The sequence below is a fragment of the Lactobacillus hominis DSM 23910 = CRBIP 24.179 genome (genome assembly GCF_000296835.1).
In the GTDB taxonomy this organism is placed as follows: Bacteria; Bacillota; Bacilli; order Lactobacillales; family Lactobacillaceae; genus Lactobacillus; species Lactobacillus hominis.
This window is the reverse complement of the sequence record NZ_CAKE01000002.1, coordinates 57,672-114,003: the sequence shown is the minus strand read 5'-3', so window position 1 is coordinate 114,003 and position 56,332 is coordinate 57,672. Positions and strand designations below refer to the sequence as shown.

General features: G+C 34.0%; 67 protein-coding genes, 1 other RNA gene and 1 other annotated feature (2 of these 69 only partly in view). Of the genes, 51 read left to right on the top strand and 17 right to left on the bottom strand.

The window, feature by feature from the left end; translation table 11 throughout:
* Both rplM and rpsI read left to right on the top strand, forming a co-directional pair.
* On the top strand, positions 1-205 hold the 3' end of the coding sequence (rplM, locus tag BN55_RS01690) for a 50S ribosomal protein L13 (RefSeq protein WP_008469882.1). Its footprint begins 239 nt before the window's first position; only the last 205 of its 444 coding nucleotides appear in the window; the start codon falls outside the window, past its left edge; it ends in the stop codon at positions 203-205.
* A gap of 13 nt (positions 206-218) precedes the next feature.
* On the top strand, positions 219-614 hold the full coding sequence (gene rpsI, locus BN55_RS01685; protein ID WP_008469881.1) for a 30S ribosomal protein S9: 396 nt from the start codon (positions 219-221) through the stop codon (positions 612-614).
* 69 nt (positions 615-683) lie between these two features.
* Here the strand turns inward: rpsI and BN55_RS01680 are convergent, their stop codons facing one another.
* The 6 genes from BN55_RS01680 to BN55_RS01655 all read right to left on the bottom strand — a co-directional run bounded on the left by BN55_RS01680 (position 684) and on the right by BN55_RS01655 (position 5,014).
* Positions 684-1,736, bottom strand: coding sequence for a tyrosine-type recombinase/integrase (locus tag BN55_RS01680; RefSeq protein ID WP_008469880.1), 1,053 nt, complete (start codon positions 1,734-1,736; stop codon positions 684-686).
* Between the two features lie 73 nt (positions 1,737-1,809).
* On the bottom strand, positions 1,810-1,998 hold the full coding sequence (locus BN55_RS01675; protein ID WP_040469115.1) for a hypothetical protein: 189 nt from the start codon (positions 1,996-1,998) through the stop codon (positions 1,810-1,812).
* Positions 1,979-2,986, bottom strand: a complete 1,008-nt coding sequence (locus BN55_RS01670; RefSeq protein ID WP_008469878.1) for a Rep family protein — start codon at positions 2,984-2,986, stop codon at positions 1,979-1,981. The genes BN55_RS01675 and BN55_RS01670 overlap by 20 nt, the downstream gene beginning before the upstream one ends.
* 115 nt (positions 2,987-3,101) lie before the next feature.
* The gene (locus tag BN55_RS01665) at positions 3,102-3,629 is read right to left on the bottom strand and encodes a hypothetical protein (protein ID WP_008469877.1); all 528 of its coding nucleotides are present in this window, start codon (positions 3,627-3,629) and stop codon (positions 3,102-3,104) included.
* The gene (locus tag BN55_RS01660) at positions 3,626-4,702 is read right to left on the bottom strand and encodes a cell division protein FtsK (RefSeq protein ID WP_008469876.1); all 1,077 of its coding nucleotides are present in this window, start codon (positions 4,700-4,702) and stop codon (positions 3,626-3,628) included. The genes BN55_RS01665 and BN55_RS01660 overlap by 4 nt, the downstream gene beginning before the upstream one ends.
* A 3-nt stretch (positions 4,703-4,705) precedes the next feature.
* On the bottom strand, positions 4,706-5,014 hold the full coding sequence (locus BN55_RS01655) for a hypothetical protein (RefSeq protein WP_008469874.1): 309 nt from the start codon (positions 5,012-5,014) through the stop codon (positions 4,706-4,708).
* A gap of 536 nt (positions 5,015-5,550) precedes the next feature.
* Here BN55_RS01655 and BN55_RS01650 point away from each other — a divergent pair.
* From BN55_RS01650 to BN55_RS01640, 3 genes are all read left to right on the top strand, one after another.
* A complete protein-coding gene (locus tag BN55_RS01650; RefSeq protein WP_008469872.1) occupies positions 5,551-6,177 on the top strand; it encodes a hypothetical protein in 627 nt (208 codons plus the stop codon).
* A gap of 49 nt (positions 6,178-6,226) precedes the next feature.
* Entirely contained in the window at positions 6,227-10,933 is a 4,707-nt protein-coding gene (locus BN55_RS01645; RefSeq protein ID WP_008469870.1) for a type ISP restriction/modification enzyme, read from the top strand.
* Between the two features lie 372 nt (positions 10,934-11,305).
* Positions 11,306-12,175, top strand: coding sequence for a Rossmann-fold NAD(P)-binding domain-containing protein (locus tag BN55_RS01640; RefSeq protein WP_008469869.1), 870 nt, complete (start codon positions 11,306-11,308; stop codon positions 12,173-12,175).
* A gap of 54 nt (positions 12,176-12,229) precedes the next feature.
* On the opposite strand, the gene BN55_RS01635 is transcribed toward BN55_RS01640, so the two are convergent.
* Both BN55_RS01635 and BN55_RS01630 read right to left on the bottom strand, forming a co-directional pair.
* The gene (locus BN55_RS01635; protein WP_008469868.1) at positions 12,230-12,814 is read right to left on the bottom strand and encodes a DJ-1 family glyoxalase III; all 585 of its coding nucleotides are present in this window, start codon (positions 12,812-12,814) and stop codon (positions 12,230-12,232) included.
* Between the two features lie 53 nt (positions 12,815-12,867).
* The gene (locus BN55_RS01630) at positions 12,868-13,497 is read right to left on the bottom strand and encodes an HAD hydrolase-like protein (RefSeq protein ID WP_008469867.1); all 630 of its coding nucleotides are present in this window, start codon (positions 13,495-13,497) and stop codon (positions 12,868-12,870) included.
* Between the two features lie 175 nt (positions 13,498-13,672).
* On the opposite strand from BN55_RS01630, the gene BN55_RS01625 reads away from it, so the two are divergent.
* The 9 genes from BN55_RS01625 to BN55_RS01585 all read left to right on the top strand — a co-directional run bounded on the left by BN55_RS01625 (position 13,673) and on the right by BN55_RS01585 (position 20,043).
* Positions 13,673-14,362, top strand: a complete 690-nt coding sequence (locus BN55_RS01625) for a histidine phosphatase family protein (protein ID WP_008469865.1) — start codon at positions 13,673-13,675, stop codon at positions 14,360-14,362.
* Positions 14,363-14,440: 78 nt separating this feature from the next.
* On the top strand, positions 14,441-15,325 hold the full coding sequence (locus BN55_RS01620) for a cation diffusion facilitator family transporter (RefSeq protein WP_008469863.1): 885 nt from the start codon (positions 14,441-14,443) through the stop codon (positions 15,323-15,325).
* An 8-nt stretch (positions 15,326-15,333) separates the two neighbouring features.
* Positions 15,334-15,543, top strand: a complete 210-nt coding sequence (locus BN55_RS10075) for a hypothetical protein (protein WP_008469861.1) — start codon at positions 15,334-15,336, stop codon at positions 15,541-15,543.
* A 16-nt stretch (positions 15,544-15,559) separates the two neighbouring features.
* Positions 15,560-15,766, top strand: coding sequence for a hypothetical protein (locus tag BN55_RS01610; RefSeq protein ID WP_008469860.1), 207 nt, complete (start codon positions 15,560-15,562; stop codon positions 15,764-15,766).
* Positions 15,767-15,778: 12 nt separating this feature from the next.
* On the top strand, positions 15,779-16,462 hold the full coding sequence (locus BN55_RS01605; RefSeq protein WP_040469111.1) for a 2,3-bisphosphoglycerate-dependent phosphoglycerate mutase: 684 nt from the start codon (positions 15,779-15,781) through the stop codon (positions 16,460-16,462).
* A gap of 96 nt (positions 16,463-16,558) precedes the next feature.
* Positions 16,559-17,494 carry an AAA family ATPase gene (locus tag BN55_RS01600; RefSeq protein ID WP_008469858.1) on the top strand — a complete coding sequence of 312 codons (936 nt, stop codon included), beginning with the start codon at positions 16,559-16,561 and terminating at the stop codon, positions 17,492-17,494.
* 97 nt (positions 17,495-17,591) lie between these two features.
* A complete protein-coding gene (locus BN55_RS01595; protein WP_008469856.1) occupies positions 17,592-18,560 on the top strand; it encodes an ABC transporter substrate-binding protein in 969 nt (322 codons plus the stop codon).
* The gene (locus BN55_RS01590; RefSeq protein ID WP_008469855.1) at positions 18,560-19,303 is read left to right on the top strand and encodes an ABC transporter ATP-binding protein; all 744 of its coding nucleotides are present in this window, start codon (positions 18,560-18,562) and stop codon (positions 19,301-19,303) included. The genes BN55_RS01595 and BN55_RS01590 overlap by 1 nt, the downstream gene beginning before the upstream one ends.
* On the top strand, positions 19,288-20,043 hold the full coding sequence (locus BN55_RS01585; RefSeq protein ID WP_008469854.1) for an ABC transporter permease: 756 nt from the start codon (positions 19,288-19,290) through the stop codon (positions 20,041-20,043). The genes BN55_RS01590 and BN55_RS01585 overlap by 16 nt, the downstream gene beginning before the upstream one ends.
* A 48-nt stretch (positions 20,044-20,091) precedes the next feature.
* On the opposite strand, the gene BN55_RS01580 is transcribed toward BN55_RS01585, so the two are convergent.
* Positions 20,092-21,048, bottom strand: coding sequence for a UbiA family prenyltransferase (locus BN55_RS01580; protein ID WP_008469853.1), 957 nt, complete (start codon positions 21,046-21,048; stop codon positions 20,092-20,094).
* A gap of 97 nt (positions 21,049-21,145) precedes the next feature.
* Positions 21,146-22,495: an aminopeptidase C gene (gene pepC, locus BN55_RS01575; protein WP_008469852.1), complete on the bottom strand. Its 1,350-nt coding sequence runs from the start codon at positions 22,493-22,495 to the stop codon at positions 21,146-21,148.
* A 176-nt stretch (positions 22,496-22,671) separates the two neighbouring features.
* Here pepC and BN55_RS01570 point away from each other — a divergent pair, with 176 nt between their 5' ends.
* The 10 genes from BN55_RS01570 to BN55_RS01525 all read left to right on the top strand — a co-directional run bounded on the left by BN55_RS01570 (position 22,672) and on the right by BN55_RS01525 (position 32,178).
* The gene (locus tag BN55_RS01570) at positions 22,672-23,223 is read left to right on the top strand and encodes a dCTP deaminase/dUTPase family protein (protein ID WP_008469851.1); all 552 of its coding nucleotides are present in this window, start codon (positions 22,672-22,674) and stop codon (positions 23,221-23,223) included.
* Positions 23,223-24,602 carry a DNA repair protein RadA gene (radA, locus tag BN55_RS01565; RefSeq protein ID WP_008469849.1) on the top strand — a complete coding sequence of 460 codons (1,380 nt, stop codon included), beginning with the start codon at positions 23,223-23,225 and terminating at the stop codon, positions 24,600-24,602. Before BN55_RS01570 ends, radA begins: the two co-directional genes overlap by 1 nt.
* 73 nt (positions 24,603-24,675) lie before the next feature.
* On the top strand, positions 24,676-26,175 hold the full coding sequence (gltX, locus tag BN55_RS01560; protein WP_008469847.1) for a glutamate--tRNA ligase: 1,500 nt from the start codon (positions 24,676-24,678) through the stop codon (positions 26,173-26,175).
* A 91-nt stretch (positions 26,176-26,266) separates the two neighbouring features.
* Positions 26,267-27,679 (top strand): cysteine--tRNA ligase, encoded by a 1,413-nt coding sequence (gene cysS, locus BN55_RS01555; protein WP_008469846.1) that lies wholly within the window; start codon positions 26,267-26,269, stop codon positions 27,677-27,679.
* A complete protein-coding gene (locus tag BN55_RS01550; RefSeq protein WP_008469845.1) occupies positions 27,672-28,115 on the top strand; it encodes a Mini-ribonuclease 3 in 444 nt (147 codons plus the stop codon). Before cysS ends, BN55_RS01550 begins: the two co-directional genes overlap by 8 nt.
* A complete protein-coding gene (gene rlmB, locus BN55_RS01545; protein ID WP_008469844.1) occupies positions 28,102-28,857 on the top strand; it encodes a 23S rRNA (guanosine(2251)-2'-O)-methyltransferase RlmB in 756 nt (251 codons plus the stop codon). The genes BN55_RS01550 and rlmB overlap by 14 nt, the downstream gene beginning before the upstream one ends.
* 14 nt (positions 28,858-28,871) lie before the next feature.
* Complete coding sequence (locus BN55_RS01540; protein ID WP_008469843.1) at positions 28,872-29,534, top strand: DUF4097 family beta strand repeat-containing protein; 663 nt, start codon at positions 28,872-28,874, stop codon at positions 29,532-29,534.
* Positions 29,535-29,697: 163 nt separating this feature from the next.
* Positions 29,698-30,261 (top strand): sigma-70 RNA polymerase sigma factor region 4 domain-containing protein, encoded by a 564-nt coding sequence (locus BN55_RS01535; RefSeq protein ID WP_008469841.1) that lies wholly within the window; start codon positions 29,698-29,700, stop codon positions 30,259-30,261.
* A 74-nt stretch (positions 30,262-30,335) separates the two neighbouring features.
* Positions 30,336-30,551, top strand: coding sequence for a P8 family protein (locus BN55_RS01530; RefSeq protein ID WP_008469840.1), 216 nt, complete (start codon positions 30,336-30,338; stop codon positions 30,549-30,551).
* Positions 30,552-30,669: 118 nt separating this feature from the next.
* On the top strand, positions 30,670-32,178 hold the full coding sequence (locus tag BN55_RS01525; RefSeq protein WP_008469839.1) for a gluconokinase: 1,509 nt from the start codon (positions 30,670-30,672) through the stop codon (positions 32,176-32,178).
* A 25-nt stretch (positions 32,179-32,203) separates the two neighbouring features.
* On the opposite strand, the gene BN55_RS01520 is transcribed toward BN55_RS01525, so the two are convergent.
* The 6 genes from BN55_RS01520 to BN55_RS01495 all read right to left on the bottom strand — a co-directional run bounded on the left by BN55_RS01520 (position 32,204) and on the right by BN55_RS01495 (position 38,774).
* Entirely contained in the window at positions 32,204-33,346 is a 1,143-nt protein-coding gene (locus BN55_RS01520) for a glycerate kinase (RefSeq protein ID WP_008469838.1), read from the bottom strand.
* A 79-nt stretch (positions 33,347-33,425) separates the two neighbouring features.
* Positions 33,426-34,646: an MFS transporter gene (locus BN55_RS01515; protein ID WP_008469837.1), complete on the bottom strand. Its 1,221-nt coding sequence runs from the start codon at positions 34,644-34,646 to the stop codon at positions 33,426-33,428.
* Positions 34,647-34,795: 149 nt separating this feature from the next.
* A complete protein-coding gene (locus tag BN55_RS01510; protein WP_008469836.1) occupies positions 34,796-35,791 on the bottom strand; it encodes a polyprenyl synthetase family protein in 996 nt (331 codons plus the stop codon).
* Between the two features lie 16 nt (positions 35,792-35,807).
* Positions 35,808-36,344 (bottom strand): Gx transporter family protein, encoded by a 537-nt coding sequence (locus tag BN55_RS01505; RefSeq protein WP_008469834.1) that lies wholly within the window; start codon positions 36,342-36,344, stop codon positions 35,808-35,810.
* Entirely contained in the window at positions 36,341-36,793 is a 453-nt protein-coding gene (locus tag BN55_RS01500; protein ID WP_008469832.1) for a NusG domain II-containing protein, read from the bottom strand. The genes BN55_RS01505 and BN55_RS01500 overlap by 4 nt, the downstream gene beginning before the upstream one ends.
* A gap of 88 nt (positions 36,794-36,881) precedes the next feature.
* Positions 36,882-38,774, bottom strand: a complete 1,893-nt coding sequence (locus BN55_RS01495; RefSeq protein WP_008469830.1) for an NAD(P)/FAD-dependent oxidoreductase — start codon at positions 38,772-38,774, stop codon at positions 36,882-36,884.
* Between the two features lie 279 nt (positions 38,775-39,053).
* On the opposite strand from BN55_RS01495, the gene pplA reads away from it, so the two are divergent.
* The 13 genes from pplA (at position 39,054) to BN55_RS01435 (ending at position 47,728) form a co-directional block, all read left to right on the top strand.
* The gene (gene pplA / locus BN55_RS01490; RefSeq protein WP_008469828.1) at positions 39,054-39,980 is read left to right on the top strand and encodes an extracellular electron transfer flavoprotein PplA; all 927 of its coding nucleotides are present in this window, start codon (positions 39,054-39,056) and stop codon (positions 39,978-39,980) included.
* Between the two features lie 60 nt (positions 39,981-40,040).
* Positions 40,041-41,114 carry an FAD:protein FMN transferase gene (locus BN55_RS01485; protein WP_008469827.1) on the top strand — a complete coding sequence of 358 codons (1,074 nt, stop codon included), beginning with the start codon at positions 40,041-40,043 and terminating at the stop codon, positions 41,112-41,114.
* Between the two features lie 62 nt (positions 41,115-41,176).
* Positions 41,177-41,326 (top strand): 50S ribosomal protein L33, encoded by a 150-nt coding sequence (rpmG, locus tag BN55_RS09685; RefSeq protein ID WP_081497828.1) that lies wholly within the window; start codon positions 41,177-41,179, stop codon positions 41,324-41,326.
* Positions 41,327-41,330: 4 nt separating this feature from the next.
* Positions 41,331-41,501: a preprotein translocase subunit SecE gene (gene secE, locus BN55_RS01480; RefSeq protein WP_008469826.1), complete on the top strand. Its 171-nt coding sequence runs from the start codon at positions 41,331-41,333 to the stop codon at positions 41,499-41,501.
* Positions 41,502-41,585: 84 nt separating this feature from the next.
* Positions 41,586-42,137, top strand: a complete 552-nt coding sequence (gene nusG, locus BN55_RS01475) for a transcription termination/antitermination protein NusG (RefSeq protein ID WP_008469825.1) — start codon at positions 41,586-41,588, stop codon at positions 42,135-42,137.
* Between the two features lie 121 nt (positions 42,138-42,258).
* Positions 42,259-42,684 (top strand): 50S ribosomal protein L11, encoded by a 426-nt coding sequence (gene rplK, locus BN55_RS01470; RefSeq protein WP_008469823.1) that lies wholly within the window; start codon positions 42,259-42,261, stop codon positions 42,682-42,684.
* 95 nt (positions 42,685-42,779) lie between these two features.
* Positions 42,780-43,472: a 50S ribosomal protein L1 gene (gene rplA / locus BN55_RS01465; RefSeq protein ID WP_008469820.1), complete on the top strand. Its 693-nt coding sequence runs from the start codon at positions 42,780-42,782 to the stop codon at positions 43,470-43,472.
* 132 nt (positions 43,473-43,604) lie between these two features.
* Entirely contained in the window at positions 43,605-44,249 is a 645-nt protein-coding gene (locus BN55_RS01460; protein WP_008469818.1) for an amino acid ABC transporter permease, read from the top strand.
* The gene (locus tag BN55_RS01455) at positions 44,236-44,889 is read left to right on the top strand and encodes an amino acid ABC transporter ATP-binding protein (protein WP_008469817.1); all 654 of its coding nucleotides are present in this window, start codon (positions 44,236-44,238) and stop codon (positions 44,887-44,889) included. Before BN55_RS01460 ends, BN55_RS01455 begins: the two co-directional genes overlap by 14 nt.
* Entirely contained in the window at positions 44,889-45,677 is a 789-nt protein-coding gene (locus BN55_RS01450) for an amino acid ABC transporter substrate-binding protein (RefSeq protein WP_008469816.1), read from the top strand. Before BN55_RS01455 ends, BN55_RS01450 begins: the two co-directional genes overlap by 1 nt.
* A 34-nt stretch (positions 45,678-45,711) precedes the next feature.
* Positions 45,712-45,834, top strand: a sequence feature (ribosomal protein L10 leader region).
* Between the two features lie 40 nt (positions 45,835-45,874).
* The gene (rplJ, locus tag BN55_RS01445; RefSeq protein WP_008469815.1) at positions 45,875-46,375 is read left to right on the top strand and encodes a 50S ribosomal protein L10; all 501 of its coding nucleotides are present in this window, start codon (positions 45,875-45,877) and stop codon (positions 46,373-46,375) included.
* A 48-nt stretch (positions 46,376-46,423) separates the two neighbouring features.
* Positions 46,424-46,786, top strand: a complete 363-nt coding sequence (gene rplL / locus BN55_RS01440; protein ID WP_008469814.1) for a 50S ribosomal protein L7/L12 — start codon at positions 46,424-46,426, stop codon at positions 46,784-46,786.
* 114 nt (positions 46,787-46,900) lie between these two features.
* The gene (locus tag BN55_RS01435) at positions 46,901-47,728 is read left to right on the top strand and encodes an ion transporter (protein ID WP_008469813.1); all 828 of its coding nucleotides are present in this window, start codon (positions 46,901-46,903) and stop codon (positions 47,726-47,728) included.
* A gap of 26 nt (positions 47,729-47,754) precedes the next feature.
* Here the strand turns inward: BN55_RS01435 and BN55_RS01430 are convergent, their stop codons facing one another.
* The gene (locus BN55_RS01430; RefSeq protein ID WP_008469812.1) at positions 47,755-47,982 is read right to left on the bottom strand and encodes a hypothetical protein; all 228 of its coding nucleotides are present in this window, start codon (positions 47,980-47,982) and stop codon (positions 47,755-47,757) included.
* Positions 47,983-48,080: 98 nt separating this feature from the next.
* Between BN55_RS01430 and BN55_RS01425 the strand changes: the two genes are divergently transcribed.
* From BN55_RS01425 to BN55_RS01370, 14 genes are all read left to right on the top strand, one after another.
* Positions 48,081-48,692 (top strand): class I SAM-dependent methyltransferase, encoded by a 612-nt coding sequence (locus BN55_RS01425; protein WP_008469810.1) that lies wholly within the window; start codon positions 48,081-48,083, stop codon positions 48,690-48,692.
* A gap of 124 nt (positions 48,693-48,816) precedes the next feature.
* A complete protein-coding gene (locus BN55_RS09905; protein WP_008469808.1) occupies positions 48,817-48,990 on the top strand; it encodes a hypothetical protein in 174 nt (57 codons plus the stop codon).
* 94 nt (positions 48,991-49,084) lie between these two features.
* Positions 49,085-49,594, top strand: coding sequence for a tRNA adenosine(34) deaminase TadA (gene tadA, locus BN55_RS01420; protein ID WP_008469807.1), 510 nt, complete (start codon positions 49,085-49,087; stop codon positions 49,592-49,594).
* A gap of 52 nt (positions 49,595-49,646) precedes the next feature.
* Positions 49,647-49,745: signal recognition particle sRNA small type (gene ffs, locus BN55_RS09680), an RNA gene on the top strand.
* Between the two features lie 56 nt (positions 49,746-49,801).
* Complete coding sequence (gene dnaX / locus BN55_RS01415) at positions 49,802-51,634, top strand: DNA polymerase III subunit gamma/tau (RefSeq protein ID WP_008469806.1); 1,833 nt, start codon at positions 49,802-49,804, stop codon at positions 51,632-51,634.
* 13 nt (positions 51,635-51,647) lie between these two features.
* Complete coding sequence (locus BN55_RS01410; protein WP_008469805.1) at positions 51,648-51,977, top strand: YbaB/EbfC family nucleoid-associated protein; 330 nt, start codon at positions 51,648-51,650, stop codon at positions 51,975-51,977.
* Position 51,978: 1 nt separating this feature from the next.
* Entirely contained in the window at positions 51,979-52,578 is a 600-nt protein-coding gene (gene recR / locus BN55_RS01405; protein WP_008469804.1) for a recombination mediator RecR, read from the top strand.
* Positions 52,575-52,811 carry a YaaL family protein gene (locus BN55_RS01400; RefSeq protein ID WP_008469803.1) on the top strand — a complete coding sequence of 79 codons (237 nt, stop codon included), beginning with the start codon at positions 52,575-52,577 and terminating at the stop codon, positions 52,809-52,811. Before recR ends, BN55_RS01400 begins: the two co-directional genes overlap by 4 nt.
* Positions 52,812-52,919: 108 nt before the next feature.
* Positions 52,920-53,561, top strand: a complete 642-nt coding sequence (gene tmk, locus BN55_RS01395; protein ID WP_008469802.1) for a dTMP kinase — start codon at positions 52,920-52,922, stop codon at positions 53,559-53,561.
* Positions 53,562-53,573: 12 nt separating this feature from the next.
* Complete coding sequence (locus BN55_RS01390; protein ID WP_008469800.1) at positions 53,574-53,903, top strand: cyclic-di-AMP receptor; 330 nt, start codon at positions 53,574-53,576, stop codon at positions 53,901-53,903.
* Positions 53,903-54,751, top strand: coding sequence for a DNA polymerase III subunit delta (locus tag BN55_RS01385; protein ID WP_008469798.1), 849 nt, complete (start codon positions 53,903-53,905; stop codon positions 54,749-54,751). The genes BN55_RS01390 and BN55_RS01385 overlap by 1 nt, the downstream gene beginning before the upstream one ends.
* A gap of 19 nt (positions 54,752-54,770) precedes the next feature.
* The gene (yabA, locus tag BN55_RS01380; RefSeq protein WP_008469797.1) at positions 54,771-55,118 is read left to right on the top strand and encodes a DNA replication initiation control protein YabA; all 348 of its coding nucleotides are present in this window, start codon (positions 54,771-54,773) and stop codon (positions 55,116-55,118) included.
* A 2-nt stretch (positions 55,119-55,120) separates the two neighbouring features.
* Positions 55,121-55,978: a 16S rRNA (cytidine(1402)-2'-O)-methyltransferase gene (gene rsmI / locus BN55_RS01375; protein WP_008469796.1), complete on the top strand. Its 858-nt coding sequence runs from the start codon at positions 55,121-55,123 to the stop codon at positions 55,976-55,978.
* Between the two features lie 8 nt (positions 55,979-55,986).
* A protein-coding gene (locus BN55_RS01370) for an acyl-[acyl-carrier-protein] thioesterase (RefSeq protein WP_008469795.1) crosses the window boundary here: on the top strand, positions 55,987-56,332 show its 5' portion. Its footprint extends 386 nt past the window's final position; only the first 346 of its 732 coding nucleotides appear in the window; the start codon lies at positions 55,987-55,989; its stop codon lies off the right edge, out of view.

Here is a 56,332-nt window from a genome sequence, read left to right as displayed (position 1 = left end):
TTACCGTGGTGGTTTAAGAGCTACTCCAGCAGGTGAATTATTAGCTGAGAACCCAGTAAGATTGGTTGAATTGTCTGTTAAGGGCATGTTACCAAAGAATACTCTTGGTCACCAAGAATTCATGAAGTTACATGTTTATGCTGGTGAAGATCACGAACATGCAGCACAAAAGCCTGAAAAGTTAGACATTAACGAATTAATCTAGGAGGTTTTAATCAATGGCACAACAAGCAGCTTACGCTGGAACTGGTCGCCGCAAGGATTCTGTTGCGCGCGTACGTTTAGTACCAGGTAACGGTAAAATTACTGTTAATAAAGAAGATGTTACTAAGTACATTCCTTATCCAAACTTAGTACAAGACTTAAAGCAACCATTAGCATTAACTGAAACTGAAGGTCAATACGACATCTTAGTTAACGTTAACGGTGGTGGTTTCTCAGGTCAAGCTGGTGCAATTCGTTTAGGTATTGCACGTGCTTTACTTGAAGTAGATCCTGATTTCCGTAGCCCATTAAAGAAGGCTGGCATGTTAACTCGTGACCCAAGAATGAAGGAAAGAAAGAAGCCAGGTTTGAAGAAAGCCCGCAAAGCTTCACAATTCTCAAAGCGTTAATATTTCAATTTCGAAATATTGTTATATCAACGTTTGTATTATATTGGATGGTCATAGTTGGGTTAAATCCTATAGATCATCTAATAGATTTAAAGCATTCGCATCTTGCGAGTGCTTTTTTTCTGGCATTAATTCCAAATAATATTTTTCAGTTGTAATAATGGAATCATGTCCTAATCTTCGACTAACGTAGGATAATGGAAGATTATTACTAAATAAAAAAGAAGCGTGAGTATCACGTAATCCATGAAATGTGGTTGGAGGAATACCAATATTTTTAAGTAGTTTTTTTAGCATTTCTGAATGGTGATAATTAAAGTTATCAAAAAGATAGCCATTTTCCTTAGGAGATAATTGCTTTAAAAGATCGTAAATATTTTTCGGAATAGTAATACTTCGTCTAGAATGTTTTGTCTTTAAAGCAGTATCAGAATTAGTGGGGCTAATTGATCGTTTAATTTCAACACAGTAATATTCACCATCGAAATGAACATCTTCTGGTTTAATTCCCAACATTTCTCCTCTTCGTATTCCAGTACTAATTTCTAAAAGTAACATTACATTAAATTCCTTATCGGTATGATTTAATAAGTAATGCTTTAATTTTGTTAAATTTGAAATACTTAATGCCCTGTTTCTTTTAGGAAGTTCTTTACCATGAGCTTTAAGTAAACTAGCAAAATCATGATAAATATAACCTTTGGTATATGCATAACGCAAGGCAGTTCGAATTTTCTTTAATAATTCTGTGACTGTTTTTTTAGAATGAGTTTCTCCGTATTTATCTAAAACTGCTTGCATTTGAGTATCATCTAATTGACCAAGTTTGGATTTTGGAAACAATTTTTCAATAACTTTTCCTGCTTTAACATAGTTATCAAAAGTAGCAACTCTCACATCTTTTACTTTAATTGTGTAAACGTAAAGATAATAAAAGTCTTTGAATAAAGTATTTTGAGTAGCAATATTTTTACCTTGTGCTTTTTGTAGTTCAAGGGTAGTAGCCCAAATCTTTGCTTCTCTTTTGGTCTTAAATGTTTTGGAAATGTAACCTGCCTTTCCATGTGAATAAATAGAAATACGTGCTCTATACGAAGAACCACGTTTTTCAATACTTGCCATATTAAAATCGTCCTTTCTCAAAAAAGGTCGATTACCTTACTAATAATTAAAGTAGCAGATAATCAACCGGGACTCAAATTTGCTTGAGATTTTTTTCTTTAAGATTAATAAATTCATTGATAGAATTTTTAGTAAAACGCTCGCTATGATCTCCGATTTTTATTCGTTTAAAATCTTGATCACTTCTAAAAACTTTATCGAATGTTTTAACATCTATTCCAATATATTTAGCTGCTGCTTCTCTAGTTAGCAAAATACCCATAGCTTTTTTCCTTCCTAATGAATTCAGGAGTAATGTGAATTGGAAATATTCTACGTTTAAGTTGTTCAAAAGAATCTATTTTTGGATTAAAAATTCGAGAATTGTGGTAGAAAGATTGGGGAGAATAGGGAGTTGTGATAATAATCATTTCCAAATTCAATTCCTTATCATGATATCGGCTGGGTGCCATTTTATTATGTTCATATGGATCAAGCAGTCTTAATAAGTCAGCATATTTCCAATCTTCAGGACGCAAATCATTAATTATCGCAAAAGACTCATCAGTGTAGTTTTGAAAGTAATCATTGCTACTACCTAGAACTATATAATTTTCTTGACTTAACAATTTTTTAGCATAAGTTGTTTTTCCAACACCAGCGTCACCCCATAACCATAGACATATCATTTTTTTACCTTCAAAATTATGGAGCCATTCTTGATGATGTTTTGAAATTAATAGATTTTGAATTGTATCTATTAAACGTTTATTTTTTGCGATATTGATAAGACCAATTTGATCTATTAGTTGCTTGTAAGATATCTCTTCTTCGGCATATCGTTGAATATAAGTTTGAACTTTATTGTTAGAGTTTGAGATACTATCTTTAATTTTGGAAATTCTTTTTTCAAAATTAAAAGAGGCGGTTACTTCTGAAGGAGAATATTGGTATTTTTCTCTAGCTTCATTGGTTGCATGGATAAGGTAACTGTAGGCATTATTAATGCGGCCATTCCAAATCTCAAAGTATTGATCCTTATCAGTTAGTAAATTACTTATATGATGTAAAGTTTGAGGATTTTTGTATTTAAGAACTAAATGTAGATGTTTTCGAATTGGTGTATTATCCTCATTTTTATCTTTGTCATGAATGATATAGGCCCATTCTTCTAGTGGTTCTGTCTTAATGAGAGATTGAAGACTCTTTATATTGAACGGTAGATGATCCAAATCTTGAGTGTACATAAATTGACGAAATCTTTTTTTCATAATTTAAACCTTTCTGCACACTTGCACAGTTGTGCATTTGAGAATAACAAGCCCATCAAATGCTTATTAATAAAGGCGTTGCTTCTTTGCTTAATGCAAAAGCACGCCTTTATTTTTATATTTTTGATCCTTTAAGTATGTAATAGCCTTTTTCTCTAGCAAAACCGGAGTATGTGTATTCAGGATGACTGGTAGTTATTTCTTCAAAAAGCAAAGGAATCGTATTTTTAAGGCTTTGAAGCTCATTTTGATCAAATGGTGTTTTGATAAATGCTTGAATTTTAGAGTCTGTAATTTTTACGTATGATTTGCACAACCACCGGCGATATATAAAGTGACCGTATTTAATAAAGTGTCTCATCTTGAAAGTAAGTTTAAAATCTTCAAATGTGAAAAAATGTTGAGCTGTAGATTCTAGATATATTACAATAACAGTTCCAATTAAAAGGATAAAAATTACAGTTGTTAAGCAATTTAAACTAAGGCTCTCTAAAGCCAATATAATTCCACTAAATAAAATATTTAGAATGGGTGTATTTAAAAGTGAAGCTATTATTAAACTTAAAATAGCTATGCCAATAATGCTTATACCAGAAGATAAAGTGAGAAAAATTGTGTTATAGATTTTAGAGTAATTATTCATATAGTTACTCCTTCTAAATTGTACGTTGGGGCAAGAAATGGCTGAACTTGATAAGGATGGATGTCATCAATAATTTGAATTAATCCTGTACCTTTGCCAGGGGGAATTACAATTCCACTAGGTTCAAAATCTGGAAACAGAAATTGAGTCGTTTTTGCATTTATATTGCCTAACTGTATTAATACGTTTAATTGTTCTCTAACAGAGACTGGAATAGTATTATGATCAAACCTTTGACTTACTAAAATCAAATGAACATTGGTTGCACGTCCCATTAATGCGATTTGAGTTAGGAGGGCATAAAATGCTCCCTTTATTGATTTATTAACTCCTTCTGTCAATGCTAGAACCTCATCAATAACAATCGTGTAATTTTTAAAAGTAAGATGGGGGTTAGCATAAAGTTGACGTTGACGCTGATAGATAATGTTTAAAGCTAGGGATAGCTCATCGTTTATTTGCGAGATAAAATCTGATTTAGACCTATTACTGAGAGGAAAGAGTGCCTTTACTTCAAATTCTCTTGCCCAACGAGCAGGACTGTCCATCTTAGGATCAACGATGATTAAATCGGAAAAAGAGTTAAGCAAAGTTAATAGATAAGTCAGAAAATAACTTTTTCCACTGCCACTATTACCAGCTATAGCCATACTAGTAACCTTGTTGTAGTCAAGAATTAAATTTTTCATCAAAGGAATTATGTCTTGATTATTCGTATTAGAAATATTTTCTAATAGATTTTTAAATTTGATTCTCTGAGGAATACCTTTTTTCCATGGAAAAAATAAAGCTCGTTCAATATGAATATCCTCTAAATTTTCGGGAACAACATATGCACTATTTTCTTTTAAAAGTGTGTATTCAGGATAAAGGGCAATATTAGCAATCTCATAGATTTTCTGATATAAATCAGCGTTAATCAATAAAGTGGTTGGCATTCTTGGTATCCACTTGAACCCTTTTTCTTCAATTTTAACCGTAAAACTATTAGTATAACTTGTCTCAGAACTATCTGCATCAAGAGACATATTTAAACATTGAAGTAGATATTTTTCTAAACTTGAAAAATCCATAGTCTATCCTTTCAATTTTGAAGCTCTAAAATAAACATTATTTCGCACTTCGCATGCCTCTAATTTTTCAAACTTCACTGTGCTTAAATAAGCTGGAAGGATTGGTTTGTTTACAAACTTAACTTTAAATGGACCTGCCCCTTCCTGAGCGAACCATGCCTGATAACCACTGATTTCATCCGTTCTATGACCGTCAGACCACACATGTTGAACCTCGACTGATGTACTTAAAAGTACGATAGGTGCTTCGAGATTTAAATATGCTTCTGCTGTCTCCTTGGTATAACCAGCTTTTAAATTTCGTCTTTTCATAATATTTTGAAAAGCTCCTTTCTTTTTTATTATGACGAGCTAAGCTAATAACTTAACTCTGGAATTTATTCTAGAGTTTTATTACTTAAAAAAGTCGGTAAAAAGATGAAAATAATTTACAAGAATTTACCAACAAAATGAGCAGAATTTATGGTATTTTAGCAAATAATATTTTTGAAATGATATATGTTAAGATAAAAGATTTACAAGTTACTCCCCTTTGCTTTAAGTAACAATATTGAAGTAAATATCTATCTTATTTGGTGAGGGTATTTTGTAAAATTTAATCAAAATAAATTAATGGCACAATATTAGATATTTTTAGACTATTTTGAAAAAGTACTCAAAGGCTTTAATTCATAGGCTTTTTTGAGTACTTTTTTAATTATGCGAATCAAAAAAATTGCCTAAATTTTCTCAAGTTTGAGCTATCGCCTGCTTAAGTTTTATTTCTTTTATCATTGAAAATATGAATTCATAGATAAAAAGAAAGAGAGGCAAGAGCATGCTCATAGTTATAATTGCGGTCAAAATTAGTGAAAAAAATAGCTACAGAGGAGGGCTCTGTAACTAGATTAGAAAAAAAGTTATGGTCGTTGATTCAACAATTTAACATTGATGAAGTTCATTTGAGTGAAGATATGCTTAACGGTTGTATAAGATACAGTCGATTGACTAAGGACCCAACAGTAAATAAGTTATTATTGTTCCTTTGGTTGAAAAGAGATGGTAGTAAACGAAAAAAAGAAGTTGAAGAAATCAATGGTTATGATCTATTTAAAATAGTCTTTAAGTCGAATAACCAATTTTATTCATATTTTGAAAAATTTGTTTCTGAGACTTTGAAAAACTTAAAAAAGCCAAATGAGGAACAAGGTATCCATTTGGCAGATCTGTTAATTAATAGTTTCAATTCTCGCAATAAGAATTTAGAGAATTATGTAGCTACGATTTCTTATTTTATTTTGTTGAAGCATAATAATAGGAAAAAAAGTGATTGGAAAAATGAAGTCGAAAATTATTTAATTGGTTGTCTTAAAAAAGTTGATTTTGAAAATGAATTAAAACAATTACCTTTGAATACCTCTGTGACTAAAATTGAAGAAAAAGTAACGTTAATACTGCTTGATAATATTTTGAGAAATATTACTTCAATTAATTAGGGTTCGGTATAATGGGATTATTAAGAATCAATTTAACGAGGAGAAAATCATGGCCACATTTGAAGAGTTAATTGAACAGGTTAATGATAATTTAGATAAGCAACGTGATCGGGGAACAGCTTTTGAAAAAATGGTTGTTGCTTACCTAAAAAATGAGCCTACTTATAAACAAAAATATGAAGATGTTTGGATGCTTAATGAAGTGCCAGAAGAATATCATATTTCTAAAAAGGATACTGGAGTTGACATTGTAGCTAAGGATTATAATGGAAATTTAACTGCTGTTCAGGCCAAATTTTATAAGGGGAAGATTGGAAAATCTGAAATAGATTCATTTGTTGCCGAAACTGCAAAAGATGCTTATTCGGCAGGCATGGTAGTATCAACTATTGATGAATGGAATAAGAATGCACAGGCTACTTTAGAAAATACAACTAAACCTTTTACTCGTATTGGCTTAAATCAACTAAAGCATGCTAACTTTGATTGGGAAAAGTTTTCTTTTGCAAAAGAAAATAAAAATCTTTCTGTTAAGAAGCCAAAAAAATTAAGACCATATCAAGAAAAAGCGATTAACAATGCAGTTAATTACTTTGAAGATCGTGATCGAGGAAAATTAATAATGGCTCCCGGTACTGGTAAAACTTTTACTAGTCTTAAAATTGCTGAAGCAGAGATGCGTAAGCAAAAGAAAAAAGATTTTAAAGTTCTTTATTTAGTACCAAGTATTCAACTTCTATCTCAAACTTTATTCAATTGGAATGATGATGTTAGCGAAGATATTCATATGACATCATTATCCGTAGTATCTGATAGAAAAGCTAATAAGAAAAAAAGTACTAATGATGATGATTTAGGTGCAATTGATATTGGTTTTGAACCAACTACTAATGTAGAAGATTTAGTTAATCATTATAAATTAATTCAGGAACATAAACTTCCTAATAATATGACGGTTGTCTTTAGTACGTATCAGTCAATTGATGTTATTAAGGAGGCCCAAAAAAATGGTTTTCCAGAATTTGATTTAATTGTTGCAGATGAAGCTCATAGAACGGCTTCTTCTTATGCTGAAAAAGAGGGAGATAGTCCCTTTACTGAGATTCATTCTAATAATCATGTCAAAGGAAAATTAAGACTTTATCAAACTGCCACACCTAAGATTTATGACCAATCATCCAAGAAAAAAGCTAAAGAAAATAGTATTGTAGTTGCTTCTATGGATGATAAAGATATCTATGGCGAAGAAATTTTTAGATTAGGTTTTGGGGATGCAGTTGCACAAGGCTATCTAACTGATTATAAAGTTTCAGTTCTTGCTGTAGATGAATCTTATATTAATAAAGATATGCAGAGATTATTATCAGCAGATAATGACCTAAAAGTAGATGATATTGGAAAAATTATTGGTGTTTGGAATGCGATGGTTAAGCGTAATGGAGTAACAGGTGAAATTACTGGTGCACCATTGAAGAGAGCTATTGCATTTACTGACACAATTAAACATTCAAAAACTATTGCGAATGAATTTAATCAAGTGGTTAATGAATACTTAGATACTCAATCAACTGAAAGTTTTAAGGTAGATGTGCACCATGCTGATGGTAGTTTCAATGCCATGGAAAAAGAAACTGAAATTAGCTGGTTAGGTGATAAAAATATTGAGAATAACCAAGCTAGAATATTATCTAATGTCCGTTTCTTAACTGAAGGTATTGATGTACCTAATTTAGATGGGATTATTTTCTTTAGTCCTAAAAAGTCACAAGTAGATATTGTGCAAGCAGTAGGAAGAATTATGCGTAAAGCTGAAAATAAAGATTATGGTTATATTATTCTTCCAATAGTTGTAGCTAAAGGAGTAAATCCAAACACTGTTTTAGATAATAACAAGCAATATAAACAAGTGTGGCAGGTGCTAAATGCCTTGCGCTCGACAGATGAACGTTTTGATGCAGAAGTTAATACACTTGATTTGAATAAGAAGAAATCAGGAAGAATTAATTTTATTGGAATAGATTCAAGTCCAGATTCTCCGGTAACAGAAGATAATACGGAAGAAGAACAATCTGAACAACTTGAACTTCCGCTTGATTGGAAAGAAATGCAAAATGCATTTTATGGTAAGGTAGTTCAAAAAGTTGGAGATCGCCGTTATCTGGAAGATTGGTCAAAAGATGTGGCTGAAATTGCCCAAATGTATCAGAGAAGAATTAATGATTTGATTGAAAGTAATCAAGGAGCAAAAATTGCTTTCGATAAGTTCTTGAAGTCATTGAGATTCAATATTAATGATTCCGTTGATCAAGAACAAGCAGTTCAAATGTTGGCACAACATTTAATTACTGAACCAATCTTTGATGCTCTATTTGGTGAATACGATTTTGTACGTAACAATGCAATTTCAAAATCTATGAATGATATTGTATCTGCTTTTAATGTATTTGGTTTTAAGAAAGAGCAAGAATCACTTAAGCCATTTTATGAATCTGTTAAACTGCGAGCTAGTGGAATTGATAATATTCAAGGAAAGCAGAAATTTATTATTCAACTTTATAATAATTTCTTTAAAACAGCCTTTTCAAAAGTAACGGAATCAATGGGTATTGTCTTTACTCCAGTAGAGGTTGTTGATTTTATTGTTCATTCTGTAGATTGGGCGTTAAAGAAGTACTTTAACAAGTCTTTGGCTAGTGAAAATGTGCATATCTTAGATCCATTTACTGGAACAGGTACTTTCATAACTAGAACCTTGTATTACTTGAAACAACAAATGGATGAAGGCAAGATAACTTATGATGATATTTTAAGAAAGTATATGCATGAATTACATGCAAATGAGATCATCTTATTAAGTTACTATATTGCGGCCATTAATATAGAAGCAGTTTTTGATGAAATTAATGGGCCTGATGAAGGTTATAAACCTTTTGAAGGTATTGTTTTGACTGATACATTTGAAAGTACTGAACGAGAAGATACTTTAGATGATGATATGTTTGGTACAAATAATGAAAGATTAAATAAGCAACAAGAAGTTCCAATTACTGCTATTATTTCTAATCCACCTTATTCGGCAAAACAAAGTAATGAAGACAATAATATAAAGAGAATGGATTATCCAATTCTTGAAAAGTCATTAAAGAAAAAGTGGACTGATACATCTTCAGTTACAAATAAGAATGGGTTAAGTGATACCTATATTAAGGCTCTCCGCTGGTCGGCGGATAGACTAGAATCAAAGGGAATTATTGGTTTTATAACCAATTCATCTTACTTAGATGGAAATGCCATGGACGGAATGAGGAAAGCTCTTTATGAAGAATTTAATACAATTGTTATCATAGATTTAAAAGGACAAATAAGACGTAGAACTCGTGCGCAAGCAATCAAAGAAGGAGGAAATATCTTTGATATTATGACTGGAGTAGCCATTGTGTTGCTTATAAAGGATAATACAGATTTTGCACCGCATAAGTTATACTACAAAAATATTGGAGATGGATTATCTAAAAAAGATAAATTAGATAAATTGAAAGAATGGGAAAGTATAGAAACTTTATTTAATCGACAACATTTAAAAGTTATTGAACCAAATGAGAAGGGGGATTGGATAAATCAACGAAATAGTAATTTTGATTTGTTAACGTCACTTGGTAATAAAAAAGAAAATAATGCTTTATTCACGAATTATTCTGGCGGCTTAAAAACAGGGCGTGATGCATGGTCATGGGGATTTTCAAAGGATAATGTAGAGGAAAACGTTAAAAAATCAATAAATTATTATAATGATAATTTAGGTGATAGAACTACTTATGATATATCTTCACAGGAAATTTCTTGGACACGTACATTGAAGCAAAAATTCGAGAAATATCAAAAAATAAGTTTTGATAAAAAAAGAATATATAAAGGAATGTACAGACCATTTGTTAAAAAATGGGTATATTATCAAAAAGATATGGTAGACCGGCAGTATCAGTTGACCAAATTATTTCCTGATAGTACTTCTAAAAATTTATTAATAAGTCTTTCTAATAAGACTGAAGGTAAGCCTTTAACTTCTCTGGCACTTAATATATTGCCAGACGTAAATTTATTCTCTGGCGGTTCTCAAAATTTTCCAAAACATCTCTATGATAATATGGGTAGTTACTCAGGTGTGAATATCAAAATATTAAAAGAAAAATTTGCTGATCTTTCGGAAAGAGATGTATTAAATTATGTGTATGGATTATTACATTCTAAAGAATATGAAGAGAAATATTATGAAGATCTTGCCAAAAGTTTGCCTCATATTCCAAATGTAACTAATAAAGAGTCTTTTGTAAAAATTGGGGGGGAACTCATTAACCTTCATTTAAATTATGAAGAAGTACCAGCTTATGAGAAAGTTAACATTAAGTATCAAGGAATTCCTGACTATAAAGTTAAGAAAATGAAGTTTGCTAAAAAGAGAAGTTCTGAAGGTAAACTTGAAAAAGATAAATCTACTATAATTTTTAATGATTCAATTACAATTGAAAACATTCCTGAAAAAGCTTATCAATATATTGTGAATGGACGTTCAGCAATTGAATGGATTATGGATCAATATCAAGTTAAGACAGATAAAAAATCTGGTATTACAGATGATCCAAATGATTTTAGTGATGATCCAAAATATATTTTTAATTTATTGCTAAGTATTATTAATGTTTCAGTTCAAACTGTTGATTTGATTAATCAGTTACCAAAGTTAGAAATTGAAGAATAAAAAAAGTTTCATCCGATTAGATGAAACTTAGTAAGGTAATCGACCAAATGGTCATTATTGGTCAAAAATGGGAAAAAAGATATCCTTTTTAATGAATAATGTTACTAATTTATCCATACTTTATCGAAATTAAAGCTAATTTGTAAGGATAAAGGAGGATATTACTCCTTAATTATTGATTAATGTTCTAGTTTTATTAACCCCAAGTTCTCAAAGCGTTAATATTTATATTACGTTATATTTCAAAAAGCATCCCTATTGGGATGCTTTTTGTGTATAAGTCTGATAAGTTAAAACTACTTAAAATTTCTATCTGATTCTAAATGTTTTATAATACAATAGTAAGAAAAAGCAGGAGAGATAGGATAAGATATGAAATACTTGATAATGAATGCAGATGAGACTCTTGGAGAAAAAGTTGCACAATGGTTAATGCAAATGACAGAAGTTGGTAATATTAGAGTTGGAATATCTGATTCAGGTAAAAGAGATTTCTTTAAAAAGTTAAAAATTGATACGGTTCTTGTGGATTATGAAGCTAATGATTCAATAAAAAAAGCAATGGATCAGACTAATGTGATAGTTTATATCCCCAAACAAGAAGATTTATCTACAAGTATTGCACATTTCGAGCGTATTTTAGAAAATGTCCAGCAAATTCAAGCAACCTTAATATTTGTGAGTTTTTTTGCGGATCAAGAAGCAAATCCCTATCTTTTATCTCCTTTTTATGGGTATGCTTTGCGTAGGTTAGCGGGTTCTGACATAAAATATACTGTGATTAAGAACAGTTTATTTGCTGATCCTTTAATACCGGCTTTATCGCAAATAATTAAGGATAAAGAAATTAGTTATCCAGTTAAGGATCAATCAGTATCTTTTATTACTCAAAATGACAGCGCGCATGCTATTGCTGCTTGCTGCATGTTAAAAATGATGCATGGTCACGGAGAAAAATACGTCCTTACTATGGAGCAAAATTATAACATGGTTGAATTAGCATATTTAATGACACGTGCAACAGAAAAAAGTATTGGATATAATCCGCTATCGTCAGCCAAATTCATTGAAAAAAATCCTCACGATAAATTAGAAGCTTCTTTATATCAAGCCGCTAGATTAGGAGAATTAGACCAAGTTACTAATGATTTTAGAAAATTAACTGGCCGTGAACCCGAAGAATTAGAACATTTTTTGAGAAATGGTTATCAGATTTCAAAGCTACATGCATTAAATCTGTAAATAAAAGCCCCAAGTGTTAAGTTACAAAACACTTGGGGGTCTTTTTTATTTTATCTATAAACTTTCGTCAATATTTTTGGCAAGATAATCATAAAGCATGCCTTGCTTTAAAGCAGTAGTATCAACGCCTAAAGCTTCTGCGATCGCATAAGCATAAGCCCAAGCGGTTGCCGGACCACGACTAGTGATAACTTTGTGTTCATTATCAGTTACAGTAATATCAGTTTTAAAGTTTGCAGAAGGACAGTCTTCTAAAATTTCTTTTTCAAAACCTGGATAGCAAGTGAAATCAGTATCTTTTAAGACTTCATAGCGACCTAATGCGATTGGTGCTGCGCACATTGCTGCATCCCATTTACCTTGTTTGTGACGTTCAATCATCAATTGAGCAAGTTTTTTATTGTCGCGCAAATTAATGGCACCAGTTCTGCCTCCTGGAAAAGCTACAAGATCATAATCAAGTAAGCTATCATTAACCACTTTATCGCAGGACAAGATAATCTTGTGATCGCCATTAATTTTTAGCTTATCAAGTCCTACCATATCGCATCCAATGTTTAAACGTCTTAAAACATCAACAACACTTAAGCCTTCGACTTCTTCGCAGCCGTCAGCAAAAACTACAGCAACTTTTGTCATATTTAATCTACCTCGTGTTTCTGTAAATCTTTCCCTTTAATTTTAACGCAATTTTAGCCCATAAAGTAAAATGCGATATCTTCAAATTTTTTCACATGCAAATTAGGATGTGGAGTAATTGGTACTTTACGATTTGTACTTACCCAAAGCGAAGGAAGCTCAAGATCATTTGCGGCTTGAATTTCGTCGCCTAAGCTTGTGCCGATAAGCAAGGTCTCATTTTTGTCCAAATTATGTTGACTAATAATTTGAGTGATTATTTTTGACATAGATGTAAAATCATCTGTAGGATTTGCCACAAGTGGATAATTAATTTTTGCTTGCTCAAGTCTTTTACTAATTACTGCTTGTGGATATATGCTAGCAATGAAAATATTTACCTTATCTTTTAAATCATTTAGTGTGTTATCCACATTCTTCAGTAAGCGGTGTTGAGAAGTTAGGTAAGTGAAGTAATCAGCTTGAATGCTAAATAGTTTATCTTCGGGAAAAAGAGCCGTAAGCATCAACTGAATTTCTTGTTTGCGATCAATATCTACATAACGATCATAAAGACTTGAAAATAAATTGATATTCAGAATTTGTTTTTTTGCTTTAGCTAACTTATTTAAAGAATTCTTTTGCGAAGTCTTTTCTTTAAAAAATAATCCTTCTGGAACGATGATGATATTTTGATAATTCATAAATTTACCTCTAAGCATATTTTCTCATAGTTTGAAGAATATTGTGTTTGAACTTTTGTGAAACACAAAATATAGGGGCTAAATTTAAAAGCCTTGCATTCATCGCATAATCTGGTATTATTGAAATAATAAATAAATGTATCGCGTGAAACAATAATAGAAAGGAAAGATGAGAATGCCAACTGAAGTTTATCTAGTCAGACACGGAGAAACAATGTTTAACCAACTTAACAAAGTTCAGGGCTGGTCGGATTCACCCTTAACAGTCAAAGGGATTAACGATTTAAAGGTCACTGCTCGTAACTTATCGCAAGTCCACTTTGATAGAATGTACAGCTCAGACTTAAAAAGAGCTATTGATACTGTCCATTTAATGAAGGATGCGAATGAAGTTTCTGAATTAGGCAAAATTAAGAAACTGCCTGCATTTAGAGAAGTCTTTTTTGGCTCTTTTGAAGGTGACGATATCGATGAAACGTGGAAAAAAGTTGCCGTTGCTGGTGGTCTTAAGCCGGAAACAGATATCGATAAAATAATCAATCAATTAGGGATTGCTAAATTTAGAGAAGCTACCAAAAAAGCCGATCCGCGTCATCTAGCTGAAAATAGTGAAGAACTTGATGAAAGAATGGATCAGGCTATTGATCAGTTAACTCAAGAAGCTCAAGGTTTGGGCCGAGTATTAATTGTTTCTCATGGAGATTTTATCAAAACTTTGGCTATTAAATATTGGAATCAAGCTAATGGTTCCCACGTTGTTCCTTTCCCAGAAAATGGAAGCGTGACTCGTGGAATTCTTCACGATAATGGTAAATTTGAAATTGTGGATTACAATATTAAAAATAATGAATTAATTAATTTTTAGATATCTTCGTTTCCCAAAACGGGGATATTTTTCTTTTATGCTATGTTAAAATTCTATTGGTAAGGAGTAGATAAATCCATGGTAGATAAAACTTCGATTAATTTTATTATTGTTACTCTGTTAAATTTTGTAATTACTATTGCCGAAATTTTAGGTGGAATCTTTTCGGGTTCTTTGGCATTACTTTCAGATGCACTTCATAATTTAGGTGATACCGGAGCAATTGTTTTATCTTTTGTCGCGCATTTAATTAGTAAGAAAGACAAAAACAAACATAAAACTTTTGGATATGAGCGTGCGGAAACCTTGGCAGCCTTTACCAATGGCATAATTTTAATTGTGATTTGCGTATTTTTGTTTATCGAAGCTTGTATGCGCTTTGCTAAGCCAGAGCCAATTAAAGGAAATTTGATGTTAATCGTAGCCTTGATTGGTTTAGCTGCTAATTTAATTTCAATGATTATGATGCATCGTGATTCAAAACATAATCTGAACGTTAAATCTACTTTTATCCATATGCTATCAGATGCTTTATCAAGTATCGTGGTTGTAGTAGGTGCGCTGATTATTCGCGCTTTTAATTGCGATTGGCTGGACCCTGTTTTAACAATTTTAGTTTCAGTATTTATTTTATATGAGGCAATTCAAGTTACTTTAAAAGCAGCTAATGTTTTAATGGAGTCTAACCCAAGTATTAATTTAGAAAAAGTAAAACAATTAATGCTCGATTTGCCAGAAATTGAAAATGTTCACCATGTTCATTTATGGAAGTATTCAGATAGCATGACGATGCTGGATGCGCATATTAATGTGCCAACTTCATTAAAAGTTAGTGATTTAGAAAAAATCTATACTCAAGTTCAAGAAAAACTTGAACCTTTGGGTATCAATCACATTACTTTGCAGGCAGAATGTAAACGTGGTATAAAAGAAAAAATGATTGTCGTAGGAAAAACTGATTAGGTAAAGCTATGAAGATAACTATTTGGTCGATATTAATTGTAATTATTGTAGGAATCTGGGATTTTTATTTAGCCTATCAAAGATGGCCAAAAGCAAATTCTAATTCGAAACCAAGAGCAAAAAACGCTCCAAAAACAGATAAAACTACAGCTAAAATGTTTTTAACATTAGGTATAATTTTTACAATTGGTGGTATAATTTTGCTCTTTTGGCACTAAGTAAACGAGGAAAGCTATGAAAATAAGTATTTGGGCAGCAATAATTTTGATTATTGTAGGATTGTATGATTTGGCGATTGTATTTAACCGTCGCGATCAATTAAACAAAAGAATTATCGGCAAATCTCTTGCTTTAAAGAAAAGAAGAAATGCTTTACTTGCGTACTTAATTGTGGGAATTATTTTAACCATTTCTGGTATTATTTTATTGTTTGTACATTAGGTGGTAAGAAAAGTGGTAAAGCTGGTATTAGTTAGACATGGCGAAAGTATTGCGAATCGAGATAATGTTTACACAGGTTGGAATGATGTTGCATTAAGTGCTAAGGGGATCCAACAGGCTAAATCTGCCGGATTAAAAGTAGCTCAAATTTCAAATTTTGCTCCAACGCATATTCATACGTCTGTTTTATCACGTGCAATCATTACAGCTAATATAATTGCCGATATTTGCGATTTTCTATATTTGCCGATTACTAAGACATGGCGCTTAAATGAACGTCACTATGGGGCATTAAGGGGAATTAACAAGGATGTTTCTCGTAAGGTGTTTGGTAAAGAGCAAGTTTTAAAATGGCGCAGAGGTTTTGATAGCGTACCGCCGCTATTAGCTCAACCAGTTCAGGATCGCAGATATCAAAATTGTGATATGCACTTGATGCCACAAGGTGAAAGTTTGCATCAAACGCAAAGACGCTTAATGCCATATTACATTGATCATATTGCACCTGAGCTGCTTGCTGGTCGTGATCAATTAATTGTCGCTCATGGTTCGAGTTTGCGTGCTTTAATTAAGAAAATTGAAGATATTAGTGATACTGATATCGTTAAGCTGGAAGTGCCAAATGCTCAACCGATTGTTTATACATTTGATGAAAATCTGAATATTGTCAAAAAAGAGATTTTGAAGAATGATTAACCATTCTTCTTTATTAATTCGTTCTTGGCGTGATTTTATGGTAGAATTTTTTACGAGTATATTTGATTGATCTTAAATCATAGTTTGGAGAAAAGTATGCGTAAAATATTCTTACTTAGAGGTGCTCCCGGTTCAGGCAAGTCCTCATTTATTGCGCGCCATCATTTGCAGCCTTACGCAATTTCTCGTGATCAAATTCGTTTATTGTTAGCTGATTTAACTGTATATTACGAGAAGGGCACTGATACTTTACACCAAGTCATTCCACGTCATGTCACTGTTCGAACCCAGCAAATGGTGGATAACTTGGTTGAGCATAAGATGGCCAATGGTGAAACTGTCATTGTTGATGGGACTCACGTTAGTCCTGAGCAGATTGAACATTTTAAGCCTTGGGTTGATAAGTATCGCTACGAGTTATTTGTAGTTGATTTAATGCAAAATAATACTTTAGCTAGTTTGTTAAGAAGAAATCAAACTAGAATGCATTATGACTGGGTTAAACCTGAAGTTGTTAAAATGATGTATGAGGAATATGAAAAGCACCCTGAAGTTCCAGAATGGGCTTATAAGATTTTACCAACTGGAATGGAGCGAGCATTAAGTCAAAAAGAGAAAAATCTAGATCATTTTTCTCACGTAATTTGTGTTCCTGATAAAGTGAAGCCAGAAGATTTTCCACATGTGCATATATCTAATTTTTATTTTTCATTCAATGATGAATTTAATAAAAGATTTGGGACATATCACAATGTGATTTCTTTAGGGAAAACCCCTGAAGAAGTGGTTGAAGGTTTTAAGCTTCCATATTTTGTTTTTAAATTTCACCACAAGCATTTCTTGATTTCTGCATACCCAATTAGAAATGAAATGCTGGATCCAATTAGAAAAGTTAAAGGTGTCTGGTCTTATTCAACTGGATTGTATAATTTGGCAGATTTTGTAAAGGACTTCCCAGAAAATCAGGTGCAGCATGTGCATCAATTCAATTTAAGTAAAATAGACTCAACACGTTTATTACATATTTGGTAAAGGGTTGCAGCGTAAAGCTGTAGACTTTTTATCTTGTCGTCGTATAGAAAAAGTGTGATACTTAGAAAGTAGAAATGTTTACTAGGAGGAAGATAAAGTGAAATTAAAACGTATAGTTATATCGGCGTTGCTAACAATGGGGGTGGTAGCATTAGCTGCTGGATGTTCACCAAAAGAAAGTAAAAGTTCCAGCACTTCTTCAAGTGCGCAAAATTCTAAAACTACCAAAATTACCATTGCGACAATGGCAGCACCTGATAGCGCACCTTTATATGTAGCAGCAGATAAGGGATACTTTAAAAAAGAGGGTTTAGACGTTAAACTTAGTCTGTTTAAAGATCCTAATAAGCGCGACGCTGCTACTAGTGCGGGTCAAGCTGATGCAGCTGTAGTAGATTTTACGTCTTTTACTTCATATATGCGCTCTAAAAAGCCTGATTGGAAATTGATTACACAATTAACTGGTCGTTTTGGTGTAGCAATTCCTAAGAATTCTAATGTTAAATCAGTCAAAGATTTAAAGGGCAAAAAAGTAGCAAATATGTCCCGACAAGTAACATCGTATTATATGTACAAAACTTTAAAGCAAAATGGCGTAAATCCTAAAGATGTCGATCAAGTTAATGTGCCACAAATTCCACAACGTTTGGAAATGATTAAGAATAACCAAGCTGCAGCTGCAGTTTTACCACAAACTTTCTTAACAATAGCAAAAGTTCAAGGATGCAAGATTTTAACTCAAAGTGGTTCCGATTTCCAAGTGACTGCTCTTGCTGCTAAAGGTAAATTGCTATCTGACAAAGATGTAAGGAGTAAGTTTTTAAAGGCATATAATCGTGCAGTAAATGAATTAAATGATCATCCTGATGTTTTAACGCAAGTAATGGAAAAAGATTTATCTTTGCCTGCTCCAGTAGCAAAAGCTGCGCCAAAGCAATTTCCACGTTATAACAAGGCCAAGACACCAAGCGTTAAGACTATGAAACAAGTTTTGAAGTTTGCTAAAGAAGAAGGATTTTTCACTAAGAAAGTAAATCCAGCTGATTATATTGTGCCGGTTGACTAATGCTTACACTAAATAATTTATCTATTAAGCGTAATAACAAATTAATTTTAAAAAATATAAATTTAACGATTCCAAATGCTGCAACTACTGCAATTATTGGACCGTCTGGAATCGGGAAAACTACTCTTATTTCAGCGATTTGCCAATTAATTTCCTATAGTGGCGATATATTATGGGATGGGCATAAATTAAATTTGAAAAAACAAACCATTGCTTGGGTACCACAAGATTTTGGATTATTGCCCTGGTTTGATGTTCATAAAAATATTTCCCTGGGAATAAAAATTAGAAATAATGACAAATTGAATGCTAATCAAGCAGAATTAGTTGAACAAATAGAAAATAAGCTAGGTATTTCCGATATTAAGCATAAATTTCCGAATGAATTAAGTGGTGGTCAAAAGCAAAGAGTAGCTTTAGCGAAAGCTTTTTGCTTAAAGCCAGAAATTTTATTACTTGATGAGCCTTTTTCTGCTTTAGATACTGTTGTTAAGCAAACAGCAGAGAATCTGTTATTAGAGCAGTTAGCTACTTTTCAAATTACTACTTTAATGATTACGCATAGTTTGGAAGAAGCACTTATTTTTGGCGATCAATTATTTGTTTTGTCTAATAAAACAGGCCAGTTGAGAGAAAATCCTTTAAAATCGGTCAATCCTAAAGATCGACGAGATAATCCAGAATTTTCTAAAATTTTAGCTGATATTCAAAAGGAGGTAATTGATCTTTGGCGCGTCGAATAAGAAACTTAGTAATCGCAATAATTATTTTAAATATTATTTGGTATTTAGCAGCGATTGCTATTAGTAAAGATATCTTGCCAAATCCTTTTACTGTTTATGCGATAATTCCTTCTTTATTTAAAGAAAATATTAGCTTAGATATTTATGCTTCAGTTTATCGGGTATTTTGGGGATTGTTATCAGCTACGTTAGTTGGCGTAATCATCGGGATTATGATTGTGCGCTTGCCAAAATTTGGTAGGATTGCCAATCCAATGCTGTATTTTTTATATCCAATCCCGAAGATTTCTTTATTGCCTATTTTGATGCTTTTTCTTGGATTAGGAGAAAGCTCAAAAATAGGGATGCTGTTTTTAGCTAATGTTTTTCAAGTAATTGTTTCGGTAAGAGATCAAGTGAGACAAATTCCAGGTGATCTATACAGCAGCTTGCATGTTTTAAAAGCTAGCCATTGGCAAATTTTTAAATATGTTACTTGGCCAGCTTCGATTGCTGGAACATTGTCAGCGGTAAGAATTGAATTGTCAGCCTCGTTTGCAATTTTATTTATGACTGAAGTCTATGGCACACAGGTTGGATTGGGCTATTATATCATGGATGAATGGTCAAAAATGGAATATACAAAGATGTATGCTGGAATCGTAATTTTAAGCATTGTTGCTTTTATTTTATTTATTATTCTAGAATTATTAGATGCTCATTGTAATCGCTGGCGTAAGAAAGATGCTCCATTATTTTAAGACAAAAGCAGGAGATAGATGTGAAAATCTGTCTCCTGCTTTTTTGTTTTAGAAATGAATTAACGTGCCTAGAAAAATTGTAATTGCTTGAACGACAATAAAAATTTTATAGTTTTGCAAAGCCAATGGAAATGTTTCAGATTTGCTTGGATGGGCAATAAAAGCTTCAATATTTTTATGAATTTTTGGATAAGTAAGTAAAGTTAGTAATGATAAAATCGGTGACATTTTAAAAATTACTGCAATCACGATAAACAAAAACGGGATATACCCAAAGAAGCGATATAGCCAGTTAGCCTTGAATTTTCCAAAAACTACTGGTAAAGTAGCGCGTTCATTTTTTCTGTCGGCTTCAACATCGGATAAGTTATTAGCAAGCATCACATTTGAGTTGTAACAAATTGACGGAATACAAATTACAATTAAGGCTAAAACTGTGGTTAATGAGCCATTTAAGCTAAATGACCAATTTCCATTATGAAGTCTGAAGAAATCTAAGGTCATTATTTGCTTATAATTGTCGTTAATATAAGCAAATAAGAAGGGTACTCCCATTCCTTGTGCAATACCGCATATAAATTCACCAATTGGCATTCGTGAGATAGGAAATGGTCCAGAAGTATAAGATAAAACAATCAAAAATAATAAACCACCAGCAAAAAATAGTACCCAATTTGTTCTAAAACATAGCCATAAACCTAAAGCAGCAGAAATGACTAGTAGAACTGTAATGTAGGTAAAAGCCACAGGTAGTGAGGTATTTTCTTTCGCAATTACATTTTCAGCTTTGCTTTTTTGATCTTTTGCTAAAATATAATCCATGACATTATTAATTGCAGTTATCATGTTATCCATAATCATTTCACTAATAAAAAAGATTATAGAATTAAGTAAGTTCCAATGATTGAAATAAAAAAAGATAAATGCAGCACCCAATGCATAAGCATAAATGGATAGGGCAGATGTTTGAATTTCTACAAATTTAAAATACTTTTTTAAAGACATTTAACAATCCTCCAAGTAGTCATTATGAAAAGTATACACCAGAGCAAAAAAAATAAAGATAGCCGTTTTGACTACCTTTATTAATAAGTATTATAAATTAATCCTTAAAAGCCAGAGCTCCCATTGGATCCCATGGTAATAATTGAATAGGATTTTCTTTGCCTTCGTCAAATGCCTTCTTAAGATCTTCTGGTAAGTATTTCTTGTTGATAACAGCTTGGTAAACAAATGAATCAAACCAAGAATCACTCATTACAAAGTATCCCTTAAATCCTGGTTTGTCACCCCATGAGTTTTCAATCTTCCATTTAGTTGGTTTGCCGTCAACAATATCAACACCGGTAATAACCATAGCGTGATCCATCATGCTTTCGCCAGAATCAAGCATTTGGGCTTTAGTCATCTTAAAGTCGACATCAAATAATTGGTCTCTTCTGTAAAGATTGGTGTCTAATAATCCTGCACGACGTTCTGAATCTTTAACAACATTTGAACCAAACCAAACGACTTCACCATCTTTTAATTGCTTGATGATCAAATCTTTCATTTCGTCAACTTTTAAGTTAAGGTGACGAACTTGGCGACCACCAACAACATTACCTAAATATTCCACAGAAAACACCTTGTGGAAAGGTTTGTCGCTAGTTGGAGCATTGATTGTGGAAATGTGACTTTCTAAGTCCATGCCTACGTACTTATCAAAGAATTCTTTTGGAGTGATGTCTTGATCAATGTGATAGTTTTGATCGTCATCACGATATTCAAAGTTAAATTTCTTTGGTGGAACACCGAGTGAAGTAGCTAAGATGCGGAAAACATCGTTAAGCATTTCTTCTTTTCTTGCTTGAACTTCAGCTTCAGATTTACCTGCATTAACTAAATCACGTAATTCTAAACCATCTTTACGAAGCAAAGTGTTTAAAGTATCGTTTAGAGCACTTGAATTAGTTGCGTTGGCAGTTTCAGGATAAACGCTCTTAGGAACGATACCATATTTTTCAATAATGCCGCAAAGCATATCCCATTGACCACCATCTTGTTGTGGAGTGGTAAACAAGAATGAAACTTTGCGATCGCCTAAATCTTTATCAGCTGTTGCAATTACATTTTCAAAGAACCAGTTTGATTTTTCAAACTTATCCCAGAAGTTAGTATAATTTTGAGATAATTCAAAGTCCTTTAACTTGAACTTCTTTTGTAGAGGGTGACGCATAGTGTTGAGTGCACTAAACATCCAGCAGCGACCAGATTGTTTTTGATCAGCTGGTTTACCAGTTTCGATTTCGATAGAGAAGGTCGGATCTAAATCGATTTTAGTTTGTAAGTTTTGACTAGCCTTGTAAATTCCGTTTTCTTGAGCTGCATGACTGGCAACATTGAAAGCAGGATGGTTAGCTAAGTCATTTTCAAATTTTGAAATAGCATCGTTTGATATTTCTTTAGTCATTAAAATACCTCCTAAATTAAGATTACATTAAATATTCTATACTATAAAAAAAGTTAAGTCTATCTAGTAAAAAATAAAATAAAAATGATAATTTTTAGTGTAATGAAAATGGGGATATTTTTAAAACAAGCCAAATAAGGTAGAATTTAATGTAGTTAAGTTTTAAGGAGTAAAAAATGCGTGTACGTGGCTTTGAAGTAGTAAGTAAATACAAAGATCAAGGAATTAATCTTCCTAAAAGACAAACCGCCCAAAGTGCTGGTTATGATTTTGAAGCAGCACAAGATGTTGTCTTACCATCAATTTGGTGTTTAAATTTTGTGAGAATATTCCGCTTAATTAGAAATGGTCATGAATTAAATGAATTAGATCGAGAAAAAGCAGAAAAAATTCTAAAACCTATCTTAGTTCCAACTGGCATTAAAGCTTACATGCCTGAAGATGAAGTTTTAATTTTAGCTAATCGCTCATCAAATACTTTTAAAAGAAATATGGCTCTTCCTAATGGTATTGGCGTCATTGATAGCGATTATTATAACAACAGTGAAAATGAAGGCGAGATCTTTTTACAATTGATTAATTATGGCGTACGTCCCTTACATATCAAAAAGGGAGATCGTATTGGTCAAGGAATTTTTATCAAGTATTTAAAAGCAGATAACGATGATCCAGTTCCGCGTCAAAGATTAGGTGGATTTGGTTCATCTGGATTGAAAAGAGAGAAATAATGACAAAAGTAAAAACGCGCTACAAGTGTAAAAACTGTGGCTACATCTCTGCTTCTTATTTAGGTAGATGTCCTAATTGCGGTGCTTGGAATCAATTTGAACAAGAAACTCAAGAAGTAAAAAAAGTTTCTACCAAGGCAACTGCTTCACGTTTAATGACTGCAACTGGCAACAATGAGCCTGTTAAGTTAGGAACAGTTAAAGCAAAAAAAGAGCAACGTGTAGTTACCCCATATGAAGAATTAAATCGAGTCTTAGGTGGCGGGATTGTACCAGGTTCTTTAGTTTTAATCGGTGGAGATCCAGGAATTGGTAAATCTACTTTAATGCTTCAAATAAGCAGTAATTTAGCTCAAGGGCATAAAGTTTTGTATGTTTCTGGGGAAGAGTCGGCTAATCAAATAAAAATGCGGGCAGACCGTTTAGGATTAGGGCAAAGCAATATTTTGCTTTATCCAGAAACTAATATGGATAATATCCGTGAACAAATTAATGATTTAAAGCCGGAATTTTTAGTTATTGATTCAATTCAAACAATGAATGAGCCATCGCTTGACTCAATGGTAGGTTCTGCTTCACAGGTTAGGGAAGTTACAAGTGAATTAATGAAAATTGCTAAAAACGATCAAATTACTGTTTTTGTAATTGGGCATGTTACCAAAGAAGGTGCTATTGCGGGTCCCAAAATTTTAGAGCATATGGTAGATACTGTGCTTTACTTTGAAGGCGATGGGCATCATTCTTATCGAATTTTGCGATCTGTAAAAAATCGATTTGGTGCTGCAAATGAAATTGGCATGTTTGAAATGCAAAATGAAGGATTAAGCGAAGTGACTAATCCTTCAGCAATTTTTTTAGATGAAAGATTACCTAATTCAACGGGATCTGCAATTGTTGTTTCTTTAGAAGGAACTAGACCATTAATGGCTGATATTCAGGCACTGGTTACGCCAACGGCCTTTGGCTATGCTAAAAGAACAACTTCAGGATTAGATTATAATCGTGTTGCCTTGTTATTAGCTGTTTTAGAAAAAAGAGGCAATTTGATGCTTCAAAATCAAGATGCATTTTTGACGGCAACTGGTGGAATTAAGCTAAATGAACCAGCCATTGATCTTGCAATCGCAATGGCCGTGGCATCCAGTTATAAAAATCAAGAAATTCCTGCAACAGATTGTTTTGTTGGAGAAATTGGCTTAACAGGAGAAGTGCGACGTGTAAATCGCATTGAGGCAAGAATTAAGGAAGCTCAAAAAGTAGGCTTTAAACGTATTTTTATACCTAAGCATAATTTAACTTCAAAAATTAAAAACAATTCTGAGATTGAAGTAATTGGAGTAGCGAGTTTACCTCAAACTTTAAAGCTTGTCTTTGGATAGATTGAACTTTTTGTGCTTAAAAGTTAAACTTAAATAGGTAAAATTTAAAATTTTTGAAAGAGGCGCTTTGATTTTGGCTAAAGAAAAAATTCGTGTACGTTATGCACCAAGTCCAACAGGTCACTTGCACATTGGTAACGCAAGAACTGCATTATTTAACTACTTGTTTGCTCGTCACAATAAAGGAACAATGGTTCTTCGTATTGAGGATACTGACCAAAAACGTAACGTTGAAGGTGGTTCAAAATCTCAAATGGAAAACCTTCACTGGCTTGGCATTGACTGGGATGAAGGCCCGGATAAAGGCGGAGACTATGGTCCTTATAGACAATCTGAAAGAAAAGATATCTACAACAAATACATCAAGCAATTAATTGATGAAGGTAAGGCATATTATTCTTACACTACTGAAGAAGAACTTGAAGCTCAGCGTGAAGAACAACGTGCAATGGGAATTGCTCCACACTATACTTATGAATATGAAGGCATGACTGCTGATGAAATTAAACAAGCTCAAGAAGCCGCAGAAGCAAAGGGCTTGAAGCCGGTTGTTAGAATTCATATTCCTGAAAATAGAACTTACGCTTGGGATGATATTGTAAAGGGTAAAGTTTCATTTGAATCTGATACTATCGGTGGCGATTTTGTTATTCAAAAACGCGACGGTATGCCAACTTACAACTTTGCAGTAGTTATTGACGATCATTTGATGAAGATTACTCACGTACTTCGTGGAGATGACCACGTAGCTAACACTCCCAAGCAATTAGTTGTTTACGAAGCATTAGGCTGGGAGCCACCTAAGTTTGGTCACATGACTTTGATTATTAATTCAGAAACTGGTAAGAAATTATCTAAACGTGATGAATCAGTTTTGCAATTTATCGAACAATATCGTGATCTTGGCTACTTGCCAGAAGCAATGTTCAACTTTATTACTTTACTTGGTTGGTCACCTGTTGGTGAAAGCGAAATTTTCTCTCAAAGAGAATTGATAAAAGCATTTGATCCAAAACGGTTGTCAAAATCACCAGCTGCTTTTGACCAGAAGAAACTTGAATGGATCAACAACCAATATATGAAGAAAGCTGATCGTGATACTTTACTTGATTTATCATTGAATAACTTGCAAGAAACAGGAGTTGTTGGAAAAGATATCTCTCCTGAAAAGATGGAATGGATTCGTCAATTAGTTAACATTTACGCAGTCCAAATGTCTTACACTAAGCAAATTGTTGATGATACTAAGATTTTCTTTAATGAGGCTTCTGATTTATCAGACGAAGAAATTGAAGAAATCAAAAAAGATGATGGTCGTAAAGTAATTGAAGAATTCAAAAAGCAATTAGATGAAATCCCTCGCTTTACTGCTGTTCAAGTAATGAACGCAATTCAGGCTACCCGTCGTGAAACTGGCGTTAAGGGTAGAAAACTCTTTATGCCAATTAGAATAGCTGGTACTCGTTCAATGGTTGGACCTGGTATTGGTGAAGCTATGGAATTAATGGGTAAAGAAAAAGTTAAGAAGCACTTAGATTTAACTTTAAAGCAATTAAGTGACTTGGGCTTATAATTTATCAACTAAAGTTAAAAGCTACGCGAAAGCGTGGCTTTTTTTGTTAGAATATAACTTGTGATAAGTTCCAGAAAGAAGAGGGATAAAATTGAAAGTCTTTAATACCCTTACTAGACAAAAAGAAGAATTCAAGCCTTTAGTTGAAGGACGAATCAGCATGTATGTCTGTGGACCAACTGTGTATAACTATATCCACATCGGCAATGCACGTAGCGTAATTGCTTTTGACACAATTCGCAGATATTTTGAATATCGTGGCTATCAAGTTAAGTACGTTTCTAACTTTACTGATGTCGACGATAAGATGATTAATGAAGCAAGAAAAGAAGGAATTACTGTCCCGAAACTTGCTGAGCGTTTTATTGACGCATATCTGCAAGACACTGAGGCTTTAAATATCGAGCAGGCTACTTTGCATCCAAGAGCTACTCATGAAATAGACGATATCATTTCTTTTATTCAGACATTAATTGATAAGGGCTATGCTTATGAGGTAGACGGGGATGTTTATTATCGCGCTAAAAAGTTTTCCGATTATGGAAAATTGAGCGATCAAAACATTGAAGAGCTTGAAGAAGGCGCTTCTGAACATGTGGATGAAAGTCAACAAGACCAAAAAGAAGATCCAATTGATTTTGCACTGTGGAAAAGTCAAAAGCAAGCTGATGAAATTGCATGGGATTCGCCTTGGGGTAAGGGACGTCCAGGTTGGCATATTGAATGTTCAGTTATGAGTACTAAATATTTAGGCGATACAATCGATATTCATGGCGGTGGACAAGATCTGGAATTTCCACACCATGAAAATGAAATTGCTCAAAGTGAGGCTAAGACAGGCAAAAAGTTTGTCAATTATTGGCTTCACAATGGTTTTGTAACTGTTGGCAAAAAGCAAGAAAAGATGTCTAAATCGTTGCACAACTTTGTGACGGTACATGATATTTTGCAAAAAGTTGATCCACAAGTTTTGCGCTTTTACATGTCAAGCGTGCAATATAGACGTCCGATTAACTACTCTGAAGATGGCTTAAGACAAGCACAAGTTGTTTTAGAACGCTATAAAAACGTTTTGCGCAATACCGATGCTCGCTTAAAAGATCAAACTGAATCAAGTAGTGATCGCATACTTGAAGAAGATTTAAAACAGGCAAAAGAAGAATTCATTGCAGCAATGGATGATGATTTTAATGTTCAAAATGCGTTAAGCGTAATGTATGACTTAGTAACTAAAGTAAATTCTCATTTGCCAAAAGACCAAGTTGATAAAAAGACATTAGAAGAATTTACTATTTTACTTAAACAATGGCTCTTAATCTTTGGCGTTGCTTTTGAAGATAAAGCAAGCGATGATGATCAAAAGATCGCAGAAATGGTTTCCCAACGTGATCAAGCTAGAAAAGATAAAGATTGGGCAACTAGTGATAAATTGCGTGATGAATTAAAAGCATTGGGGATAGTTTTAGAAGATACCCCTCAAGGAACGAGGTGGCATCGTGCTTAAGCCTAAGGTTTTAAAAGAAGAAAAAAGAAATCCATATACCATGAGCGCCTTAACCTTAGCCTATCTTGGCGATGGAGTTTACGAAGTTTATATTAGACGCCACCTAGTCAAAGGAGGTATAGTAAAGCCGCAAATGCTCCAGCGGTATGCAACGCACTATGTTTCAGCTAAAGCGCAAGCTTGGTTAATTACTAAGATGGAACAAGAAGATATGCTGAGTGAAGATGAGCTAGATGTATTTCATAGAGGGCGCAATGCTAAAAGTCATACGCATGCTAAAAATACATCTTTAACGACATATCGTTTATCAACGGGATTTGAAGCTTTAATTGGCTATCTAGATTTATTAGGTGAGCATGAGCGTGTTGACCAGATTTGTCAGTGGTGCATTGAACAAGTAGAACACGGAGGCGCGAGCGAAGATGAGTTCAATTAATGAAGATTTTGTTTTCGGTAGACATGCCGGAATAGATTATTTAAAAACTCAAGATGCTGAAAAAATTAATAAGATTTTTCTGCAAAAAGGAGTTCAAGAAGACTTTGCTAATCAGGTTTATCAATTAGCTCGTAAAAAGCATTTAGTTATTCAAAATGCTCCTAAAAACAAACTTGATCAGTTAACTAATTCAGCTAACCACCAAGGATTAGTATTGTCTATTGCTTCATTTGAATATGTTGATTTAGACCAGCTAGTTGATAAGTTTGACCAAGAAGGAAAAGAACCGTTTTTATTGATGCTAGATTCGATTGAAGATCCACACAATTTGGGATCAATTCTAAGAACTTGCGATGCGACTGGCGTTGATGCAGTGATCATTCCTAAAAGAAGAGCAAGTGGCTTAACAAGCGTAGTAGCTAAAACATCTACTGGAGCAATCGATCATGTGCCAGTAGCTCGTGTAAATAACTTAGTGCAAACTACTAAGTGGTTAAAAGAACGTGGTTACTGGTTCTTTGGTACTGCAATGAGTGGCACTGATTATCGTTTGTGGGATGCAAAAGGAAAGACAGTTTTAGTAATTGGTAACGAAGGAAAAGGTATTTCCCCGCTGCTTCTTAAACAGATGGATCAGACTTTGACTATTCCGATGATTGGGCATGTGCAATCACTTAATGCTAGCGTAGCAACTGGCGTGATGCTTTATCAGATGTTTAATAGTCGTCACCCATTAAATTAAAAGAAGGCTTCTGTATGAAAAAAATCACAAAATTATTTTTAGTATTTATCTTAGCTATTGCAGGTATAGGTGCTTTAAGTGCTTGCAGCAAGCAAGATTCTAAGTCTTATGATCCAGGAAAAACTGTTAAAAAGACTTTGACTACAAAGACTTTTTCAAGAATAAAAGCTAATTTAGAAATTAGTGATGTAACAATCAGGTCCGGTAAAAGTTTCAAAGTTCTTTATCATGGTGGTAGTAAATTAAAGCCAGAGGTAAAAATTAATAATGGTACGTTGATAATTGATCAAAAGAAAAAAATGCCATCTACTATTTCAACTTCAGCTACTAAATTAACGATTATCATTCCAGCTGGTAAATTAAATAATTTATCTGTTGAAAACGATGCAGGCGATATAAGCATTATAAAAGCAAATGTTGTACGTAAAGCTAAACTAGAAGCAGACAGTGGCGATATTAATATCACTAACAGTAAAATTGCCCGTGCAGATATAGAAACCGATAGCGGCGATATTAACATTAGCCATACCCCATTTGATGGTTATGATTTAGAAGCCGATAGTGGTGACATTGATTTCTTTGATAAAAATGTTGAAAACGGAAGCTTTAAAAAGAATGCTCATGCCCAGCACTTGTTAAAAGCAGAAAGCGATTCTGGCGATATTACAATTCAATAAATATTTCCCAGGAAATATTTTCAAGAGATGCAAAAAATATAATTTGTATCTCTTTTTTTATACAAAATCTTAATACTGAATTCTTTAAACGTTTGTTTGCTTAAGAGTAATCTATTGCTTCACCTATCCTGTAAAAAACATTTACTAGGAAGTGGAGTATTTTATGAAATATTTTTCTGATTATGAATTAATTGAAAAAGTTAAAGCTAAAGACAATGATGCTTTATTTGAATTAACTATGCGCTATCAGCCTGTAGTCAATAATGTGCGTTCGCAGATTTATATTCGTCATTTTGATATTGATGATTGGATGCAGGAAGCCTTAATTATTTGCTATGAAACGTGCTGCTTGTTTGATCTGAAAAAGAGTAAAGATTTTGGAGCATTTTTTAAAGCTAATTTTGTAAATCATGCCAAAAACTTATTGCGTTATGAATTAGCTAAACAGCGCGAACCTTATTCAAGGGCAGTTTCATATGAGGTGATCAAAGAAAGTGGTGCGATTAATGAAAGCTCGATAGAATTAAGCGAATATCCGGTAAATGCGAGATATCAATATTTTTTATCTAAATTGAGTATCACAGAACTATATGCCTTTTTAGTATTATTGGGAAAACTTGATATTGAACTCGCTGCGCAAAAAGCTGCCTGCGGCATTGAACAATTAATCACAGCTAAAGGTAGGATAAAGAGAAAGATGCTGGAAGTATTTAATTTTGATAAATAGTATAAATTTTGTGTTACTAGCACCAAAAGGGTTATAATTAATCTTGTAGAATTTATTTAGGAGGTAATTCTAAGATGGCAGAGATTATTAAAACAGAATTGTTAGATCGTCACATGAAGGAAGTTTTTGACTGGAGTGATTCAGATATGCCAGTTAGAGATGCCCTTTGGGACTACTTCATGGAGAAAAATGGTAGAGATACCATGAAGACGGAGCAAGATATGCTTCCATTTTTGAAAGACTCAGACGACAAGATCGAAGCCTTCGTAAACGAAAATCTTAAGAAATAACAATTCCTAATTATTCTACGCACAGTGGTCACGCGTATGTTTGACCACCAAAGAACAACCATTGTGGTTGTTCTTTTTTTTAGAGAATTTCAAAATTAATAATGATAGTGAGTAAAAAATGGACTATATTTTAGGCATCGATATTGGAACTACAGCAACTAAGGGAATTTTATATGATGAAAATGCGCAAGTAGAAGGTCAAGCTAGCAAGTCATATCCCTTAATCCAAGATCAAAATGGAAAAGCGGTTGAAGACCCTGAGGTTATTTTTTCTGCCGTGCAAGACGTGATTTTTAAGCTAAGTCAAAATGGCAGTAAAAATATTAAAGCTATATCTTGGTCAGCTCAAATGCACAGTTTGATTGGACTTGATAAAAATAAACAGTTGCTGACTAATAGTATCACTTGGGCTGATAATCGCAGTCAAAAGGTTGTTCAAGAAGCTAAAAATAGCAATTTGGCTGATCAAGTTTACAGTCAAACAGGGATGCCGCCACATGCAATGGCACCAATATATAAATTAATGTGGCTTAAAAATGAACATCCACAATTGTTTGAACAGGCTAATTATTGGATAGGTATCAAGGAGTATGTTGTTTATCGTCTGACCAATAAATTGATGACAGATACAACAATGGCTGCTGGGACAGGGCTATTTAATTTAAAAACACAGCAATGGGATTCAGACATGCTTGAAAAAGCAGAAATTAAAAAAAAGCAACTACCTGAAGTTGCTGCTCCGACAATGATTGTTGGCAATGTTTTGCCTTATTATGCTCAAAAATTAGGTTTGCAAACTGATACCAAGGTAATTTTAGGCGCAAGCGATGGCTATTCATCTACAATTGGTGTTAATGTGCTTAATAATGAAAATTTTGCAATCAATGTCGGGACTTCTGCTGCAATTAGGGTAATTGCACCATATCTAATTAAAGATGCTTATAAGCGCGTTTTTTGCTATCCTGTGGATCATACTCATTATCTAGTAGGTGGTCCCATTAACAATGGTGGAATTGTTTTACAATGGGCAAAAAATGCATTGCTTGGATCAGATGCAACTTTTGAAGATTATCTTACATTAGCTGCTGTCGCAAGTGTCGGTAGTAAAGGACTTTTATTTTATCCATATTTAGGCGGAGAGAGGGCACCGATCTGGAATTCAGAGGCTAGTGGTTCTTTCGTGGGGCTTACTCGCCAACATCAAAAAGCTGAATTAGCCAGGGCTGTTATCGAAGGACTAATTTTAAACATGAAAATGGCTGCTGAAGGATTGCTAGATAATGTTGGTAAACCAAGATGTTTAAAACTTACTGGCGGTTTTACTAAAAGTAATTTTATTTGCCAGTTAATTGCTGATATTTTTAATTTGCCCACAGTTAAGGTAAAGCAAAAACAAAGTGGCGCTTTTGCAGCTATGTTTTTAGCGCGTCAAGCGCTAGGAAAAAGCGAAACTTTAAATGATATCAAAGATTTTGCTGGAGATGAGAAAATTTATTTTCCAAATGAAATAAATGCGCTTAAATATCAAAAAATTTTTACCTTGTATAAACAAATTGAACATGATTTAGAGAAGAATTATCATGCATTAGCTAGATTAAAAAATGAATTAAGCGATAGCATACAATAAAAGCCGGGCAAAATGCTCGGCCTTTTCATCTAATACTTTTTATTAAGCGGGCGATATTTTCTGAGACGATTGCTATATCATCAAAGCTATCCTTCATTGCTTGTCGTAATTCTTTAGCGCCAGTTTCAGTAGTAAAGATGGCATCGATTTTATCTTTTCCATATAGTTCGTCAATTTTGGTTCCCATGTTGCCGGTTAGACAAATAACGCTGCAATTAGGAGTGATTCTTTTACTTAGCTTAGCTACACCAAAAGGGGTTTTGCCAAATTGGGTTTGATAATCGCTTGCGCCTTCACCGGTAAAAACGAAGTCAGCATCTTGGACTTTTTTAGCAAAGTTAGTATATTTTAAAACAGTTTCTACGCCTGATTGAATCTTAGCATTAGCAAAAACCATTAATCCATATCCTAAGCCGCCAGCAGCACCTGCGCCGGCTTTAAAAGCATAGTCTTTGTGCAATTGTTTTTTAACTAAATCAGAAAAGTAGGTTAGATTTTTATCTAATAATTCAACCATTTCATTGCTTGCGCCTTTTTGCGGACCAAATACATAAGAAGCACCATTTGCGCCAATTAGTGAATTAGAAACGTCACAAGCCAAAATAATAGCGGTTTTAGCAAGACGATCATCTAAATTGCTCAGATCAATTTTCTGGATTAAATTTAAATTGCCACCACAAGCTTTTACTTCGTCTCCATTTTTATCTAGAAAATGTGCGCCTAAAGCTTGAGTCATTCCACTCCCGGCATCATTTGTAGCACTTCCACCAAGACCTATAATAATTTTATTTACGCCGTGATCTAAGGCTTTTTTGATAAGCTGTCCTGTACCAAAAGTGGAAGTTTTTAAAGGATTAGCAGTTTGAGAATTTACAAATTGTAGGCCGCTGGCTTGAGCCATTTCAATGATGGCTGTTTTTTTGTCGCCTAAAAGTCCCCATTTTGCTTGCGCTAAATGATTCAATGGGTCTAAAATTTTTTCAGTAAAATAAGTACCATTACTAGCTTGAACTAGTGCATCCATTGTTCCTTCGCCACCATCAGCCATGGGAATACTGGTATAACTTGCTTCAGGAAAAATCTTTTTAAGTCCAGTTTTAATAGCGGTGCTTACTTCATTGCTCGAAAGAGAGCCCTTAAATGAATCTGGTGCAATTACAATTTTCATTTTTTTGCCTCCACAATATAGTTATTTTTAGTGTAACTCAAAAAGCTCACAATAAAATGTGAGCTTTTAAAAGTGATAATTAAGATTTAGCGTTTTGTTTTTTTAAAGTTAAAACTAAAGCAACAAAACTTGCGATATAGGCAATTGCATTAATTGTCCAACCTAAATTATATGAGCCAGTTTGATCAAAGAATAATCCAACAAGGTATACTGAAGCTGACATTGCAAAGGCGCCAAGCATGTTAATTACAGAAAGAATATTACTATAATCTTTTGCACCAAATTCTTGTCGAATAAGATATGGTAATGCAACTAAGCAGACGCCTTGACCTAAACCTAATACAAAGGCTGATGCCACTAATTGTGCTGAATTATGCAATAAGATTTGTCCGCCCCAGCCTAATAAGCCGAATAATGAATAGAAAAATAATACAACTCTAGCGTTAAATCTATCTAAGAAAAATCCGATCGAAATCTTACCAGCAGCAGCTCCTAGCATAACTCCTGAAACCACAGTTGCTCCAGTAGTTAATGGCAAGCCAATGTTTACTATGTGACCAGAAATATGTTGTACAGTACCTGAAACAAATTGCAAAGCAAGCATTGCAAAAGCTAAAGCATAAAAGACTGGTTTATGGAGAGCTTGCTTTAAGGTGAAACCAGAATTTTCAATCTTTTCTTCTTTTTTGACTTGCTTTTCACCATAAGCTAGGTGTTTTTCATTTGGTTTAGCTTGCAAAAAGAAGGCGGTTGGAACTAAGATCAATAAAATTAATAAAGCTTCACAAACAAAACCGTTGCGCCAGCCAGCTTTAGTGATTACGCCACCAATAATTGGATTAAAGACAGTACCACCAAATGCAGAAACACCAAGTGCAATACCCATTACGGTACCTAATTTTTCATTGAACCAGTTTCCAAGTAATACTGGAATAGATAAAGTAATAGCAATTGGTTGACAAATTCCTATAATTGTCCAAGCAATATAGAAATGAACTAAGCTATGGGCTTGAGTTAAAGAGAGCATACTCAAACCGATAATTGCAAAACAGCCTGTTAAAAGCCAACGCAAGTTAAACTTTGCCATAACTTTACCGGCAAACAAAAGAGTAATTGCTGCAGCGGCATTTTGAAAGGTAGTCATGAGTGCAACGTTGGCGCGACTAGCATTGAAACTTTTGCTGATAGGTTCAAAGAATAAGCCAATGGTATTTACGATTAAGCCAAATCCTACCAAAGAGATCAAACAACTGGCGATAAAAACCCACCAAGCAAAATAACTTTGCTTTTTATTTTCCAAAACATTTTCCTACTTTCCTAAATTTAGATATTACAGTAATCAATTATATATAAAGAAAGGCAAAAGAAAGTTTAAGAATTACCAAAGAGAATTTAGAAAAAGTTAAGAAATAAAAAAATCAAGATCATTTGATCTTGATTGAAATTAATTTAATATTTTCTGCCTAAAAGCTTTTTAGTTAATTTTTCAATTTGAGCTCGTGTTTCATTATCAGGCCAGTTCTTTCTTAAACTGTTCAGAGCCTTTTGAGTATATTCATCAGCTAACTTTTGGGCTCTTTCAACGCCGCCGTAATTGTTAACTAGCTTGTCAATTTCAAGAAGCTGTTCTTGGCTGAGGTCTTTGCCAAATTTTAAAAGCTCGTGCAGACGGCCATCTTTATCTTTTTGCAAGGCAAAAATTAATGGACCAGAGTAAACGCCATCTTTAACATCTAATAAAACCGGTTTTTTAAATGCTTCTGCACTACTGGTGTAATCTAAAATATCATCTTTTAATTGAAAAGCTTGACCTAAATATTCGCCAAATTTACGAGCTTTAACAGCTTGAGTGGCTTTAATTCCTGATTCATAAGCTCCAATAAAGCAAGATAAGCCAAACAAGACACCGGTTTTACCTTTAATTTGGTTTAAATATTGCTTTTCAGAGATCTGATCATTGTAGGCATTGTTATATTGCTCAGTTTCGCCGATTAAAATATCTTGCATGGTTTCGCCATCTACTTTAACCGTGCCAAGACTTTTAGTATTATCGCTAAGTAAAGTTAGTGAAATAGCAAATAAATAATCGCCAGCATACACAGCAATGTGTTTACCGTATTTAGCTTGGATTGACTTTTTGCCATGACGTGTATCTGATTCATCGATAATATCGTCGTGAATTAAAGTGGCATTATGCAGAGTTTCAATTGAAGTTGCAATATTTAATAATTCTTGGTGGTTTTCTTTTGCTTTTGGTCCAAATTGACCAAACAGCATTACAAAACCAGGACGCAGCATCTTGCCAGGAACATCGAAGGTATCCCATAATGCATCGCCTAATGTGCCACGCATGTTTTTTACATGACTAAGAATTATTTTGTTAACAGTCATAACATCTTTTTGGATTTCCGGAAATTCATCCCAAAAAGCAAATTTATTTTTCATTCTTTTACCTTTCCGGCTAATGAAGTTTTGAATTGATGAAATTGAAATTTTGAACATGGTTTAATAAAAATTTTGAACATATACCAATTAAGGTACCACTTAAGATACCCATAATTGTGAGGACGGGTAAATATAAAATTAAAGAAGGTGCTTGTGCCAGCCAAATAGCGATTAAAAGTTGCCCTAAATTGTGAAAAGCACCACCGACAATCGAAATGCCAATGATTGACATAAACTTAGGATAGCATTTTTTTACTATTAGCATGGCAATAAAACTTAAAGTAGATCCAGCTAAAGAATACAAAAATAAACTAGCACCGCCACTGATTAGTGCCGTTAAAACTAGACGTAAATAAAGCAGTAAAACACAGTCTGAAATGGGCAAAGTAAATAGGGATATCACAGTAATTAAATTTGCTAGTCCTAATTTTGCTCCTGGTGCAAAAGGAAAAATTGGAGGAAAAGCTTGTTCAATAATTCCTAAAATTATTCCCTGACTGCACAAAATAGCTATATAAATGTATTCTCTTAAATGATTGTTTGATTGATTCATGGATTTACCAAAGTATTATTGAAGTCTTTTTTATCTGTTTTATTTGGCTGATGTGGATTGCTGGACTTTATTTCGATTAAGAATTTGTGCGGCAAACAGACGATTGTTTGTCCGGGCTTGCTTTTCCAGCCTTGCTTAACACAAACTTGGTCTTTGCAATTGGCATCTTTAACACGAATTTTGTTGTTATTAACTTCGACTATATTTTTTTCATTATGATGATTATAAGTCCAAGTAAAGTGCTTATGCTCACCAAGCTTGATTACTTTAACTTGTTGATTATTTACTCGAATTCGTGCATATGTGTAATTTTCATTAGCTTTATGCGTTTGTTTTTGTAGAAAAAAATAAGTAGGGATAAAGCTTAGAATGATTAAAATAAAAATCATCAAAAAGTCACCAACTTTAAAAAGATGATTTTTTGTTTTTTTTGTTTTTTTGATTTTCATTTTGACCATCTCACATTTAAAAAAGACCTTATAGTTGATTTTACACTATAAGGCCTTTTTGTTTAAAAGTCTTTTTTATTTATTTGACCTATTTTTTATCAGAATTAGTATTGCCATAGTATATCGGACGCATTACGCCGTATCTTGCTTTGCCTAATGTTTTTTCAAGCCATGGGACAAACCACATGTCTAAACCAAATGAACGACCTGAGCCATTCATTACAGCAATTGCAGCAAATACCATCCATACATTTACCCAATAATTCATACCTGATAAACAGAAGATTGCTACAAAGACAGCACTTAAACCACCAGCTAAGAAGGTACAAAATCCTAAAACTAAGCATAAACCTAAAATGATTTCAGTAACTGTCATTGCTTTTTGAGCAGCTAAAGCAACATCTTTATTTGGAATAAATACTTTAGTAATATTTTGCATCCAAAGTGGCATTTGATCAAAGACAGGCATTGGTGAATGACCATAATCATAGTTTAGTGAAAACATAGCTGGCGCACTTTGAGCAGCTTTATTGCTTGCAGCGCTAGTTGCACTTGCCTTGCTTGAAGCCCCACTAGTTGCTTGCACAAGCCATGGAAAGTGCAATTGCAATTTATTAGTAAACCATGAACCAGAACCTTGAACTTTGTACCAGCAGTCAACTAACCACATCATTCCTAAGAAAATTCTCAAAGGAACTGTCCATAAAACGTTGCCGTAGCGGTTAAGATTTCTACGCCATAAAGTTGGACGCTTAATTCTGAACCATTCGTTCATGATGTAGTGGAAGAGATAGTAGCCTGAATAAATTTCAATGAAGTAAATCATATCTACTAAATCTTTCATTAAGATTGCGAAAAAGCCACTTAAATGAAATGTATTAAGTAGATAAGCTACACCCCAAGCAGGTCCCACAGAAACCATGAAACCTTGATAATTTCCTTTAAATTTAACCGGATCTTGGTTGTTTAATTGAGCCAAGATATTCTTCCATGCTGTTTTACCAGCTGATTCGGCTCCTTGAACCACTTGTGGCTGACCGCGACCAGTTCCGTCTTCATCGTAAAGTGCGACGTCACCAATGACGTAGATATGAGGATCGTCAGGAATTTGAGAATATTCGTTAACGATAATTCTGCCGCCTCGACCTTGCTTAAAGCCGAGTTTATCAGCTTGACTTGAAGCTTTAACTCCGGCAGTCCAAATTAAAGTATGAGTTGGATATTTAGAACCATCTTTTAAGTCGATGTAATCTTCATGAACTCCAACAACACCAGTATTAGTTTTGATGACGATGCCGTGTTTGGTCATATATTTGACGGCTTTAGCAGCATCTGAGCTGTCAAGCATGTGCATGACAGTTGGTGCCATTTCCATCATAGTGATCTTAATATCATCTGGATCTAGATGATATTTTTCAGCTAATTCTGGACGCCATGAATTTAATTCGCCGGCCATTTCGGTGCCAGTGAAACCAGTACCAACAACGACAAAGTTTAAGTAAGCTTGACGCATTTCGGGATCACGTTCGCGAGCACCTAAACGTACCATATCATCGATATGATCTCTTAACTTAATTGCATCCTCGATGTTGCCTAAAACAAAGCCATGTTCCTTAACACCAGGCGTACCAAAGTCGTTTGGCTCAGCTCCAATACCTAATACAAGATAATCATATGGATAAGAACCGTGCTTTGCCATGACGCATTTATTTTCACGATCGATTTGGAAAACTTCGTCAGTCACGACATTAACGTTTTTTCTACGAGAAAATAAACGTTGCAAATCATATTCAATAGCTTCTGGTTTTACACGAGCAGCTGCTACTTCGTGCAATGAAGTTTCCATTGTCATAAATGGATTCTTATCAATCAAAGTAATAGTAACGTCGTGGTTTTTCTTCAACTTTTTAGCTAAACGTTTAGTGGTATACATGCCACCAAAACCAGCCCCAACAACAACAATATTTTTGTGGGTCACCATTAACACCCCCTCAGTTTCTAAATAAAGCTAAGAAAAAAATCTTAGCGAAATTTTACGCACTCATTATACTAAAGCTATATGAGAATGTCTATGTCTTCACAATATTATGAGCCAATATATAAAGTGAAAAGAAACTCAATAATATCAAATATTAAAAAACAAAAACTATATTTGATTATCTATCTTGCAAGCGATTAACAAGTGATCTAGAATTAAGAAGTGTGAAAAGATACACAATTGTGGGAGTATTTTTGTATAGATAGGATGGTTGAATAAATTATGAAATTGAGAAAAATTATTTATAGTGCTGGTGCATTAGGTTTATCAATGTTGATGCTTTCAGCATGTTCTACAACTGCTAAGGATTCTTCAAGTTCCAGTTCTTCAAGTGCTAAGTCAAGTCAAACTGTAAAAAAGACGCAAAAGCCTGGTAAAAAGATCGCTGGTGCATCTTTAAAAGATGGTACTTATAAATTAGTTGAAGATAGTTATGACCATGGTTACAAAGTTGAAATGGAAATGACTGTTAAAAACGGTAAGATCAAGAATACTAAGTATGATCAAGTAAATAAAGATGGTAAGTCTAAAGCTAAAGATTCTAGCTACGAAAAGCAAATGAAGAAGTATGCAAAGATTGGTCCAAAAGAATATATTTCTCAAATTAATCAAGAATGGGCATCTAATGCTAGTGCTGATAATCCAGGAAACTTATCGGCAATTTCTGGTGCAACCAATTCTTCATACACTGCAAGCAACTATGCTGGTCAATTGACTCAAGCTGCACAAGCAGGCGATACCAAAACAATTCATATTGCTAACAAAGCCAAGTATCATGATGGTACTTATAAGCTAGAAGAAAAGAACTACAGCCATGGCTATCGTCAAGTTTATACTTTAGTAATTAAGGACCATAAGATTGATAAATTAACTTATGACCAAGTTGATAAGAATGGTAAATCTAAGACCAAAGATGCTAAATACGAAAAGCAAATGAAGAAATATGCTAAAGTTGGTCCAAAAGAATACATTCCAAAATTAATGGAAGAATTTGCTAAGAGTAACGGCAACATGGAAAAGGTTCAAGTTGTCAGTGGTGCTACTGAATCTTCAAATCAATTCATCGCTTACGTAGGTCAATTGCTTAATGCTGCACAAGAAGGAAATGCACGTTTCATTCATGTTGACAATATCGTTTACAAAGACTAAGTTTAGAGCATGATATTTTAAAAAGGGCGTAGAGCCCTTTTTTATTTGTGATGGAGTCTTATGAAAAGTAAAGTTTTAAAATTATTGGTTTGTTTAACTAGCTTATTGTCTTTAGCTGTTTTTGTGCAAGCTTGCCAAGCAAAAAGGCCAGCTCATCCTAAAACTGCATTAACTACTAAGCCTACTGAAGATACGCAATTTTTAATGGGCACAGTTTGTACAATTCGAATTTACAATAAAAATAAAGATGCTGCATTAGAAGATGGTTTTGACACAATCAAGAAATTAGCCAAAGAAATTACTGTTAATCAAAAGGGCAGCGAAATTGATGAAATTAATGCTCAAGCTGGTATAAAGCCGGTAAAAGTTTCACCTGAAATTTTTGAATTATGCAAAAAGGCGTACTATTTTAGTAAGAATTCAGATGATTCATTTGATATGGCAATTGGACCAATTACTAATTTATGGCGTATTGGTTTTCCTGATGCTCATAAACCAACCGATGCGCAAATTAAGCAGCGCTTGCCTTTAGTAAATTATAAAAACGTTGTTTTAAACGAAAAAAAGCAAACTGTTTATTTAAAGCAAAAGCACATGGCGCTAGATTTAGGTGGGATTGCCAAAGGTTTTATTTGCGATCAAGTAAAAAAGACCTTGCAAAAAGATGGTGTAACCTCTGCAATTATTGATTTAGGCGGAAACATTTATGTTTTAGGAGTTTCGCCAACAAATCATGGCGACTGGAATGTTGGCATTCAAGATCCTGATGCAAGTCGCGGAACGGCCATTGGTAGTTTGCCAGCCAAGAATCAAACAATTGTTACTAGTGGTATTTATGAGCGCTATTTAAAAGTTGGCAATACTATCTATAGTCATTTAATGGATCCTAAAACTGGCTATCCTTTCCAAAATAATTTATTGGGTGTATCGATTGTTACGAAATATTCAACTAATGGGGATGCATTATCGACTGCAACTTTTGATAAGGGATTGAAAGATGGATTAGCTTATATTGAAAAAAAGCCAGATACCGAAGCCATTTTTATTACTAAGGACAAAAAAGTTTATATCACTAGTGGCTTAGAAGGAAGATTTAAATTATTTAAAGATTCTGGCTATAAAATGGCAAACTAGCTTAAAGTAATTGCTATGAAGCAATTTTTCTGCTAAGATAATTGCAGTTTAGGAGTGGTTTTATGGCAGTCAAAAAAGCAGCTCTTGCTTGTACAGTTTGCGGTTCACGCAATTATTCAATTAGCGCAAGCAAAAATAGAACGCAAAGATTAGAATTAAAGAAGTTTTGTAAACACTGTGGTAAACAAACTTTACACAGAGAAACGAGGTAAGTAGATGATTAAGTTCTTTAAAAGCGTAAATGAAACTATGGCTAAAGTTTCTTGGCCAAGTTGGAAGCAAAATAGACGTGATACTGGTGTAGTTATTACATCTTCTATTTTATTTGCTGCATACTTAGGTTTATTAGATTTACTATTTTCTTACTTAGTACAACTCTTCTTATAATCGAAATTTTGTGATATACTTAGAGCAGTTAGAAAAGGCCTCCAATGGAGGTTTTTTGTTTGCAAAAAATTTAAGGAGACAATGATGGTCGAAACTAGTAAAAAACAATGGTATGTATTGCATACTTATTCAGGTTACGAAGATAAAGTTAAAAAAGACTTACTTTCTCGTGCACAATCTTTAGGAATGCAAGATTATATTTTCCGCGTAATTGTTCCAGAAGAAGAAAAAACCGAAACTGTTCGTGGTAAAAAGCAGGAAGTTGAAGAAAAGGTATTTCCTGGATACGTTTTAGTAGAAATGGTAATGACTGATGAAAGTTGGTTCGTTGTTAGAAATACGCCTAACGTAACCGGATTTGTCGGCAGCCACGGTGGTGGGTCTAAACCTTCGCCATTATACGATGAAGAAATTGAACGTATCTTAAAACAACAAGGTCAACCAGCAAAGCATTCTGATGCAAATTATGAAGTTGGCCAAACTGTAACTATTACAGAAGGGCCATTTAAAGGGATGTCTGGTAAAATTACTGATATTCAACCTGATAAATATAAATTGTCTGTTTCAATCGATATGTTTGGTCGTGAAACTAATACTGAACTTGATTACGACCAAGTTAAAGAATACGAAGCTTAAATTAAATATTGTCAAAAGTTAACTTTGATGTTAATATATCAGAGTATCTTTATTATTGTGGGAGGAGAAGAAGGAAAATTCTCCATTATAACCGCATCACGGAATCAAGGAGGTATTGACCGTGGCAAAAAAAGTTATTAACGTAGTTAAACTGCAAATTCCTGCTGGTGCAGCAACTCCTGCACCTCCAGTTGGTCCTGCTTTGGGTCAAGCTGGAATCAACATTGTTGGTTTCACTAAGGACTTCAATGCACGTACTGCTGATCAAAAGGGCATGATTATCCCTGTTGTTATTACTGTATATGAAGATCGTTCATTCGAATTCATTACTAAGACTCCACCTGCAGCAGTTCTTTTAAAGAAAGCTGCTAAGGTTGACAAGGGTTCAGGTGAACCTAACACCAAGAAGGTTGCTAAGGTAACCAAGGCTCAAGTTAAGGAAATTGCCGAAACCAAGATGAAAGATCTAAACGCTGCAGACGTTGAAGCTGCTATGCGCATGATTGAAGGTACTGCTAGAAGCATGGGCTTCGAAGTCGAAGACTAATTTCTAGGAACGTCGGATCGTTAATCAAAGTTAACGAATCAAGGTGGGAGAGTTTGAGAAGACTCGTTTGACCACATTTTCAGGAGGAATAATACATGGCAAAGCATGGTAAGAAATATTTAGAAGCAGCTAAAAAAGTTGATCCAACTAAGTTATATTCAGTAAACGAAGCTATGGAGTTAGTTAAAGAAACTTCATACGCTGGTTTTGATGCAACTATTGAAGTTGCTTACAATTTATCTGTTGATCCAAAGCAAGCAGATCAACAAATTCGTGGTTCTTTAGTTTTACCTAATGGTACTGGTAAGACCCAAAAGGTTGTTGTATTTGCTGAAGGTCCACAAGCTGACGCAGCTAAGGTAGCAGGCGCTGACGAAGTTGGTTCAGATGACTTAGTAGAAAAAGTTCAAAACGGTTACTTAGACTTTGATGTTGTTGTTGCAACTCCAATGATGATGGCTAAGGTTGGTCGTTTGGGACGTATCTTAGGACCTAAAGGCTTAATGCCCAACCCTAAGACTGGTACTGTTACTATGGACGTTGAAAAGGCTGTAAAGAACGTTAAAGCTGGTCAAGTTGAATACCGTGTTGACAAGCAAGGTTTAATTCACGCACCAATCGGTAAGGCTTCATTTGAAACTGAAAAATTAGCTGAAAACTTTGACGCTTTACGTGACGTAATTTTACGTGCTCGTCCAGCATCAGCTAAAGGTCAATACATTAAGAGTGTTGCAGTTTCAGCAACCTTTGGCCCTGGTATCCACTTGGATCCATTAAACTTAGTTTAATTTAACAAAGCTATTAAATTAAAAGAATCTGCTACAGATTGAGTGGCAGATTCTTTTTTGTCTTGAAAATAGTGAAATCTTTTGTTTAAATAGGTTAATGTTTTATTTTAATTCTTAAAAAGGATTTCGTTGATGATTAATTATATTTTTAGTATTTTGCCGTCTCTTTTTTCTGGTGCAACTTTAACCATTGAAATTTTTGTTTGGACGACTGTGGTTTCTCTGCCGTTGGGATTATTAGTTGCCTTTGGGCTACTTTCAAACATAAGGATTTTAAAGGCAATTTTAAAATTCTATGTTTGGGTAATCCGAGGAACGCCGCTGCTTTTACAATTAATCTTTATTTTTTACGGCTTGCCAACCATTGGAATTGTTTTTCCTAGATATGAGTCGGCCTTGATAGCTTTTATTATTAATTATGCTGCATATTTTGCGGAAATCTTTCGTGGAGGCTTGCAAGCTATTCCTAAAGGTCAAATTGAAGCAGCTAACATTTTGGGATTGTCTCATTGGCAGACAGTCTATAAAATAATCCGACCTCAAGTTTTTAAGATTGTTTTGCCGTCAATTGGCAATGAATTGATCAATCTAGTCAAAGATTCAAGTTTAGTTTATGTAATTGGCTTAGGGGACTTGCTGCGTGCCGGAAATGTGGCAACTGCACGGGATGTTTCATTAGTTCCTTTAGTATTAGTCGGCGTAGTTTATTTAGCAATGACAGCGATTTTGACTTACATTTTGAGAAAGGTTGAAAAGAGAAGTAATGTCTGGAAATAAAGTTCTTGAATTAAAAGATATAAATAAAAGTTTTGATTCTAAACAAGTTATTAACCATCTCAGTCTTTCTTTAAATAAAGGCGAAATTTTGAGTATTATTGGTCCTTCTGGCGCTGGTAAGACAACTTTAATGAGAATTATTGCTGGTTTAGAAAAAGCTGATACAGGGCATTTTTTCCATTATGGGGAAGAATTTGATCCCAGAGATCGTCAAAATCATTTGGTAGGGATGGTATTTCAAGATTTTAATTTATTTCCTAATTTAACTGTGCAAGATAATATTACTTTAGCGCCGATTATGGTGAATAAAATGGATAAACAAATAGCCGTAAAAGAAGCTGATAAAGTAATGGAGCAGCTAGAAATCTCTTCGCTTAAACGAAGCTACCCTTATCAATTATCTGGCGGCCAAAAGCAAAGAGTAGCAATTGCTCGAGCTTTGCAGATGCAGCCAGAAATTCTTTGTTATGATGAACCTACTAGTGCATTAGATCCTAGCTTAGTTGATAAGGTTAAAGAAATCTTTTTTGAGCTAAAGAAAAAAGGCGTAACGCAAATTGTGATTACTCACGATCATCGCTTTGGTAAGGCGGTCGCTGATAAAGTTTTAGATGTGAAAGCTGCAGGTAGTTTTGAATAATGAAAAAAAGTTTTCGCAATTTATTAATTTCTATCGCGCTATTTTTAATTGTTATAATTTTTGGCTGCAGCAAACGTGCTAATAATTGGACAGCAATTGAACAAAATAAAACTTTAGTAATCGGAATTGATGACAGTTTCGTTCCGATGGACTTTCGTCAAAAAAATGGCAAGTTAGTTGGGTTTGACGTTGATTTAGCCAAAGCAACTGCTAAAAAGTTAGGGTTAAAAGCAGACTTTCAAACAATTGATTGGTCAATGAAAGAAACAGAATTGCGTAATGGCACAATTGATGTTATTTGGAATGGTTATACACAGACTAAAACACGGCGTAAAAAGGTTTTATTTACTAGACCATATCTTAAAAATCAGCAAATCTTAGTTACTAAGAAAAATAGCCAAATCGATTCATATCAAAAAATGAATAATAAGATTTTAGGTGTGCAGACTGGATCTTCTGGTTATGATGATCTAATTTTTAAACCTAAGATTTTAAAAAGACGTATTAAAAATTTAGTTTTATATGATACATATAACGAAGCTTTTATTGATCTAAAAGCTGGTCGAATAAATGGTTTGCTAATTGATAGCGTATATGCCAATTATTATTTAAGTCATAGTAAATATAAAAATGAGTTTCAAAAAGTTAGTTTGCCATATCCACCAGAAGAATTTGCTGTTGGTGTAAGCAAAAAAGATCCCGTTTTACGTGATAAATTAAACTCAGCACTAAAATCGCTGCAAAAAGATGGGACAATTAACAAATTAAAAGAAAAATGGTTTAAATAGTATTTGACATTTTATATTATTCCTGGTAAATTAGTGTACGAAGTAAATTCTACCTAAGACTCGGGTGGCGTTAAGCCTTAATATCCCGCCGAGGCCAGAAAAACAAAGAGTTATACAACTCCACGTCTTTTTGGCGTGGGGTTTTTAATTTCGGCAGATAGAATTTATCTGAATAATTAAATTTGGAGGTGAATTCATTGAGTAAAGCTGCTATTGCTGCTAAAGAAAAACTTGTTGCCGACTTCGCTGAAGAACTTAAGGAAGCTAAAGCTATTTTAGTTATTGATTACTTAGGTTTAACTGTTGAAGAAGTTACTAACTTACGTAAAGATCTTCGTGATTCTAACGTTAAGATGAAGGTTATCAAGAATACTTACTTAAGACGTGCTGCTGAAAAAGCTGGTATCGAAGGTTTAGATGATACTTTTGTAGGTCCTACTGCTGTAGTTTACACTGCTGATGCAGATGACATTACTGAACCAGCTCGTATTGTTTCTAAATACGAAGATGATATCGATGCATTATCAATTAAAGGTGGTATGCTCGAAGGTAAGGTTGCCAGCCAAGACGAAATCAAGAAGCTTGCTTCTATTCCAGGTCGCGAAGGCTTACTTTCAATGCTTCTTTCTGTATTGCAAGCACCTGTTCGCAACGTGGCATATGCTGTTAAGGCTGTTGCTGATTCTAAAGACGAATAATAATATTTCGTTTAATTTTAATAAATATATTTTTGGAGGAAACTTATAATGGCTTTAGATACTGATAAGATTATTGAAGCTTTAAAAGGTGCATCAATTCTTGAATTGAACGACTTAGTTAAAGCTATCGAAGATGAATTTGGCGTTTCAGCTGCTGCTCCAGTTGCTGCTGCAGGTGCAGGTGATGCAGGTGCTGCTAAGACTGAATTTGACGTTGAATTAACTGACGTTGGTCAAGAAAAAGTTAAGGTTATCAAGGTTGTACGTGACATCACTGGCCTTGGCCTTAAGGACTCAAAGGACCTTGTTGATGGTGCTCCTAAGAACGTTAAGGAAGGCGTTTCTGAAGACGAAGCTAACGACATCAAGGCTAAACTTGAAGAAGTTGGTGCTACTGTAACTGTTAAATAGTTATAGGTCCTAATAATAAAACCTCTAAGCTATGCTTAGGGGTTTTTATTTTGCCCATGTTATAAATAGTTGATTCTAAGTATCATTAACCCTTAGAATGAAGTTATGGAGAATATGAAGAAAGATAAAGCATATAAAATTATAATGGCAATTTTAGCCATTATGGATATTGTTTTAATCGTGCTGGATTTTGCAGGATTATTAAATATCAATCAATCGAATTCTAGTTGGTTTTGGCTGAATAATATCATTTTGATTGTTTTTGCTATTGATTATTTCTATCGATTTTATCAAGCAAAAAATAAAAAAGATTTCGTTAAAAATCATATTTTTGATTTACTAGCTATAATTCCTGTCGGTCTAGTATTTAATTGGATGCAGTTAACGAAGATGGGAGATATAGGTTTATATTTCCGTTTATTGCGTTTAATTAGACTAGCCGGTTTAATTGGAAAATTGCATGAATTATTAAATACCGGCGGTATTTTGTATATTTTGTATTTTAGTATCACTTTTTTGATGCTGGGCTCTGTCGCAATTTCAATTACTGAGCATGTTTCACTAGATAAGGCCTTTTGGTGGGCGATTACGACTGCAAGTACGGTCGGTTTTAGTGATATTTCTAAAGACACAATTACTCCAGAATCTTTAATTGGGAAAATAGTTATTCTAGTTATGATTTTGGTCGGAGTAGGCGTCATGGGGATGGTTACGAGTTCCTTGACAGCCTATTTAATGCGGCGTAATGCTGGTAAAAATATCTTGCGAGATCATGACAATATTGAACTTATCTTGGAAAAATTAGACAATCTAGAAAAACAAAACGAACTGCTAATGAAGCAAACGAAAAATATGCAAGATGAAATCGATAATTTAAAGAGTAAAAATCAAAAGCCTACCCAGTGGAATAAATTTCGAAGCTGGATTAAGTCAAAAAAATAAGGACTGCAAACTGCAGTCCATGAATTTTAGTATAAGTGCATGTAAAGGCGCAAAACAATTGCAAAGATAAAGTAAACAGCGGAAAGAACAATAATTACCCAACCACAAGTAATCCAAAATCTAGCCCAGGTTTGCTTGCTAGTTTCAAGTTTTTGACCAAATACTTTGCCTTTACCTTTAATATTAAAACCGATCAGTAGAGAAATTACTCCTGCTACAATTAATACAATAAAAATTGGAATAGATATGTCCATAAAAAACTTCTCCTAATTAATTAACTCCCTCTTATTATAAAACTAAAAAAGTGAAAGTAAAATATATATAATGTTTAGGGAAAAGTAAGGTGATAAAAATGACAAATGAAAAAAATCAAATGTATTTTGCCAGCAATCCAAATAGTAAACATGATGAGCACTTAATTGATTATCGCATTGATGGGGTTGATGTGAAGTTTTATACCGATGCCGGCGTATTTTCTAAGATGCGAGTAGATTATGGTTCAGGTGTTTTAATTAAGGCCATGAAGGACCAAACTTTTCCTAAAGAGGGTATTCTTGATGTTGGAACAGGGTATGGCCCAATTGGCCTATTTGCTGCCAAATTTTGGCCTGATCAAGAAGTGGAAATGGTCGATGTTAATGAACGTGCATTAGAATTGGCTAGAAGAAATGCACAGCTAAACAATATTGATAATGTGAATATCCGCCAATCAAATATTTATGCACAAGTGGATAAAAAGTTTGGTTTAGTTTTAACTAATCCACCAATTCGAGCAGGTAAAAAAGTTGTCGACGAAATTATTGTTAAAGCAAAAGATCATTTGGTTGATGACGGCTTAGTGTTAGTAGTAATTCAGAAAAAGCAAGGCGCTCCAAGTGCCAAGAAATTAATGACGCAAGTGTATAGTGAATGTGAAATTTTAGCGCGCGATAAGGGATATTATATTTTAGCTAGTAGAAAATGATATATTGGTATTGTATTCATATATATTAATGCTATATTGAAAAGCGTAAATATAGAAAATATTAGTAACTAATGTTATAATGTAAGCGGTAACAGTAGAGGAATGAATTGAAAGAAGCCTTATTATGAAAGTTATTAATATTATTTTGACGCTTGTTGTTTTGATTGCTACAGTCAGCTTAGTTTTAGTAGCAGTTAATGGTAATAAAGTTTTTGGTGCAACTGGTTTAGCATTGATTTATTTTGCTGGTTCAGCTTGGTATTTTATCCAATCTTATACTTTAAAAAAGAGATCTTAAATATAAATTTGAATAATAAGTAAAAGTCAGTCTGGTACTGGCTTTTATTTTTTTCTAAAATAGAGGTAATTATTTTCTTTAAGAAAGGAATTGCATGTTAACTAAAGATCAAAAAGAAAAATACATGAAGCTAGCTTTTGAACAAGCGCATCTTGCACAAGATCAAGGCGAAGTTCCAATTGGTGCAATTGTTGTAGATAATAGCGGTAATGTGATTGGAAAAGGCTATAATCGCAGAGAATTAGATGAAGATTCAACTCAGCATGCTGAACTAATCGCGATTCGCCAGGCTTGTCATAAAATGAATTCATGGCGCTTAGTAGATTGCAGCTTATTCGTGACGCTTGAGCCATGTTCAATGTGTGCGGGAGCAATTATCAATTCACGCGTTAAAGAAGTTTATTATGGTGCTTTTGATCCAAAAGCAGGAGCAGCAGGCAGCGTTGTAAATTTATTCACAGTGGAAAAGTTTAATCATCATCCTCAGGTTTTTGGAGGTTTATATAAAGATCAAGCTGCCGAGATGTTGAAAAGTTTTTTTAGGCAAATAAGAGAAAAGCAAAAAGAGCAAAAGTTAAGTTCTCAAGAAAAAGATAATGGATAATGCATTCGTGATAATACATTATGAATGTTGAATGCACCGCATAAATATGGTAAAATTTTTATCGGGCAATGTCCTTCTTCTGAATCGTGTCAGGACCGGAAGGTAGCAGCACTAAGGTTGCTTGGGCATGTGCCTTTTTTTGAGAAATTAAACATAACTCTTAACTCTTCTAAGGAGTTAGGAGTTTTTTTTACTAAGGAGATAAAAATGGCTTATCAAGCACTTTATCGTAAGTGGCGACCACGAACTTTTGATGCGGTAGTGGGACAAGAAGCGATCACGGATACTTTAAAAAATGCGATTAAGCGTCAAAAGATTTCTCATGCCTTTTTATTTGCAGGTCCTCGTGGAACAGGTAAAACCTCCTGTGCTAAGATTTTTGCAAAAGCATTGAACTGTACTAATCTGCAAGATGGCGAGCCATGTAATGAATGTGCCAACTGTAAAGCTGCTGATCAAGGTTCATTAAACGACATCATTGAAATTGATGCCGCTTCAAATAACGGCGTTGATGAGATTCGTGAGATTCGGGATAAAGTTAAATATGCTCCAACTCAAGGAAAATATAAAGTCTATATCATCGACGAAGTACATATGCTCTCAATGGGAGCTTTCAATGCGCTTTTAAAGACTCTAGAAGAGCCACCAGAGCACGTAGTCTTTATTTTGGCAACAACAGAATTACAAAAAGTTCCGGCTACTATTATTTCAAGAACGCAGCGCTACACTTTCAAAAGAATTGATAGTCAAGATCTAGTTAGTCGTATGACTTATATTTTGAATCAAGAAGGCGTTGAATTTGAGCCAAAAGCTTTAGACATTATTGCTCAAGTAGCTGATGGTGGTATGAGAGATGCACTCAGCATCTTAGATCAGATTTTGTCTTATGACCAAGATAAAATTAAATACGAAGATGCATTGAAGATTACCGGTTTTGCTGATCAAGAAAAAATAGAAAATTTATTGCTTGATTTAGCTAACCAAAAATCTGACGTTGCTCTTAAAACTGTCAAAGAATTGCTTGATAATGGCGCTTCTAGTAAAAACATTTTAGATGAAATCATCGCTTTAAGCGTGAAAGTAATGATGGCTTTAAAAGGCGATACTGCGCAGACTTTTTTCACTGAAAATTATCAAGATAAAATTAAAGGTATTGCTGTTAATAAGCTTTCACAAATAGTTGATTTGGCCAATCAAGCTTTAAACGACCTGCGATATACTAACCAGCAGCAAATTCCTTTAGACGTATTTGTTGTTAAAACAAGCCAAGATGCGCCAGTAGCGCAAGCTTCTAATAACAGTGCTACTTCAAGCGTGGACAGTCGTGAAATTACTGATTTAAAAAAGCAGATCTTAGATTTACAAACAAAACTCGATAATCTGCTTAAGTCAAATACTCAAGTAGGATCGCAAACCGCTAACTTTTCAGGCAAAATTAAAGGTGACTTTAAATTTAATAGTCAGCCAAACCAAAAAGCTGATACAAATACTCAGACTGAAGAAAAGCCTAAAGCAATAAAAAGAAAGCTTAATAATTCTAAAGTTAGCCAAGATAGCAACCGTAAGCAGGTATATCACGTCTTAGAAAACGCTACTAAGCAAGATATTGCGACAATTAAGGATATTTGGCCAGATTTACTTTCGACATTGGCGGTTTCGCAAAGAGCAGTTTTAGAAGTTTTAGAGCCTGTAGCTGCTAGCAGCAAGCAAGTTGTTTTAAAATGTAAGTATGAATTATGGTTTGAGCGAGCAAATAAAGATAATGCGCTAATTAATGAATTAGAAGCTAAAATTGCGACGCTAACTAAGCATAATTATGATATTGTGTTAGTAGCTGATTCTTCATGGCTCCAAGTTAGAAAAGACTTTGTGGCTAGCCATAAAGAAGAATTACTTGCTAAAAAATTACAAAAAATAGATCATAAAGAGCAAGAGGCTAAAAAAGACGCAGATAATAACGTAACTAAAGAGCAAAAAAAGCAAGTTGTGGATAAAGCAAAGGAACTTTTTGGCGATTTAGTTACAATTAAGGATGAATAGGGAGAATTTCAAAATGAGTAAAAGACCTAATTTTGGCGGTATGGGCATGGGAAACATGCAAAATTTAATTAAGCAAGCTAAAAAAATGCAAAAACAAATGGAACAAGAACAAGCTAATTTATCTACGCAAGAATTCGTTGGCAAATCTGCAGATGATTTAGTAATTGCTACTTTTAGTGGCGATCGTAAATTAAAAGATTTAAAGATTGATAAAGAAGCTATTGATCCTGATGATCCAGATATGTTACAAGATTTAGTTATCGATGCTGTTAATAAAGGAATTAATGAAGTAGAACAAGCTACTCAAGCTTCAATGGGAAAATATACTAAAGGTTTGATGTAAAATGCAATATCCATTACCAATTGCACGTTTAATTGAAAGTTATATGAAATTGCCGGGAATCGGCGAAAAAACAGCTACAAGGCTAGCTTTTTATACTCTTGATATGCCACAAGAAGATGTTAGCGATTTTTCTAAGTCTTTAATGCAGGTTAAAAGCGATCTACATGCTTGCTCAATTTGTGGCAATATAACTGAAAGCGACCCTTGTGAAATTTGCCGTAATCCTGAACGAGATCAATCAACGATTATGGTTGTTGAGCAGCCTAAAGATGTCATGGCATTTGAAGAAATGGGCGAATATAACGGCTTATATCACGTTCTTGGTGGAGTATTATCACCGATGGATGGGGTCGGACCTGAAGAAATTAATATCAAGAGTTTGATTACTCGTTTGCAAAAAAATGATGATGTAAAAGAGATCATCTTAGCTTTAAATTCAACTCCTGAAGGTGAATCAACAGCAATGTATATTAGCAAGTTGATTAAACCAGCTGGTATTAAAGTTTCACGCTTAGCTGCAGGGTTAGCTGTTGGTAGTGATATTGAATATGCTAATGCAATTACTCTTAAAAGAGCTGTGCAAGGGAGAACAACATTATGATTGGACATAAAAACAAAGTCAAAAAAATCGGCGATGAAATGCTAATTGATGTAATTTCTCGCTTGCAAAAACAATTAGCTAACCAAAAAATGTTTGATCAAACAACAGTCGATTATTCCGACGATAATCGAATCGCTAATAAAATTCTGCAAGCAAAATATAATTTTCTTTATGAAGAAGCTCGTCGGAGAAACACAAAATCTAGTAGCTCAGATAGCGTAATTACACAATAAAATGTGCCCATCTTTGGTGGGCCATTTTTTGTAAACTTTATCTTAAGGAAAAATACAAGACTGTTTTTAATTTTTAGTTTACAGTACAATTCCATTTGGAGGAAAAAAATGAGCGGATATTTAATTACTTTTGAAGGTCCAGATGGAGCTGGCAAGACAACAATTATTAATGAGATTATGAAGACTTTTCCCAATGAGGTAAAGCATCCCGTAATTGTCACGCGTGAACCAGGTGGTTCTAAGATCTCTGAGACAATTAGAGATATTATTTTAGATCCTAATAATAAGGAAATGGATGATCGTACTGAAGCTTTGCTTTATGCAGCCCAGCGTGGTCAACATGTTAACGAAGTTATTCGTCCAGCTTTAAAAGAAAATAAAATTGTTTTTTCTGATCGTTATATTGATAGCTCCCTAGCTTATCAAGGAGTGGGTAGAGAATTAGGAATCAATGAAGTTCAGATGATTAATGATTTTGCGACAGATCATTTAACGCCTGATTTGACTTTGTTTTTTGATATTGATCCAGCCCAGGGTTTAGCCAGGATCGAGAAGTTGCGTCCGGATAATGAGGATCGTTTAGAGCAGGAAAAGCTTGCCTTTCATGAAAAGGTTTATCGTGGCTATCAACAGATTCTTAAGAAATATCCTGACAGGATCAAAGTTGTTGATGCCAGTGCTCCAATTTCTGATGTAGTTGAGCAAAGTGTTAAAATAATAAGAAAACAATTGCCAGAGATTTTTAAGTAAGGATATGAGTATATGAAATTAATTCTTGCGATTGTACAAGATAAAGACGCTAGTGCATTAGCTAGAGAATTTGTTCAAAAAGGCGTACGGGCTACTAAATTAGCTACTAGCGGCGGCTTTTTAAGAGAAGGAAACACTACTTTTATCATTGGTATTGATGATGAAAAAGTTGATGATGTAATCTCAATTATTAAAAAGTCGTCTCATACCCGCGAGCAATACGTATCACCGAATATGAATATGGATGCAGCAGGCACTTCGATGATCAGCCAACCAGTGAAAGTTACCGTCGGTGGAGCAACCGTCTTTGTATTGCCAGTAGAGGCATTTGAGCATTTCTAATGATTGATTTTAAAAATGCGGGTAAAGAGCAAACTGAGTTTTTAAAAGATGCCTTTCTTCATAAAAAAATAGCCCATTCATATTTATTTGTAGATCCAATGCAAGTTAAAGGTATTGCGACTGCTTATTGGCTAGCATGTTTGTTTAATTGCACTGGTGAAAACAAACCAGATGGAACTTGCAATGAATGTCAAAGAATTTTAAGCGGCAATCATCCAGATGTTTTTTTGGTCGATTCAGATGGTAAAAAAACTTTATCAATTGATCAGGTGCGTCCCTTAAAGCAGGAACTGTCTAAAAGTCCTGTTGAAGGAAATAGACGTTTTTTCTTTATTAAAGATGCCGAAAAATTAACTTTAGCTGCTAATAACGCTCTTTTGAACTTACTGGAAGAGCCAGTTGCGCCAGTTGTAACTATTTTGATTACTAATAATGAAAATCAAATTTTACCAACTGTTCGTTCTAGAACTCAGATTATCAGTTTTGAGAATGAAAAAATTGACTCGCTTAAAAGTGCGTTACTTGAATATGGACTAACTGCTGATGAGATTGAAGAATTAGGAAATACTGATTCTCTCGAACAAGAAGTAAAATATCTTTATCAAGAACTCTTTGAACATAATGATTTAGCCTTAGTTAGAGCATACCATTTAGCGCAATCAGCAAGTCTAGCTAAGCAAAAGTTTGTTTTTTACTGGCTAAAAAGTTTATGTCTTCAAGATCTCGATCAACATAATAATGTTCAGCAAGTGTCGCATTTGTTAGATTTATTAATCCAATGCGATAAGATGCAGACGAGTAATGTTAGTTTTATAAATTGTTTAGATTATTTAGTTTTGAATTTTTAATAGCAAGTAGGTGGCTTCAGTGGATCCATTTTCACAATTATCACAATTACAACAAAGCTTAAAAGCAATGACCAAGACTGTGTCTGGCTTAGAAAATGATATGCTAGATATCTTAAAAGAAAACACGGAATTAAAAGTTGAAAATCAATTGCTGAGAGAAAAGATCGCTAAATTAGATAAAAAGAGTGAAAATCCTGCTGGAAAATCGCAAGCTGGTCTAAAATCTCTTAGAAATATCTATAACTCTGGATATCATATTTGCAATATGTACTATGGTTCTCATCGTGATGCGGGTGAAGATTGTATGTTTTGCTTGGACATTTTAGATAATTTTGTAAACCATGGTCAAAAGCCACAAAGGAAATAATCATGCAGATACAGCGTAGTTTTAAACAAGATAAAGTTGGTCATTTATATTTAGTTCCAACTCCAATTGGAAATTTAGAAGATATCACTTTAAGAGCAAAACGTATTTTAACTGAAGCTGACTATATTGCAGCAGAAGATACGCGAACTAGTGGTATTTTGCTAGAAAAAATTGGCGTTCATAACCATATGATTTCTTTTCATAAGTATAATTCTAAGCAAAGGGCGCCAGAATTAATTAAAATTTTGCGGTCCGGTAAAGATATTGCAGAAATTTCCGATGCAGGGATGCCAGTGATTTCTGATCCAGGTTATATTTTGGTGCAAGAATGCATTAAGAATGATATTCCTGTTGTTCCACTTCCGGGACCATCTGCTTTTGCGACAGCATTAATTGCGTCAGGTTTTGATGCGCAGCCATTTACTTACTACGGTTTTTTGCCAAGAAAAAGCAGCGAGCAAGGGGAATTTTTTGAAAAGATGGCACAAAGCAGTGCAACGTCTATTTTCTATGAAGCACCTCACCGTCTGAAAAAGACTTTAAAAACATTATCTAAATATATTGCTAGAAATCGGCAAATTGTATGTGCTCGAGAATTAACTAAGATTCATGAAGAATTTATTCGTGGAAGTATTGAAGAAGTGCAAGATTATTTTGCAGAAAATGATCCACGGGGTGAATTTGTAATTTTAGTTTCTCCTAATACTGAACAGGAGAAAACTTTGTCTTGGTCTGAACTAATTGATCAAGTAAATGAATTGGTTGACCAAGATATTAGCAAAAAAGATGCTATTAAAAAAGTGGCTAAAGAAAATAATGTTTCCAAAAATGAACTTTACGATAAGTATCATCAAAACTGAGGCGAATTATGGCAATTTATCGACAAGAAAAGTTAATTAATTATAGCGATACTGATGAAAATGGAACCTTAAAGCTGCCATCATTGGTTAACTTCATGATGGAAACGTCCAATAAGCAATTGTCAGCTGGTGGGGCTGGCATTAGCGATTTTTTGAAAAAAGGATTAGGCTGGGTAGTTGTTGATTATGAATTTGATATCAGGCGCTTGCCTAAAGCTGGTGAAAAGATAACTTTTACTACAAATGCCAGTGGCTATAATCGTTTTTTTGAGTATCGCGATTTTGGCGCTTTTGATGAAGATGATAATCAAATTATTGATGTTAAAAGCCAGTGGGTTATCTTAGATTTAAAAA

What these genes read in the sequence shown, in the direction of transcription:
- BN55_RS01520 (WP_008469838.1), bottom strand. Translation starts at nt 33,346, where the DNA reads ATGAAAATTGTAATTGCACCAGATTCATTTAAGGGCTCTCTTTCGAGC.
- nusG (WP_008469825.1), top strand. Translation starts at nt 41,586, where the DNA reads ATGGTCGAAACTAGTAAAAAACAATGGTATGTATTGCATACTTATTCA.
- rplL (WP_008469814.1), top strand. Translation starts at nt 46,424, where the DNA reads ATGGCTTTAGATACTGATAAGATTATTGAAGCTTTAAAAGGTGCATCA.
- tmk (WP_008469802.1), top strand. Translation starts at nt 52,920, where the DNA reads ATGAGCGGATATTTAATTACTTTTGAAGGTCCAGATGGAGCTGGCAAG.
- BN55_RS01450 (WP_008469816.1), top strand. Translation starts at nt 44,889, where the DNA reads ATGAAAAAAAGTTTTCGCAATTTATTAATTTCTATCGCGCTATTTTTA.
- recR (WP_008469804.1), top strand. Translation starts at nt 51,979, where the DNA reads ATGCAATATCCATTACCAATTGCACGTTTAATTGAAAGTTATATGAAA.
- dnaX (WP_008469806.1), top strand. Translation starts at nt 49,802, where the DNA reads ATGGCTTATCAAGCACTTTATCGTAAGTGGCGACCACGAACTTTTGAT.
- rlmB (WP_008469844.1), top strand. Translation starts at nt 28,102, where the DNA reads ATGAGTTCAATTAATGAAGATTTTGTTTTCGGTAGACATGCCGGAATA.
- BN55_RS01570 (WP_008469851.1), top strand. Translation starts at nt 22,672, where the DNA reads ATGCGTGTACGTGGCTTTGAAGTAGTAAGTAAATACAAAGATCAAGGA.
- tadA (WP_008469807.1), top strand. Translation starts at nt 49,085, where the DNA reads ATGTTAACTAAAGATCAAAAAGAAAAATACATGAAGCTAGCTTTTGAA.
- BN55_RS01460 (WP_008469818.1), top strand. Translation starts at nt 43,605, where the DNA reads ATGATTAATTATATTTTTAGTATTTTGCCGTCTCTTTTTTCTGGTGCA.
- BN55_RS01410 (WP_008469805.1), top strand. Translation starts at nt 51,648, where the DNA reads ATGAGTAAAAGACCTAATTTTGGCGGTATGGGCATGGGAAACATGCAA.
- BN55_RS01610 (WP_008469860.1), top strand. Translation starts at nt 15,560, where the DNA reads ATGAAAATAAGTATTTGGGCAGCAATAATTTTGATTATTGTAGGATTG.
- BN55_RS01530 (WP_008469840.1), top strand. Translation starts at nt 30,336, where the DNA reads ATGGCAGAGATTATTAAAACAGAATTGTTAGATCGTCACATGAAGGAA.
- BN55_RS01430 (WP_008469812.1), bottom strand. Translation starts at nt 47,982, where the DNA reads ATGGACATATCTATTCCAATTTTTATTGTATTAATTGTAGCAGGAGTA.
- BN55_RS01620 (WP_008469863.1), top strand. Translation starts at nt 14,441, where the DNA reads ATGGTAGATAAAACTTCGATTAATTTTATTATTGTTACTCTGTTAAAT.
- BN55_RS01655 (WP_008469874.1), bottom strand. Translation starts at nt 5,014, where the DNA reads ATGAAAAGACGAAATTTAAAAGCTGGTTATACCAAGGAGACAGCAGAA.
- BN55_RS01425 (WP_008469810.1), top strand. Translation starts at nt 48,081, where the DNA reads ATGACAAATGAAAAAAATCAAATGTATTTTGCCAGCAATCCAAATAGT.
- BN55_RS10075 (WP_008469861.1), top strand. Translation starts at nt 15,334, where the DNA reads ATGAAGATAACTATTTGGTCGATATTAATTGTAATTATTGTAGGAATC.
- rplA (WP_008469820.1), top strand. Translation starts at nt 42,780, where the DNA reads ATGGCAAAGCATGGTAAGAAATATTTAGAAGCAGCTAAAAAAGTTGAT.
- BN55_RS01400 (WP_008469803.1), top strand. Translation starts at nt 52,575, where the DNA reads ATGATTGGACATAAAAACAAAGTCAAAAAAATCGGCGATGAAATGCTA.
- rpsI (WP_008469881.1), top strand. Translation starts at nt 219, where the DNA reads ATGGCACAACAAGCAGCTTACGCTGGAACTGGTCGCCGCAAGGATTCT.
- BN55_RS01500 (WP_008469832.1), bottom strand. Translation starts at nt 36,793, where the DNA reads ATGAAAATCAAAAAAACAAAAAAAACAAAAAATCATCTTTTTAAAGTT.
- BN55_RS01485 (WP_008469827.1), top strand. Translation starts at nt 40,041, where the DNA reads ATGAAAAGTAAAGTTTTAAAATTATTGGTTTGTTTAACTAGCTTATTG.
- BN55_RS09905 (WP_008469808.1), top strand. Translation starts at nt 48,817, where the DNA reads ATGAAAGTTATTAATATTATTTTGACGCTTGTTGTTTTGATTGCTACA.
- BN55_RS01525 (WP_008469839.1), top strand. Translation starts at nt 30,670, where the DNA reads ATGGACTATATTTTAGGCATCGATATTGGAACTACAGCAACTAAGGGA.
- rpmG (WP_081497828.1), top strand. Translation starts at nt 41,177, where the DNA reads ATGGCAGTCAAAAAAGCAGCTCTTGCTTGTACAGTTTGCGGTTCACGC.
- pplA (WP_008469828.1), top strand. Translation starts at nt 39,054, where the DNA reads ATGAAATTGAGAAAAATTATTTATAGTGCTGGTGCATTAGGTTTATCA.
- BN55_RS01665 (WP_008469877.1), bottom strand. Translation starts at nt 3,629, where the DNA reads ATGAATAATTACTCTAAAATCTATAACACAATTTTTCTCACTTTATCT.
- BN55_RS01495 (WP_008469830.1), bottom strand. Translation starts at nt 38,774, where the DNA reads ATGGTGACCCACAAAAATATTGTTGTTGTTGGGGCTGGTTTTGGTGGC.
- BN55_RS01580 (WP_008469853.1), bottom strand. Translation starts at nt 21,048, where the DNA reads ATGTCTTTAAAAAAGTATTTTAAATTTGTAGAAATTCAAACATCTGCC.
- BN55_RS01600 (WP_008469858.1), top strand. Translation starts at nt 16,559, where the DNA reads ATGCGTAAAATATTCTTACTTAGAGGTGCTCCCGGTTCAGGCAAGTCC.
- BN55_RS01535 (WP_008469841.1), top strand. Translation starts at nt 29,698, where the DNA reads ATGAAATATTTTTCTGATTATGAATTAATTGAAAAAGTTAAAGCTAAA.
- BN55_RS01640 (WP_008469869.1), top strand. Translation starts at nt 11,306, where the DNA reads ATGAAATACTTGATAATGAATGCAGATGAGACTCTTGGAGAAAAAGTT.
- secE (WP_008469826.1), top strand. Translation starts at nt 41,331, where the DNA reads ATGATTAAGTTCTTTAAAAGCGTAAATGAAACTATGGCTAAAGTTTCT.
- BN55_RS01680 (WP_008469880.1), bottom strand. Translation starts at nt 1,736, where the DNA reads ATGGCAAGTATTGAAAAACGTGGTTCTTCGTATAGAGCACGTATTTCT.
- BN55_RS01645 (WP_008469870.1), top strand. Translation starts at nt 6,227, where the DNA reads ATGGCCACATTTGAAGAGTTAATTGAACAGGTTAATGATAATTTAGAT.
- radA (WP_008469849.1), top strand. Translation starts at nt 23,223, where the DNA reads ATGACAAAAGTAAAAACGCGCTACAAGTGTAAAAACTGTGGCTACATC.
- BN55_RS01660 (WP_008469876.1), bottom strand. Translation starts at nt 4,702, where the DNA reads ATGGATTTTTCAAGTTTAGAAAAATATCTACTTCAATGTTTAAATATG.
- BN55_RS01390 (WP_008469800.1), top strand. Translation starts at nt 53,574, where the DNA reads ATGAAATTAATTCTTGCGATTGTACAAGATAAAGACGCTAGTGCATTA.
- BN55_RS01385 (WP_008469798.1), top strand. Translation starts at nt 53,903, where the DNA reads ATGATTGATTTTAAAAATGCGGGTAAAGAGCAAACTGAGTTTTTAAAA.
- BN55_RS01630 (WP_008469867.1), bottom strand. Translation starts at nt 13,497, where the DNA reads ATGAATTATCAAAATATCATCATCGTTCCAGAAGGATTATTTTTTAAA.
- BN55_RS01540 (WP_008469843.1), top strand. Translation starts at nt 28,872, where the DNA reads ATGAAAAAAATCACAAAATTATTTTTAGTATTTATCTTAGCTATTGCA.
- BN55_RS01625 (WP_008469865.1), top strand. Translation starts at nt 13,673, where the DNA reads ATGCCAACTGAAGTTTATCTAGTCAGACACGGAGAAACAATGTTTAAC.
- BN55_RS01455 (WP_008469817.1), top strand. Translation starts at nt 44,236, where the DNA reads ATGTCTGGAAATAAAGTTCTTGAATTAAAAGATATAAATAAAAGTTTT.
- BN55_RS01505 (WP_008469834.1), bottom strand. Translation starts at nt 36,344, where the DNA reads ATGAATCAATCAAACAATCATTTAAGAGAATACATTTATATAGCTATT.
- BN55_RS01590 (WP_008469855.1), top strand. Translation starts at nt 18,560, where the DNA reads ATGCTTACACTAAATAATTTATCTATTAAGCGTAATAACAAATTAATT.
- BN55_RS01675 (WP_040469115.1), bottom strand. Translation starts at nt 1,998, where the DNA reads ATGGGTATTTTGCTAACTAGAGAAGCAGCAGCTAAATATATTGGAATA.
- pepC (WP_008469852.1), bottom strand. Translation starts at nt 22,495, where the DNA reads ATGACTAAAGAAATATCAAACGATGCTATTTCAAAATTTGAAAATGAC.
- BN55_RS01510 (WP_008469836.1), bottom strand. Translation starts at nt 35,791, where the DNA reads ATGAAAAATAAATTTGCTTTTTGGGATGAATTTCCGGAAATCCAAAAA.
- BN55_RS01670 (WP_008469878.1), bottom strand. Translation starts at nt 2,986, where the DNA reads ATGAAAAAAAGATTTCGTCAATTTATGTACACTCAAGATTTGGATCAT.
- BN55_RS01635 (WP_008469868.1), bottom strand. Translation starts at nt 12,814, where the DNA reads ATGACAAAAGTTGCTGTAGTTTTTGCTGACGGCTGCGAAGAAGTCGAA.
- BN55_RS01435 (WP_008469813.1), top strand. Translation starts at nt 46,901, where the DNA reads ATGAAGAAAGATAAAGCATATAAAATTATAATGGCAATTTTAGCCATT.
- rsmI (WP_008469796.1), top strand. Translation starts at nt 55,121, where the DNA reads ATGCAGATACAGCGTAGTTTTAAACAAGATAAAGTTGGTCATTTATAT.